This is a genomic window from Azohydromonas caseinilytica, assembly GCF_012927045.1.
In the GTDB taxonomy this organism is placed as follows: domain Bacteria; phylum Pseudomonadota; class Gammaproteobacteria; order Burkholderiales; family Burkholderiaceae_C; genus Azohydromonas; species Azohydromonas caseinilytica.
The window spans coordinates 391,990-449,660 of record NZ_JABBFW010000002.1 but is presented as its reverse complement, the minus strand read 5'-3'; the positions used below and the strand labels follow the sequence as shown (position 1 = coordinate 449,660).

The 57,671-nt window shown below is 68.8% G+C and carries 45 protein-coding genes (2 of these 45 only partly in view); 24 read left to right on the top strand and 21 right to left on the bottom strand.

Features of this window, described 5'->3' with window-relative positions; all coding sequences use genetic code 11:
- On the top strand, positions 1–592 hold the 3' portion of the coding sequence (locus HHL10_RS05085) for a 3-hydroxybutyrate dehydrogenase (protein ID WP_169159239.1). 179 nt of this gene lie to the left of the window's left edge; the window shows 592 of its 771 coding nt (coding positions 180–771); the start codon falls outside the window, past its left edge; it ends in the stop codon at positions 590–592.
- Positions 593–649: 57 nt separating this feature from the next.
- Here HHL10_RS05085 and HHL10_RS05080 read toward each other — a convergent pair whose 3' ends face one another.
- Entirely contained in the window at positions 650–1,357 is a 708-nt protein-coding gene (locus tag HHL10_RS05080; protein WP_169159238.1) for an SIMPL domain-containing protein, read from the bottom strand.
- Between the two features lie 174 nt (positions 1,358–1,531).
- On the opposite strand from HHL10_RS05080, the gene ompR reads away from it, so the two are divergent.
- Both ompR and HHL10_RS05070 read left to right on the top strand, forming a co-directional pair.
- On the top strand, positions 1,532–2,266 hold the full coding sequence (ompR, locus tag HHL10_RS05075) for an osmolarity response regulator transcription factor OmpR (protein ID WP_028999127.1): 735 nt from the start codon (positions 1,532–1,534) through the stop codon (positions 2,264–2,266).
- Positions 2,253–3,713, top strand: a complete 1,461-nt coding sequence (locus tag HHL10_RS05070) for a sensor histidine kinase family protein (protein ID WP_169159237.1) — start codon at positions 2,253–2,255, stop codon at positions 3,711–3,713. The genes ompR and HHL10_RS05070 overlap by 14 nt, the downstream gene beginning before the upstream one ends.
- 96 nt (positions 3,714–3,809) lie before the next feature.
- On the opposite strand, the gene ispF is transcribed toward HHL10_RS05070, so the two are convergent.
- Complete coding sequence (gene ispF / locus HHL10_RS05065; RefSeq protein WP_310734527.1) at positions 3,810–4,295, bottom strand: 2-C-methyl-D-erythritol 2,4-cyclodiphosphate synthase; 486 nt, start codon at positions 4,293–4,295, stop codon at positions 3,810–3,812.
- The gene (gene ispD, locus HHL10_RS05060) at positions 4,292–5,068 is read right to left on the bottom strand and encodes a 2-C-methyl-D-erythritol 4-phosphate cytidylyltransferase (RefSeq protein WP_169159236.1); all 777 of its coding nucleotides are present in this window, start codon (positions 5,066–5,068) and stop codon (positions 4,292–4,294) included. Before ispD ends, ispF begins: the two co-directional genes overlap by 4 nt.
- A 125-nt stretch (positions 5,069–5,193) precedes the next feature.
- Here ispD and mfd point away from each other — a divergent pair, with 125 nt between their 5' ends.
- The 3 genes from mfd (at position 5,194) to HHL10_RS05045 (ending at position 11,411) form a co-directional block, all read left to right on the top strand.
- The gene (gene mfd, locus HHL10_RS05055) at positions 5,194–8,640 is read left to right on the top strand and encodes a transcription-repair coupling factor (protein WP_169159235.1); all 3,447 of its coding nucleotides are present in this window, start codon (positions 5,194–5,196) and stop codon (positions 8,638–8,640) included.
- Between the two features lie 46 nt (positions 8,641–8,686).
- Positions 8,687–9,403: a phosphoserine phosphatase SerB gene (gene serB / locus HHL10_RS05050; RefSeq protein WP_169159234.1), complete on the top strand. Its 717-nt coding sequence runs from the start codon at positions 8,687–8,689 to the stop codon at positions 9,401–9,403.
- 199 nt (positions 9,404–9,602) lie between these two features.
- Entirely contained in the window at positions 9,603–11,411 is a 1,809-nt protein-coding gene (locus HHL10_RS05045; protein WP_169159233.1) for a sensor histidine kinase, read from the top strand.
- A 4-nt stretch (positions 11,412–11,415) separates the two neighbouring features.
- Here HHL10_RS05045 and HHL10_RS05040 read toward each other — a convergent pair whose 3' ends face one another.
- From HHL10_RS05040 to nirB, 4 genes are all read right to left on the bottom strand, one after another.
- Positions 11,416–13,152 (bottom strand): bifunctional protein-serine/threonine kinase/phosphatase, encoded by a 1,737-nt coding sequence (locus tag HHL10_RS05040; protein ID WP_169159232.1) that lies wholly within the window; start codon positions 13,150–13,152, stop codon positions 11,416–11,418.
- Positions 13,153–13,222: 70 nt separating this feature from the next.
- On the bottom strand, positions 13,223–14,035 hold the full coding sequence (locus tag HHL10_RS05035) for a formate/nitrite transporter family protein (protein WP_169159231.1): 813 nt from the start codon (positions 14,033–14,035) through the stop codon (positions 13,223–13,225).
- A gap of 41 nt (positions 14,036–14,076) precedes the next feature.
- Positions 14,077–14,409 (bottom strand): nitrite reductase small subunit NirD, encoded by a 333-nt coding sequence (gene nirD / locus HHL10_RS05030; RefSeq protein ID WP_169159230.1) that lies wholly within the window; start codon positions 14,407–14,409, stop codon positions 14,077–14,079.
- Positions 14,410–14,440: 31 nt separating this feature from the next.
- Positions 14,441–16,990: a nitrite reductase large subunit NirB gene (gene nirB / locus HHL10_RS05025; RefSeq protein ID WP_169159229.1), complete on the bottom strand. Its 2,550-nt coding sequence runs from the start codon at positions 16,988–16,990 to the stop codon at positions 14,441–14,443.
- A 656-nt stretch (positions 16,991–17,646) separates the two neighbouring features.
- On the opposite strand from nirB, the gene HHL10_RS05020 reads away from it, so the two are divergent.
- Positions 17,647–18,117, top strand: a complete 471-nt coding sequence (locus HHL10_RS05020) for a hypothetical protein (protein ID WP_169159228.1) — start codon at positions 17,647–17,649, stop codon at positions 18,115–18,117.
- Between the two features lie 69 nt (positions 18,118–18,186).
- On the opposite strand, the gene asd is transcribed toward HHL10_RS05020, so the two are convergent.
- Both asd and hrpA read right to left on the bottom strand, forming a co-directional pair.
- Positions 18,187–19,035 (bottom strand): archaetidylserine decarboxylase, encoded by an 849-nt coding sequence (gene asd / locus HHL10_RS05015; RefSeq protein WP_169159227.1) that lies wholly within the window; start codon positions 19,033–19,035, stop codon positions 18,187–18,189.
- A gap of 209 nt (positions 19,036–19,244) precedes the next feature.
- Positions 19,245–23,348, bottom strand: a complete 4,104-nt coding sequence (hrpA, locus tag HHL10_RS05010) for an ATP-dependent RNA helicase HrpA (protein ID WP_169159226.1) — start codon at positions 23,346–23,348, stop codon at positions 19,245–19,247.
- Between the two features lie 185 nt (positions 23,349–23,533).
- On the opposite strand from hrpA, the gene argA reads away from it, so the two are divergent.
- The 8 genes from argA (at position 23,534) to hemH (ending at position 33,745) form a co-directional block, all read left to right on the top strand.
- Positions 23,534–24,874, top strand: a complete 1,341-nt coding sequence (gene argA, locus HHL10_RS05005; protein WP_169159225.1) for an amino-acid N-acetyltransferase — start codon at positions 23,534–23,536, stop codon at positions 24,872–24,874.
- A 27-nt stretch (positions 24,875–24,901) separates the two neighbouring features.
- Positions 24,902–25,174 (top strand): oxidative damage protection protein, encoded by a 273-nt coding sequence (locus HHL10_RS05000; protein WP_028999141.1) that lies wholly within the window; start codon positions 24,902–24,904, stop codon positions 25,172–25,174.
- A 234-nt stretch (positions 25,175–25,408) separates the two neighbouring features.
- Positions 25,409–26,452: an extracellular solute-binding protein gene (locus HHL10_RS04995; protein WP_169159224.1), complete on the top strand. Its 1,044-nt coding sequence runs from the start codon at positions 25,409–25,411 to the stop codon at positions 26,450–26,452.
- A gap of 90 nt (positions 26,453–26,542) precedes the next feature.
- Positions 26,543–26,869 carry an H-NS histone family protein gene (locus HHL10_RS04990; RefSeq protein ID WP_169159223.1) on the top strand — a complete coding sequence of 109 codons (327 nt, stop codon included), beginning with the start codon at positions 26,543–26,545 and terminating at the stop codon, positions 26,867–26,869.
- 195 nt (positions 26,870–27,064) lie between these two features.
- Positions 27,065–28,924 carry a DNA primase gene (dnaG, locus tag HHL10_RS04985; RefSeq protein ID WP_169159222.1) on the top strand — a complete coding sequence of 620 codons (1,860 nt, stop codon included), beginning with the start codon at positions 27,065–27,067 and terminating at the stop codon, positions 28,922–28,924.
- A gap of 318 nt (positions 28,925–29,242) precedes the next feature.
- Positions 29,243–31,462 carry an RNA polymerase sigma factor RpoD gene (gene rpoD / locus HHL10_RS04980; RefSeq protein ID WP_169159221.1) on the top strand — a complete coding sequence of 740 codons (2,220 nt, stop codon included), beginning with the start codon at positions 29,243–29,245 and terminating at the stop codon, positions 31,460–31,462.
- Between the two features lie 188 nt (positions 31,463–31,650).
- The gene (locus tag HHL10_RS04975; RefSeq protein WP_169159220.1) at positions 31,651–32,607 is read left to right on the top strand and encodes an adenylate/guanylate cyclase domain-containing protein; all 957 of its coding nucleotides are present in this window, start codon (positions 31,651–31,653) and stop codon (positions 32,605–32,607) included.
- 67 nt (positions 32,608–32,674) lie between these two features.
- The gene (gene hemH, locus HHL10_RS04970) at positions 32,675–33,745 is read left to right on the top strand and encodes a ferrochelatase (protein ID WP_169159219.1); all 1,071 of its coding nucleotides are present in this window, start codon (positions 32,675–32,677) and stop codon (positions 33,743–33,745) included.
- A gap of 231 nt (positions 33,746–33,976) precedes the next feature.
- On the opposite strand, the gene HHL10_RS04965 is transcribed toward hemH, so the two are convergent.
- The 4 genes from HHL10_RS04965 to HHL10_RS04950 all read right to left on the bottom strand — a co-directional run bounded on the left by HHL10_RS04965 (position 33,977) and on the right by HHL10_RS04950 (position 38,277).
- Positions 33,977–35,065, bottom strand: coding sequence for a porin (locus tag HHL10_RS04965; RefSeq protein WP_169159218.1), 1,089 nt, complete (start codon positions 35,063–35,065; stop codon positions 33,977–33,979).
- A gap of 228 nt (positions 35,066–35,293) precedes the next feature.
- Positions 35,294–36,817: a tripartite tricarboxylate transporter permease gene (locus HHL10_RS04960; RefSeq protein WP_169159217.1), complete on the bottom strand. Its 1,524-nt coding sequence runs from the start codon at positions 36,815–36,817 to the stop codon at positions 35,294–35,296.
- Positions 36,818–37,318: a tripartite tricarboxylate transporter TctB family protein gene (locus tag HHL10_RS04955; RefSeq protein ID WP_169159216.1), complete on the bottom strand. Its 501-nt coding sequence runs from the start codon at positions 37,316–37,318 to the stop codon at positions 36,818–36,820.
- Positions 37,318–38,277: a Bug family tripartite tricarboxylate transporter substrate binding protein gene (locus HHL10_RS04950; RefSeq protein ID WP_169159215.1), complete on the bottom strand. Its 960-nt coding sequence runs from the start codon at positions 38,275–38,277 to the stop codon at positions 37,318–37,320. Before HHL10_RS04950 ends, HHL10_RS04955 begins: the two co-directional genes overlap by 1 nt.
- 100 nt (positions 38,278–38,377) lie before the next feature.
- Here HHL10_RS04950 and HHL10_RS04945 point away from each other — a divergent pair, with 100 nt between their 5' ends.
- The 6 genes from HHL10_RS04945 (at position 38,378) to dnaJ (ending at position 44,939) form a co-directional block, all read left to right on the top strand.
- Positions 38,378–39,046 carry a response regulator transcription factor gene (locus HHL10_RS04945; RefSeq protein ID WP_169159214.1) on the top strand — a complete coding sequence of 223 codons (669 nt, stop codon included), beginning with the start codon at positions 38,378–38,380 and terminating at the stop codon, positions 39,044–39,046.
- Between the two features lie 26 nt (positions 39,047–39,072).
- Positions 39,073–40,482, top strand: a complete 1,410-nt coding sequence (locus HHL10_RS04940) for a sensor histidine kinase (protein WP_169159330.1) — start codon at positions 39,073–39,075, stop codon at positions 40,480–40,482.
- Entirely contained in the window at positions 40,479–40,916 is a 438-nt protein-coding gene (locus HHL10_RS04935; protein WP_169159213.1) for an Hsp15 family ribosome-associated heat shock protein, read from the top strand. Before HHL10_RS04940 ends, HHL10_RS04935 begins: the two co-directional genes overlap by 4 nt.
- 140 nt (positions 40,917–41,056) lie before the next feature.
- A complete protein-coding gene (grpE, locus tag HHL10_RS04930; protein ID WP_169159212.1) occupies positions 41,057–41,641 on the top strand; it encodes a nucleotide exchange factor GrpE in 585 nt (194 codons plus the stop codon).
- A gap of 89 nt (positions 41,642–41,730) precedes the next feature.
- Complete coding sequence (gene dnaK, locus HHL10_RS04925; RefSeq protein WP_169159211.1) at positions 41,731–43,692, top strand: molecular chaperone DnaK; 1,962 nt, start codon at positions 41,731–41,733, stop codon at positions 43,690–43,692.
- 98 nt (positions 43,693–43,790) lie between these two features.
- Positions 43,791–44,939: a molecular chaperone DnaJ gene (gene dnaJ / locus HHL10_RS04920; RefSeq protein WP_169159210.1), complete on the top strand. Its 1,149-nt coding sequence runs from the start codon at positions 43,791–43,793 to the stop codon at positions 44,937–44,939.
- A gap of 135 nt (positions 44,940–45,074) precedes the next feature.
- Here dnaJ and HHL10_RS04915 read toward each other — a convergent pair whose 3' ends face one another.
- Entirely contained in the window at positions 45,075–46,934 is a 1,860-nt protein-coding gene (locus HHL10_RS04915) for an LTA synthase family protein (protein ID WP_310734526.1), read from the bottom strand.
- 258 nt (positions 46,935–47,192) lie between these two features.
- Here HHL10_RS04915 and HHL10_RS04910 point away from each other — a divergent pair, with 258 nt between their 5' ends.
- Positions 47,193–48,899 carry a phosphoethanolamine transferase gene (locus HHL10_RS04910; RefSeq protein ID WP_169159208.1) on the top strand — a complete coding sequence of 569 codons (1,707 nt, stop codon included), beginning with the start codon at positions 47,193–47,195 and terminating at the stop codon, positions 48,897–48,899.
- A gap of 310 nt (positions 48,900–49,209) precedes the next feature.
- Here HHL10_RS04910 and HHL10_RS04905 read toward each other — a convergent pair whose 3' ends face one another.
- Both HHL10_RS04905 and dnaB read right to left on the bottom strand, forming a co-directional pair.
- Positions 49,210–50,385, bottom strand: a complete 1,176-nt coding sequence (locus HHL10_RS04905; RefSeq protein ID WP_169159207.1) for a PA0069 family radical SAM protein — start codon at positions 50,383–50,385, stop codon at positions 49,210–49,212.
- Between the two features lie 91 nt (positions 50,386–50,476).
- Positions 50,477–51,886 (bottom strand): replicative DNA helicase, encoded by a 1,410-nt coding sequence (gene dnaB, locus HHL10_RS04900; protein WP_169159206.1) that lies wholly within the window; start codon positions 51,884–51,886, stop codon positions 50,477–50,479.
- 243 nt (positions 51,887–52,129) lie between these two features.
- Between dnaB and HHL10_RS04895 the strand changes: the two genes are divergently transcribed.
- Together HHL10_RS04895 and HHL10_RS04890 are read left to right on the top strand one after the other, a co-directional pair.
- Positions 52,130–52,882: a flagellar motor protein gene (locus HHL10_RS04895; protein WP_169159205.1), complete on the top strand. Its 753-nt coding sequence runs from the start codon at positions 52,130–52,132 to the stop codon at positions 52,880–52,882.
- 2 nt (positions 52,883–52,884) lie between these two features.
- A complete protein-coding gene (locus HHL10_RS04890) occupies positions 52,885–53,757 on the top strand; it encodes an OmpA family protein (protein ID WP_169159204.1) in 873 nt (290 codons plus the stop codon).
- A gap of 209 nt (positions 53,758–53,966) precedes the next feature.
- Here the strand turns inward: HHL10_RS04890 and rplI are convergent, their stop codons facing one another.
- The 5 genes from rplI to ppsA all read right to left on the bottom strand — a co-directional run.
- Positions 53,967–54,419 (bottom strand): 50S ribosomal protein L9, encoded by a 453-nt coding sequence (rplI, locus tag HHL10_RS04885; protein WP_169159203.1) that lies wholly within the window; start codon positions 54,417–54,419, stop codon positions 53,967–53,969.
- 15 nt (positions 54,420–54,434) lie between these two features.
- The gene (gene rpsR / locus HHL10_RS04880; protein ID WP_169159202.1) at positions 54,435–54,725 is read right to left on the bottom strand and encodes a 30S ribosomal protein S18; all 291 of its coding nucleotides are present in this window, start codon (positions 54,723–54,725) and stop codon (positions 54,435–54,437) included.
- Positions 54,726–54,769: 44 nt separating this feature from the next.
- A complete protein-coding gene (gene priB, locus HHL10_RS04875; protein ID WP_169159201.1) occupies positions 54,770–55,105 on the bottom strand; it encodes a primosomal replication protein N in 336 nt (111 codons plus the stop codon).
- The gene (gene rpsF / locus HHL10_RS04870) at positions 55,105–55,467 is read right to left on the bottom strand and encodes a 30S ribosomal protein S6 (RefSeq protein ID WP_169159200.1); all 363 of its coding nucleotides are present in this window, start codon (positions 55,465–55,467) and stop codon (positions 55,105–55,107) included. Before rpsF ends, priB begins: the two co-directional genes overlap by 1 nt.
- A gap of 208 nt (positions 55,468–55,675) precedes the next feature.
- On the bottom strand, positions 55,676–57,671 hold the 3' portion of the coding sequence (gene ppsA / locus HHL10_RS04865) for a phosphoenolpyruvate synthase (RefSeq protein WP_169159199.1). Its footprint extends 401 nt past the window's final position; 1,996 of the gene's 2,397 nt are visible here — the last part of the coding sequence; its start codon lies off the right edge, out of view; the stop codon is at positions 55,676–55,678.

Genomic DNA, 57,671 nt, shown 5'->3' with positions numbered 1-57,671 from the left:
GAGCAAGCCCGCGGAGATCGAGCAGATGATGCGCGCCGCCGAGGCCGAGCTCGGCGCGGTGGACATCCTGGTCAACAACGCCGGCATCCAGCATGTGGCGGCGGTGGAGGACTTCCCGCCCGAGAAGTGGGACGCGATCATCGCCATCAACCTGAGCTCGGCCTTCCACACCACGCGGCTGGCGCTGCCGGGCATGAAGCAGCGCGGCTGGGGCCGCATCATCAACCTGGCCTCCGTGCACGGCCTGGTGGCCTCGGCGCAGAAATCGGCCTACGTGGCGGCCAAGCATGGGCTGGTGGGCTTCACCAAGTCGGTGGCGCTGGAGACGGCCACCAGCCCCGTGACCGTCAACGCCATCTGCCCGGGCTGGGTGCTCACGCCGCTGGTGGAAAAACAGGTGCAGGCCCGCGCGCAGGCCGACGGCATCGACATCGAGGAGGCCAAGCGCCGGCTGCTGGGCGACAAGCAGCCCTCCATGCAATTCACCACGCCCGAGCAGCTCGGCGAGCTGGCGGTGTTCCTGTGCTCCGGCGCGGCCGACAACATCCGCGGCGCAGCCTTCAACGTCGACGGCGGCTGGGCCGCACAGTAAGCCCTGGTTGCGCACGCGACGGCCCTCACCGCGCCGTCGCGGCCCCGCGCTGTTGCGCTATTCCATCTGGATCGAGCCGCTGACGGTGGCGCTGACCTGGCCACGCCCCGGCTCCACCGGCAGCGACTCGTCGGCCGCACCCGCGGCCATGGCCTTGGCGCGCATCATCACCGGCGGGACCGGGCCCGGCGCGTCGGTGTTGACCTGCACCTCGCGCAGGCTCCAGCGGTTGAAGCCGAACTGCTTGGTCACCTCGCCGGCGCGCTGCTTGTAGCGCTCGATGGCCCGTGCGCCGACCTCGGACTCCACCTGCTCGCGCGCCTCGCGCGAGAGCGAGTAGCCCACGCGGGCGATGGTCATGCTGGTGATGCGCGGCGCCAGCTGCGCGATGGCCGCCATGTCGCGACCTTCCACCTGCAGCTCCGCGCTGCCCTGCCAGCCGCCGATGGTGCCCTTGGCGGTATAGCGCGGGTACACGGACAGATTGCCCGCGCGCACCTCCACCTGCCCCGGCTTGGCCACCCTGCGCGCCTCGGCCAGCGCCGCGTCCAGCGCCTGGCGCAACGCCGACTGCACCGCACCGGCTTCCGTGCCCTCGCGCGTGGCGTTGAAGCTCAGCGTCAGCCAGTCGTTGGGCACGTCCATGGTGGCGCTGGCATTGAGCGTGACCACGCGCTGCGGCGTCGGCGGCGTCAAGGCCTGCGCGTGCGCGGTGTTCAGCAAGGCCGCGACAATCAGGCACGGCACCAGGGCGAAAGCTCTCATCAGGGGCTCCAGTAAGAAGGGGAACAAGGCCGCGCCAGGGGGCGGCAACGCGACACTCTTTAACGCCCCGGGAGCAGCCCCGGCGCCGAAAGAGTTGTAACAGAGGTGCGAAACGCGCCGAAACCCTCGCGTCAACCTGTACACAATGCCGCCGTTACAAATAGGGAGCCCGTCATGAACACCCCTGCAAACCCTCGGCCCGACCGCGTCGTCGTGGTGGACGACGATGCCCGCATCCGCGATCTGCTGCGCCGCTACCTGACGCAGGAAGGCTTCGAAGTGCTGCTGGCCGAAGACGCCAAGGCGCTCAACCGCGTGCTCACGCGCGAAACCATCGACCTCATCGTGCTGGACCTCATGCTCCCCGGTGAGGACGGCCTGTCGATCTGCCGGCGGCTGCGTGCGGCCAACGACTCCACGCCGATCATCATGCTCACCGCCAAGGTCGAGGACGTGGACCGCATCGTCGGCCTGGAAGTCGGCGCCGACGACTACCTCCCGAAGCCCTTCAACCCGCGCGAGCTGCTCGCGCGCATCCACGCCGTGCTGCGCCGCCGGCCTGCCCTGGAAGCGCCGGGCGCACCGTCCAAGGAACCGCAGGTCGTGAACTTCGGCCCCTTCGAGTTCGACCTGTCGCTGCGCCGCCTCACCAAGGACGGCGAGCAGATGGCGCTGACCACCGGCGAGTTCTCCATGCTCAAGGCCCTGGTGCGCCATCCGCGCCAGCCGCTGTCGCGCGACAAGCTGGCCCAGCTCGCGCGCGGCCGCGAGTTCGAGCCCTTCGACCGCAGCCTGGACGTGCAGATCTCGCGGCTGCGCAAGATGATCGAGCCCGACCCGGCGCAACCGCGCTACATCCAGACGGTCTGGGGCGTCGGCTACGTGTTCGTGCCCGATGGCGCAAGCTGAGCTGGACCAGTCCACGCCCGACGTCGAGGGCGCGACGCGGCAGCCCCCGGCATCGACGTACAAGCAACGCAGCCTGCGCCGCCGCCTGCGCCGGCTGCTGCCGCGAACCGCCACCAGCCGCGAGCGCCAGTCGCTGGCGCTGAGCCTGTTCTGGCGCACCTTCTTCCTGCTGGCACTGCTGCTGGGCGGCGGCATCTTCGCCTGGGTGCAGACGCTGCGCGCGCTGGAGCTGGAGCCGCGCGCGGTGCAATCGGCGCAGCAGATCGCCAGCCTCGTCAACCTCTCGCGCGCGGCGCTGCGCTTCTCCGACAGCATCCACCGCGTCGCCGTCGTCAAGACGATGAGCGAGGAGGAAGCCGTCAAGGTGCTGCCGCGCGAGCCCGGCCACCGCTGGGAGCCCTTCGAGACCGACCGCTTCACGCGCCGCATCGGGCGCGAGCTGCGCGCGCGGCTGGACGAGGACACCATCCTGGCGCGCAGCGTCAACGGCGTGGACGGGCTGTGGGTGGGCTTCACCATCGAGAAGGACGCCTACTGGCTGCAGGCCGAGGCCACGCGCGTGTACCCGCTCACCAGCGGCACCTGGTTCGTCTGGGTCGGCATCGCGCTGGTGGCGACGCTGCTGGGCTCGGCGGCCATCGCGCGGCTGATCAACCAGCCACTGCGCGACCTCTCCTTCGCCGCCAGCCGCATCCGCGAGGGCGAGTACGAGTCGCAGCTCGACGAGAACACGCTCACCAGCGAGATCCGCGAGGTGAACATGGGCTTCAACCGCATGGCGCGCGAGCTGGCCAAGGTGGAAGAGGACCGCGCCGTGATGCTGGCCGGCATCTCGCACGACCTGCGCACGCCGCTGGCGCGGCTGCGGCTGGAGGCGGAGATGAGCGTCCAGGATGAGGAAGCCCGGCGCAACATGGCCATGGACATCGACCAGCTCGACGCGATCATCGACAAGTTCATGGACTACGCCCGCCCGGGCGACGCGCCGCTGGTGCCGGTGAACCTGTCGGCGCTGATCGAGCGCGAGGCGGCCGCCTTCCGCGACCCGACCCAGATCCGCATCAGCGCCCGCGTGGCCATCGACCTGATGGTGCTGGCCGACGACACCGAGCTGGGCCGCGTCTTCGCCAACCTGTTCGAGAACGCGCGCCGCTACGGCCGCAGCGAGAGCGGCGGCCCGGCGCTGGTGCTGGTGAGCTACACGCGCAGCGGCCCCTGGGTGACGGTGAGCGTGCGCGACCACGGCCCGGGCGTGCCGCCGGCGCGCCTGGCCCAGCTCACCACGCCCTTCTACCGGGGCGACACCGCGCGCACCGCCGCCACCGGCGCCGGCCTGGGCCTAGCGATCGTCGATAAATCGCTGCAGCGCATGGGCGGCCGGCTGGAGCTGGCCAACGCGCCCGACGGTGGCCTGATCGCGCATGTGCGGCTGAAGCGGGCGCCCTGAGCTTCAGCCGGCACTGAACCGGAGCCGCCATGGCTGCAAAAGCGGCCATGGCGGCTTTCTCTTTTCTTTATGTGCCCTCTTCTGGCTCAGGCCTCGTCAGGCCTTGCACAGCAGGCACACCGCCCGCGCCTCGATCGCCTTCTTCTCGCCCACCGGCCCCAGCTTCTCGGCCGTCTTGGCCTTCACGTTGACGCGCTCCACGTCGATGCCCAGCACCTGCGCGATGCGCTCGCGCATGGTCGGGATGTGCGGCGCGAGCTTCGGTGCCTGGGCCACGATGGTCGAGTCCACGTTGACCAGCTCCCAGCCCTGGGCCCGCACGCGGCGCGCGGCCTCGGCCAGCAGCACGGCGGAATCGGCGCCCTTGAAGGCGGCGTCGGTGTCCGGGAAGTGGCGGCCGATGTCGCCCAGCCCGGCCGCGCCCAGCAGCGCGTCGGTGAGCGCATGCAGCAGCGCGTCCGCGTCCGAATGGCCCAGCAGCCCGTGCGTGTGCGGCACGGTGATGCCGCCCAGCACCAGTGGCCGCCCTTCCACCAGCTGGTGCACGTCCCAGCCCTCGCCGATGCGCAGCGCCGGGATCACCGCGCGCCTCCAGCCGTTGCGACAGCGGCGCCGCGCGCCAGGGAGGAATCGGAAGCGGGAGCCATGGTCTGCAGCAGTCTTTCCGCCAGCCCGAAGTCGGCCGGCCAGGTGAGCTTGAAATTCTCCAGCGCGCCGGGCACCAGCCGCGGGCGCAGGCCCAGCGCCTCGACCGCGCTGGCCTCGTCGGTGACGCCTTCGCCCGTCGCCGCCAGCGCGCGGCGCAGCAGCCCGATGCGGAACATCTGCGGCGTCTGCGCCGCCCATTTCGCCTGCCGGTCGATGGTGGCGGCGACGCGGCCCTGCTCCTCCTGCTTGAGCGTGTCGGCCACCGGCAGCGCCAGCAGCCCGCCCACCTCGTCCGCCTCGCAGGCCTCGATCAGGCTCAGCACCCACTCGGGCCGGATCAGGCAGCGCGCGGCGTCATGCACCAGCACCCAGTCGTCGGGCGCGGCGCCGCGCGCCAGCAGCTCCTCCAGCCCGGCCGCCACGGTGGCGGCGCGGGTGGCGCCGCCGCGGCGGGCGGTCCAGACACGCGCGTCGCCCGCGGCCTGCGGCACGGCGGCGTCGAACAGCTCGTCGTCGGGCGCCAGCACCACCAGCGTGGCGCTGAGGCGCGGCACGCGCGCCAGGGCATCGAGGGTGTGGGCGACCAGCGCCCGGCCGGCCAGGGGAACGTACTGCTTGGGACGGTCGGCACCGGAGCGGCTGCCAGTGCCGGCACAGGGCACGAGCGCATAGCAGCGCGGCGCCGGCCCGTGAGTCAGGGAGGTCATCGGGCCGGATTCTAGAATTTGCCCCCCGCCCGCCCCGGCGTGCCGCTCCTCGGCAGCCTTGGGCCGGCGGCCGTTCTTTGCCCCCGCCCGCTTTCGGGCGCGCCTTCTGCTGCAAGCCCCACACGATGCAACTGCCTGCCATCGCCCCCGGCAAACGATTCACGCTGCCGCGCCCGCCGGGCTCGGCCGACGCGCTGCTGCTGGCGCGCAGCGCCCGCCAGCACGCCAACGCCAAGCGGCTGATGGCCGTCATCACCGCCGACCCCGCCGACGCGCCACGGCTGGCCGATGAGCTGACTTTCTTCGAGCCGGGCCTGCGCGTGGCCGTGTTCCCCGACTGGGAAACGCTGCCCTACGACAGCTTCAGTCCGCACCAGGACCTGATCTCGGAACGCCTGGCCACGCTGTGGCGCATCCTGCAGAAGGATGTGGATGTCGTCCTGCTGCCGGCCACCACCGCGCTGGCCCGGCTGGCGCCGCCCTCGTTCCTGGCCGCCTACACCTTCCACTTCAAGCAGAAGCAGAAGCTCGACGAGGCCTCGCTCAAGGCGCAGCTGACGCTGGCCGGCTACACGCATGTGAGCCAGGTGGTGTCGCCGGGCGAGTACGCGGTGCGCGGCGGCCTGATCGACCTCTTCCCCATGGGCTCGACGGTGCCCTACCGCGTGGACCTGTTCGGCGACGAGGTGGATTCCATCCGCACCTTCGATCCCGACAGCCAGCGCAGCCTGTATCCCGTGCCGGAGGTGCGGCTGCTGCCCGGGCGCGAGTTCCCGATGGACGAGGCCTCGCGCACCGCCTTCCGCGCGCGCTGGCGCGAACGCCTGGAGGGCGATCCCACGCGCTCGCGCATCTACAAGGACATCGCCGCCGGCGTGGCCAGCGCCGGCATCGAGTACTGGCTGCCGCTGTTCTTCGACCAGGTCGCCGACATCTTCGAGTACCTGGGCGAGGCCGCCGCGCTGGTGCTGCACGGCGAGGTGGACGAGGCGCTGCAGCGCTTCTGGACCGACACCCGCGAGCGCCACCGCTTCCTGCAGCACGACCCGGAGCGCCCGCTGCTGCCGCCCGAGGCGCTGTTCCTGCGCGTCGAGGATTTCTATGGGCGCGCCAACGCGCACGCCACGCTGTCGCTGCGCGGCCGTGACGAGGTGGAATGGGCGCGCCCGCTGCCGGACGTCAGCGTGGATCGCGGCGCCACCGAGCCGCTGGCGCGCCTGGAGCAGCACCTGCGCGAGACCGAGGCGCGCGTGCTGCTGGTGGCCGAGAGCGAGGGCCGGCGCGAGAGCCTGCTGGAGCTGCTGCGCGACCACCGCATCGAGGTGCCCAGCGTCGCCACGCTGGCCGAGTTCGAGGCCGGGCCGGAGAAGGTCGCCATCACCGCCGCGCCGCTGGCCGCCGGCTTCTACTGGAGCGATCCGTCCGAGGCGCGGCAGCTGCAGTTCCTCACCGAAACCGAGCTGTTCGCCGCCGCCGGCGGCGGGGCGCGGCGGCGGCGCAAGCAGGAGCAGGTCAGCAACGTCGACACCCTCATCAAGGACCTGTCCGAGCTCAAGATCGGCGACCCGGTAGTGCACATGAGCCACGGCATTGGCCGCTACCAGGGCCTGTTGAACATCGACCTGGGCGACGGCCCCAGCGAGTTCCTGCACCTGGAGTACGCCGACAAGGCCACGCTGTACGTGCCGGTGTCGCAGCTGCAGCTGATCAGCCGCTACACCGGCGTGAGCGCCGACGAGGCCCCGCTGCACAAGCTGGGCTCGGGCCAGTGGGACAAGGCCAAGCGCAAGGCCGCCGAGCAGGTGCGCGACACCGCGGCCGAGCTGCTCAACCTCTACGCCCGCCGCGCCGCGCGCGAGGGTTTCGCGTTCCGCTTCTCGCCGCACGACTACGAGGCCTTCGCCGCCAGCTTCGGCTTCGAGGAGACGCCGGACCAGCGCGCGGCCATCCACGCCGTCATCCAGGACCTGATCAGCCCCAAGCCGATGGACCGGCTGGTGTGCGGCGACGTGGGCTTTGGCAAGACCGAAGTGGCGCTGCGCGCCGCCTTCGTGGCCGTCACCGGCGGCAAGCAGGTGGCGCTGCTGGCGCCCACCACGCTGCTGGCCGAGCAGCATTTCCAGAACATCAGCGACCGCTTTGGCAAGTGGCCGGTGCGCGTGGCCGAGATGAGCCGTTTCAGATCGGCCAAGGAGATCAAGGCCGCCATGGCGGGCCTGGCCGACGGCACCATCGACATCGTCATCGGCACCCACAAGCTGCTCAGCGCCGACGTCAAGTTCAAGCGCCTGGGCCTCTTGATCATCGACGAGGAGCACCGCTTCGGCGTGCGCCACAAGGAAGCGATGAAGGCGATGCGCGCCGAGGTGGACGTGCTCACGCTCACCGCCACGCCGATCCCGCGCACGCTCGGCATGGCGCTGGAAGGCCTGCGCGACCTGTCGGTCATCGCCACCGCGCCGCAGCGGCGCCTGGCCATCAAGACCTTCGTGCGCGGCGAGAACCAGGGCGTGATCCGCGAGGCGGTGCTGCGCGAATTGAAGCGCGGCGGCCAGGTCTACTTCCTGCACAACGAGGTCGAGACCATCGAGGCCCGGCGCGCCAAGCTGGCGGAGCTGCTGCCCGAGGCGCGCATCGCCGTGGCGCACGGCCAGATGCCCGAGCGCGAGCTGGAGCGCGTGATGCGCGACTTCGTGGCCCAGCGCCACAACCTGCTGCTGTGCTCGACCATCATCGAGACCGGCATCGACGTGCCCAGCGCCAACACCATCGTCATCAGCCGCGCCGACAAGTTCGGCCTGGCGCAGCTGCACCAGCTGCGCGGACGCGTCGGCCGCAGCCACCACCAGGCCTACGCCTACCTGCTGGTGCCGGACATGGAAGGCCTGACCAAGCAGGCATCGCAGCGCCTGGAGGCGATCCAGGCCATGGAGGAGCTGGGCTCGGGCTTCTACCTGGCCATGCACGACCTGGAGATCCGCGGCGCCGGCGAGGTGCTGGGCGAGAACCAGAGCGGGAACATGCAGGAGGTTGGCTTCCAGCTCTACAACGACATGCTGTCCGAGGCGGTGAAGGCGCTGAAGAACGGCCGCGAGCCGGACCTGCTCAGCCCCTTCGGCGCCACCACCGAGATCAACCTGCACGCGCCCGCCCTGCTGCCCGACAGCTACTGCGGCGACGTGCACGTGCGCCTGAACCTCTACAAGCGGCTGGCCTGCGCCGAGAAGGCCGAGGAGATCGACACGCTGCTGGAGGAGATCACCGACCGCTTCGGCAAGCTGCCGCCGCAGGGCCAGACCCTGTTCGACACGCACCGCCTGCGCGTGCTCGCCAAGCCCTACGGCGTGCTGAAGATCGACGCGGCCCCGGCGGCGATGGTGATCAGCTTCCGCCCGGACGCGCCCATCGACCCGATGCGCATCATCGAGCTGGTGCAGAAGAACCGGCACATCAAGCTCGCGGGCAACGACAAGCTGCGCATCGAGCGCCAGACGCCCGAGCCGCGCGACCGCGCCCAGTTCATCCGCGACGTGCTGAGGTCACTGGGCGCGCCGGTGAAGGCGACGGCCTGAGGCGGCCCCGATAATCGCGGGTTTTGCCTCGCTGACGCCCGTAGCCATGTCCCTGCCCCTCGCCTTCGCCCCCGGTCTCACCATTCGGGGCTTCACGCCGCCGTTGAACCTGCGCGACTTCGGCCTGATCGCCTTCGACATGGACTCGACGCTGATCAACATCGAGTGCATCGACGAGGTCGCCGACGCCGCCGGGCGCAAGGCCGAGGTGGCGGCCATCACCGAAGCCTCCATGCGCGGCGAGATCACCGACTTCAAGGAAAGCCTGCGCCGCCGCGTCGCCATGCTCCAGGGCGTGCCCGAAGGCTTTCTGCACGAGGTGTTCGAGCGGCGCCTCAAGCCCAATCCGGGCGCCAAGGCGCTCATCGACGCCTGCCGCGCCGCCGGGCTGAAGACGCTGCTGGTCTCCGGCGGCTTCACCTTCTTCGCCGAGCGCGTGTGCGAGCTGCTCGGCATCGATTTCGCCCGCTCCAACGTGCTGGAGATCGTGGACGGCCACCTCACCGGCCGCCTGGTGGACCAGGACTGGGGCGACATCTGCGACGGCGCCGAGAAGCGCCGCATGCTGCTGGCCACCTGCGAGCGGCTGGGTATCGCGCCCTCGCAGGCCATCGCCATGGGCGACGGCGCCAACGACCTGCCCATGATGGACGCCGCCGGCCTGTCCGTGGCCTACCACGCCAAGCCCAAGGTGCGCGAGCAGGCCATGGTGTCCATCGAGGAAGGCGGCCTGGACCGGCTGCTGGAGCTGGTGCGGCCCTGAGGCCGTGCCGGCGCGCGGCACGCCCCGTGGCCCGGTGAGCGGCGGGGCGTGACAGGCTTCACGCCCCGCGCTGCTGCATGCTCGGAAGTCGAAGCCAACGTGCTTTTGGTGCCCTGGCCCGTCGCGCCGCATCGCTAGGATGCAGCGCCCTCATCCCCCCCTCACTCCGCTCCTCACCCACCCGGCCGCCCTGCCCTCGATGTCGACCGCTGTACCTCCGGCCGCCCCCGAGCGCGCGCCGTTCCTGACCGAGCCGCGGCGCGAAGCGCTGGTGCTGGCCTTTGGCGCCTTCCTGATCCTGGTGCTCACCGCGGCGGCCGTGCTCATGCTCTGGCGCAGCCGCGAGGACAGCCTCGCCACCTGGCGGCTGTACATGAAGAACTTCTCGGCCACCGCGGCCGAGCATGCGGCGCTGACCATGCGCACCGGCGACTACGTGCTGGGCCGCATCGTGGACCATGTGCATTCCCTGGGCGTGGACAGCGAGGCGGCGCTGCGCCAGACGGCGCGCACGCGCTCGATGCACGAGTTCCTGAGCGAGCGCACCGACGAGCTGCCGCTGCTGGAGATGACCACCATCGTGGCGCTGGACGGCGAGGTACTTAATTTCAGCTCCAGCTTCCCGGCGCCGGCCATGAACCTGGCCGACCGCGACTTCCACCAGGCCCACCTGGCGGACCCGGCGCTCACCTTCTACATCTCCGCCCCGGTGCGCAACCGCGCCACCGGGCGCTGGACCTTCTACCTGGCGCGCAAGATCCGTGCGCCCTCGGGGCAGACCATCGGCGTGGCGCTGGCGGGCATCCAGTCCGGTTACTTCGAGCGCTTCTACCGCTCGATCAATCTCAGCGACAGCGAGACCGCCATGCTGCTGCTGCGCAACGACGGCACGCTGCTGGCGCGCTATCCGCTGCGCCCGGATGCACTGGGCATGTCCTACCGCGACGCGCCTGCCATGCGCGCCCTGGCGGCGGCGCAGGCCCAGGGCCGCAACGAGGCCATCGTCACCACCGAGGCGCCGCGCATCTCCGACCCCACCGACACGCAGCGGCGCATCGCCGCGTCGCACGCGGTGGACGGCGCCCCGCTGGTGGTCAGCGTCACGGCCCGGGAGAGCCTGATGCTGGGCCACTGGCAGCAGACGGCGTGGCTGTGCGGCATCGGCGTGCTGCTGCTCGATGTCGCGATCGCGGCGCTGACGCTGTACATCCACAGCCTGCTGCGCCGGCGCCGCACGGCGCTGCTGCAGCTCGACGCCGCGCGCGCCGCGGCCGAGGCCGCCGGCGGCGTGAAGTCCCGCTTCCTGGCCAACCTCAGCCAGGAGGTGCGCACCCCGCTGCAGGGCCTGCTGGGCATGGCGCGGCGGCTCCTGGAGTCGCCGCTGCAGCCGGGGCAGCGCCAGCAGGTGCAGATCATCGAGCGCTCGGGGCGGCAGCTGCTGGGCGTGATCGACGAGGTGCTGGACTTCTCCAACGTCGCGGCCGGGCAGCTGGAGCTGGAGCCGGTGAACGTGGACCTGGGGCGCCTGGCGCGGGACTGCGTGGCGCTGTTCGAGCCGCAGGCTCACTTCAAGGGCCTGGCGCTGCGCCTGGAACTCGACGCCAATACGCAGGACGCACAGGTACGCAGCGACCCGCTGCGGCTGAGCCAGGTGCTCAACCACCTGCTGTCCAACGCGGTCAAGTACACGCCCGCGGGCAGCGTGACGCTGCGCGTGGCGCGCATCTCCTCGCAGCGCTGGCTCTTCAGCGTGCGCGACACCGGCATCGGGCTGACGGCGCAGCAGCGCGAGCACCTGTTCGAGCCCTTCACCGGCGAGGCCGGGCCGCGACGCCACGGCAGCGCGGGGCTGGGCCTGGCCACGGTGCAGCGCGTGGTGCAGCTGCTGGGCGGCACGCTGGACGCGCGCGGCACGCCGGGCCAGGGCTCCGAGTTCTGGTGTGAGCTGCCTCTGCCGCCGGCGGAGCCGGAAGGGCCGACGGCTAAGCCTTCGGTCGCCTCGACCTGAAGCCTCAGCGGGCCGCGGCCTGCAGGGCCAGCACCGCCACCAGCGCCACCGTCAGGCCCAGCGCCAGCGTCTTCCAGAACAGCACCGGATGCCGCTCGATCAGCGGCACATGGCGCCGGACCAGGAATTCCGGCCGGGGATGGTGCAGGTCGTGCATGAATTCCGACACGTCGCCCTGGCGCCCCGCCGGGTCCGGCTGAACGGCCATTTGGATCGCCTCGTCAATCCAGCGCGGAATATCCCGCCGCACCTCCAGCAGGCTCGCGTAGCGCAGCTTCCGCTGCGCCGTGCGGCTGCGGGTCTTGGGTGGCTCCAGGCCATAAGGGAGTTTGCCGCCGAGCATTTGATAGCTCAGTACGCCCAGCGCGAACAAATCCGAACGCGGCGTGCCCTCCTCGCCCAGGAAATACTCCGGTGCCGCATATTGCGCCGTGCCCGGAATGCCCTCATTGCGGCCCGGCGCCATGGCTTCCGCAATGCCGGCCACCCGCGTCGAGCCGAAATCGATGATCTTCACCGTGCCTGTGGCGTCGATCAAGATATTTTCAGGGCGCAGATCCTGGTGCAGCATTTCCAGCCGGTGAAAGGCACGCAGTCCCCTGGCAATTTGCGCCACGATGCCACGCACGGCATCCAGGCTTGGCCGGGGATGGTCGATCATCCACTGCGCCAGCGTGCGGCCTTCCACATATTCCATGGCGACATAGAGATGCCGCCGGAGCCGGGCGGTGCCACAGGGTTTGAGCACATGGGCACTGGCCAGGCGCCGGGCGATCCATTCCTCCATCAGGAAGCGCTCCAGGCAGGCGGGATCGCCCTGCACGTCGATGGCGGGGGTTTTCAACGCCACCGCTTCCCGGGTTTCCTCATTCACCGCCAGGTAAATGTGGCTGCGGCTGCTGGCGTGGATTTCACGGACGATGCGGTAGCCGTCCAGCACCATTCTCGGTTCCAGGATGGGCGGCGGCGGCAATTCCGCCACCTGCTGGCGGATATCGCCGGCCTGCGCATCGGGCACGGATTCGACCCGCAACAGCTGCACCGTGAGATTATCCGGGCTGCCGCGCTGGAAAGCCTCCTCGCCAATGTGCCGGGCCGCCTGGTGCAGATCGTCAGCATGCGCCGCCACGGCGGCCAAGATGAAATTCTCGCCGACATGCTCGTGCACCCCGTCCGTGGTGAGCAGGAAGATATCGCCGGGTGCCACGGCCAGTGCCCGGTAATCGACTTCCAAATGGCCGGCAATGCCCAGGGCCCGGCCGAGATAACTCTCCTGCGAGGAAATACGCACGCGGTGCTCCTGGGTCAGGGGCTCCAGAGCCTGGGCATGGACCCGGCAAATTCGGCCATCGCCCACATGAAAAAGATGCGCCGTGCCGGATTTGAGCACCAGGGCGCTCAGCGTACAGACATGGCCGCGGTCCTTGTCATGGCGGCCCAATCCCTGCTGGGTTTGCGCGTACAGCCAGGCATTGGTGGCGGCCAGCACGCGCTCCACCGAGTTTTTCACCGACCAGGCGTCCGAGGTGCAGTAATAGTCCTCCAGCAGGCTGCGCACCGCCGTCTGGCTGGCGATATGGCTGAACTCGCTGCTGCTGATGCCGTCGGCAATGGCCAGCACGATGCCCTTGGCACTCAATGCCGGTTCCGCGGGCAGGCAGGCACCATGGAAATCCTGCTGGGTGGGCTTGCGGCCCGGGCTCGAATACTGGCCGATGGCCACCTGAAGTCGTGCGGGCATAAAAAGAGCCTCAACCCGGCTCGGGTTGAGGCTTGAAGCGTGGGGTGCGGACTATTTGTTGTGATGAAATTCAGGCCAGCTTGCGCTTCGGGCCGGTCTTGATATGGGTGGCGTACAGCGTCAGGCCGGTAAAGGCCAGGCCGCCGACCAGGTTGCCCAGCACGGTGGGAATCTCGTTCCAGATCAGATAATCCATCAGCGAGAAATGGCCGCCCATGAGCAGGCCGGAGGGGAACAGGAACATGTTCACCACTGAATGCTCGAAAGCCATGCCGAAGAACAGCATGATGGGCATCCACATCGCGATGACCTTGCCGCCCACGGTGGTGGAAATCATGGCCCCGACCACGCCGGTGGACACCATCCAGTTGCACAGCATGCCGCGCACGAACAGCGTCAGCATGCCGGCCGCGCCATATTGGGCATAACCCAGCGTGCGCGATTCGCCGATCACGCCGATGGCATGGCCCACCTTGCTGGGCTCGGTCTGGAAACCGTTGGTGAAGACGATGGACATCAGCACCGCCACGGTCAGCGCGCCCAGGAAATTGCCCAGGAACACGATGCCCCAATTCTTCAGCACGGCCTTGAGCGTGACACCCGGACGTTTGTCGATCAACGCCAACGGCGTGAGCACGAACACGCCGGTGAGCAGGTCGAAACCCAGCAGGTACAGCATACAGAAACCCACCGGGAACAGGATGGCGCCAAAAATCGGCGAACCGGTCTGCACGGACACCGTCACGGCAAATACCGCGGCCAGTGCCAGGATCGCGCCGGCCATGTAGGCGCGAATGAGCGCATCCCGGGTCGCCATGTGAATCTTGGATTCACCGGCATCGACCATCTTGGTCACGAACTCCGAAGGGACAAGATAAGCCACGTTATTTCCTTGGAATATTTAGAATATTCAAGCGACCAGCCTCACACGCCGACACAGACCATTTGATGGTCGATGCGCACCGGATAGGCTCGCACCGAGTTTTCGGGCGCTTCCAGGCATTCACCGCTCTGCAGGTCGAAATGGTGCTTGTAGATGGGCGAGGCCACGACGATGCGCGCGCCCAGGTTGCCCACCAGCCCGCGCGAGAGCACGCTGGCCTGGGCATTGGGGTCGTAGTTGTCGATGGCGTAGAGGCGCTGCACGTCGTCCTCAATGCGGAATACCGCCACGTGCCGCTCCTGCACCAGGGCGCAGACGCCGGTATTGGGCAGGATGTCCTCGACGGCACACACGGGGGTCCAGGTCTTTTCCATGTCCTGAGTCCTCAATTTGAAATTCCGGATGTCAAACGGTCTGGGCGGCCTGGTCGGCTTCCTCGGCACCATTCAGCCGGGCCTGCCGTTCCTGCGGCGTGGCCGGGCGAATCTGCCCGCGCTCCTGGACGAAAATCACGTGGCGGTCGCCCTGCTCGCTGTTGACGAAGGGACGGAAGCGCTTGCGGGTTTCAGGGTTGGTGACCGCGGCCTTCCATTCGCACTCGTAGGTATCGACCACATGCTGCATGTCGGCCTCCAATTCGGCGGCCAGGCCCAGCTTGTCGTGAATGACAACCTGCTTGAGATATTCCAGTCCGCCTTCGAGGTTGTCGCGCCACACGCTGGTGCGCTGCAGCCGGTCGGCGGTGCGCACGTAGAACATCAGGAAGCGGTCGATATAGCGGATCAGATCCTGCTTCGACAGATCCGAGGCCAGCAATTCGGCATGGCGGGGTTTCATGCCGCCGTTGCCGCACACATACAAATTCCAACCCTTGTCGGTGGCGATCACGCCCACGTCCTTGCCCTGGGCCTCGGCGCATTCCCGGGTGCAGCCGGAAACGCCGAACTTGATCTTGTGCGGCGCGCGCAGGCCCTTGTAGCGATTTTCCAATTCGACGGCCAGTCCCACGCTGTCGTCCACGCCATAGCGGCACCAGGTCGAGCCCACGCAGGATTTGACCGTGCGCAGCGACTTGCCGTAGGCATGGCCGGACTCGAAACCGGCGGCAATGAGCTCTTCCCAGATCAGAGGCAATTGCTCGACACGGGCGCCGAACAAGTCCACGCGCTGGCCGCCGGTGATCTTGGTGTAGAGGCCGTATTTCTTGGCCACCTGGCCCACGGCAATCAATCCTTCCGGCGTCACCTCGCCGCCGGCCATGCGCGGCACGACAGAATAGGTACCGTCCTTCTGGATGTTGCCCAGGAAATAGTCGTTGGAATCCTGCAGGCTGGCGTGGCTCTTGTTCAAGACGAAATGGTTCCACACCGAGGCAAATATATTGGCCGCCACCGGCTTGCAGATGTCACAGCCCAGGCCCTGGCCATGCTTGTCCAGCAGCTCGTCGAAGGTCTTGATTTTCTCGACCTTGATGAGGTGGAACAGTTCCTGGCGCGAAAAGGCAAAATGCTCGCACAGGTGATTGTTGACCGCCACGCCGAGTTTCTTCATCTCGGACTTCATCACCTGGGTCACCAGCGGCACGCAGCCGCCGCAGGTCATGCCGGCCTTGGTGCAGGCCTTCAATTCACCGATGGTATTGATACCGCCGGCCACCGCCTGGCACAACTGGGCCTTGGACACGTTGTTGCAAGAGCAGATCTGCGCCGAATCCGGCAGCGCATCCGCGCCCAGCCCGGGTTTCGCCTGCCCCTCCGAGGACGGAAGGATCAGGAATTCCGGCGCCTCGGGCAATTCGAGGCGATTCAGCATCATCTGCAGCAGCGTGCCGTATTCGGCGGCATCTCCCACCAGCACGGCACCCAGCAGCTGCTTGCCGTCATTCGAAACGACGATTTTCTTGTAAACCTGCTTGCGCTCATCGGCAAACTGGTAGGCGCGGCTGCCTGGGGTGGTACCCAGGGCATCGCCGATACTGGCCACGTCCACGCCCATGAGTTTCAGCTTGGTGCTCATGTCGGCACCTCGAAATTCAGCCTCCTCGCCGGCCAGCTGCTTCGCCACCACGCGCGCCATGTCGTAGCCCGGGGCCACCAGGCCGAACACCTGGCCGTTCCAGGCCGCGCATTCGCCGATGGCGTAAACATCCGGGTCGCTGGTGCGGCACTGGTTGTCGATGACGATACCCCCGCGCTGGCCGATATTCAACCCGCATTGGCGCCCCATGTCGTCGCGCGGCCGGATGCCGGCGGAAAACACGATCATGTCGGTTTCCAGGTGCGTGCCGTCGGAAAATACCATGCGGTGGCGCGCATTCTGGCCGTCGGTGATTTCAACGGTGTTCTTCTGGGTATGCACCTGCACGCCCAGAGCCTCGATCTTGCTGCGCAGGGTACGGCCGCCGGCATCGTCCACCTGCACCGCCATCAGGCGCGGCGCGAATTCGACCACATGGGTCTGCAATTTCATGTCGCGCAGCGCCTTGGCGCATTCCAGGCCCAGCAGGCCACCGCCCACCACCACGCCGCTTTGCGAGCGCGTGCCGCATTCGAGCATCGCCTCCAGATCCTCGATGGTCCGGTACACGAAGCAATCGGGACGCTCCTTGCCGGGAATGGGCGGCACGAAGGGATAGGAACCGGTGGCGATGACGAGTTTGTCGTAGGGCAGCACATCGCCGCCGGCAACCGTCACGGTCTTGCTGTCACGGTCAATGGCCGTGGCGCGGGCGTTGAGTTTCAGCAGCAGGTTGTCGCGATCGAAGAAACCCGGCGGCACCAGCGACAAATCCTCCGCGGCCTTGCCGGCGAAGAATTCCGACAAATGCACGCGGTCGTAGGCGGGTCGCGGCTCCTCGCACAACACGGTGACCTCGGCGTGGTGAATGCCGGCCTCCACCAGGCTTTCCAGGAATTTCTGTCCCACCATGCCGTGGCCGATAACGAGGATTTTCATGGGTTTCTCGATGCGTGGGTGATGAACAACGCCAGCCGAACTGGTGCGCGAAGAGGGCTCCGAACCCGGCCGCTGTCAAAAGCCCATGCGGCGGCGCAACCGGCCCATCGGACGGTTATCAATGCAGTGCGGGTTCGGGAATGGGCAATGCCCTTTGTCGTCGTGACGCGGGCGGGCGCACGTCGTTGTGGCCCGGGAGGTTGACCGGCAGAAACTGCGGCGCCTCGATGCATTGCGATGGAAGTGCCTGGGCTTTCGCAATAGCCGTGCCAACCAATTCCACCGTGCACACCGGCCACCGCGGGCCATTTCGCTGCACCAAGCCGGCCCTGGCGCACCAAGGCGACGCATGAGGGCACCACGCCGCACAGGCCGTGGGCACCGGCATGGCGCCCGCGCGAGAGCCGGCGAGGCTCAGCGGCATCAGGGACGCCAGTGGCGCGGCGGCAACGATGGAAAGCCGTGGCGCCGGCATGCGGGCGGAAGCCCTTGGCCCATACCCGAGCCCGCAATTCGTGAAATACCTGACACCTTGGTTCTCAAATCCGGCGTCAACATGCCGCTAAACCATGAATTGATGGCGCAAACGGCACCTCGCGTGCCTGCCCTGCGACCACCCGGCACAGGGTTTCAAGCGCTGCGAGTCGATGCTCCCCATGAATCAAAAACCCACGCCCACCCTTTTCCAGAAACTGAAGTTGCCCAAGCGCGTCTGGGTTCTTGCGGCGCTGTACTGGCTGGCCAGCCTGGGCCACTCGGCGCACAACGCGGAATTTCTGGTTTTCTATCCCAACCTGCCGCAGGAAATCACGCGGGAAACGGTCTATCTGGGCTGGGCGCTCATGACGGCCATCGGCCTCGTGGCCGGGGCCTTCTCGGTACTGGGACTGGGCGTGCTGGCGGGACTGTGCCTGGGCTTCTACGGCGCGCTGGGCACCGGCGTGCTGGCGTACTACGCCCAGGCGCACTGGTCGGAATACACCCTGGGCGCCAACATGACGATCTGGGCCCAGGCGCTGCTGGGCGCGGCGGTGGCCACCGCCGCGCTGACCGTCGCCATCCGGGCGGTCGTGCGCGGGCCCCGGCGGCACCGCTCCCTGGCGGCGCGGCAGCACTCCAGCCGCTGAGCGGGTCAGGGCTCACAGCCCCCCGCGCCGCCGTGAGCGGCCTGCAACCGTGGCGGCCGACCGGGCGCCTCAGCCGCGCACGGCCATGGGCTCGCCCAGCTTGATGAGGTGCAGCGGCTTCCACAGCGGGTTCCACTTCAGCCCGCGCTGCGGGAACAGCATCACCACCGTGGAGCCGAGCAGGAAGCGGCCCATCTCCTGCCCCTGCTTGAGCTCGATGGGCGCGCCGTCGCGGTAATTCCACTCGCGCACCCGGCCCGGACGCGGCGGGTTGACCACGCCGTGCCACACCGTGGCCATGCTGCCCACGATGGTGGCGCCCACCAGCACCAGCACCCACGGACCGTGCGCGCCATCGAAGACGCACACCACGCGCTCGTTGCGCGCGAACAGCCCCGGCACGCCGCGCGCGGTGACGGGGTTCACCGAGAACAGCTCACCCGGCACGTGCACCATGCGCACCAGGCGCCCGTCGCAGGGCATGTGGATGCGGTGATAGTCCTTGGGGCTGAGGTACAGGGTCGCGAAGCTGCCGCCCTCGAAGGTCCGCGCCAGCGCCTCGTCGCCGCCCAGCAGTGCCGTGGCGCTGTAGTCGTGGCCCTTGGCCTGAAAGATCCGGCCGCGCTCGATGGCGCCGAACTGGCTCACCGCGCCGTCCACCGGGCAGATCAGGTCCGCCACCGCCAGCGGCCGCGCGCCGGGCTTCAGCGCCCGGGTGAAGAACTCGTTGAAGCTGCGGTAGCTGGCGATGTCAGGGTTCACCGCCTCCGACATGTCCACCCCGTAGCGGCGCACGAACCAGCGGATGATCCGCGTCGTGGCCGCCCCACCCTCCCAGGAGGCCACCCGCCCCGCGAACACGGTCATCGCCTGCTTGGGCAGGAGGTACTGGATGAGGACGGAGAGGCGGTCGATCAAGGCGGTGTTCCGAGGAAGTCAGGGCAAACCGGAAAGTGTAGCGAGGGGTTTCTCACACACCGGGCTACGGAAGCTTCCGGTGCATCACGGAGCAGAAGCGCCGCGCTCCCTACTCCGTCATTCCCGCGCAGGCGGGAATGACGAAGCAGGGGGCGTGCCGCAACAGCTGCCGGGCTACCGCAGCCCTGCCTGCATGCAGCCCGCCAAGCTCAACTGGAAAGCTGCGCCCACGCCTTGTCCAGCCGCTTCACGCTCACCGGCTGCGGCGTGCGCAGCTCCTGGGCGAAGAAGCTCACGCGCAGCTCTTCCAGCAGCCAGCGGTACTCGTCCAGCCGCGCGTCGTGCTGGCCTTTCAGCTCGGCCAGCCGGCGCAGGAAACGCTGCTCCAGTGGGCGCAGCTCGGCCAGCCGCTGGGCGTCGCGCGCGGGGTCGGCGCGCCACTTGTCCAGCCGCATCACGATCGCCTTGAGGTAGCGCGGCAGGTGCTGCAGCGCGTTCCAGGGCGTCTGCACGATGAAGCGCTTGGGCACCAGCCGCTGCAGCTGGGCCTGGATGTCGTCCGCCGCCTCCTTGGGCAGGTTGCGCGTGTCCTTGAGCTTGCGCGCCGCGGCGGCGTACTCGGCCAGCACCGCGCCGGCCTGGCGCGCCACTTCCTGGGCAATGAGGTTGAGGCGGCTGCGGCCCTCGTCGATGCGGCGCTTGAAGCCGAACTCGTCGGTGGGCAGCGGCTCGCCCAGGAAGGCGCGGTCCAGCGCCACGTCGATGATCTGCTCGCGCAGCTCCTCCTGCGTGCCCAGCGGCATGAAGTAGACCGCCATCTTCTGCAGGTCCGGGATGTTCTTCTCCAGGTACTTCAGAGGCTCCTTGATCTGCAGCGCCACCAGCCGACGCAGGCCGGCCCGGTGCCTGGAGGCTGCCACGTCGGGCTCGTCGAAAACCTCGATCTCGACGTGCGTGCCCTTGTCGATCAGCGCCGGGAATCCCACCAGCGTCTGGCCGCCCTTCTTCAGCTCCATCAGCTCGGGCAGCTCGCCGAAGGTCCAGGCGGTGTACCGGGCGGCTTCGGCGGGCGCCGCTTCCGGCGCCGGGGCCTTGGCCGCCGCACGCTCGACCCGTGCGCCGCCGCCCGCAGGCGCGGACGCGGGTGCAGGCGCCGCCGCGGGCGCGGCCGGGGCCGCCTTCACCTTCAGCGCCGCCAGGGCCTGGAAGGCCGAGCGCGCCTGCCCGCCCAGCTCGGCCTTGAGCGTGGGCAGGTGCCGGCCCATGCCGAGCTGGCGGCCGTGCTCGTCCACGACCTTGAAATTCATGAACAGGTGCGGGCTGAGCATGTCGAGCTTGAAGTCATTGCGCTGCACCGCCAGCTGGGTGCGCTCGCGCACGAATTTCAAGAGCGTGTCGGTCAGGCCGCCCTCGCCGAAGGGCGTGAGCTCCACGAACTCCGCTGCCGTTTCCGGCAGCGGCACCAGCCGTGCGCGCGGGCGCTGCGGCAGGCTCTTGAGCAGCGCCTGCACCTTGGCCGCCAGCATGCCGGGCACCAGCCATTCGCAGCGCTCCTCGCTGACCTGGTTGAGGGCGTAGATGGGCACCGTCACCGTCACGCCGTCGCGCGCGTCGCCGGGCTCGTGCAGGTAGGCGGCGCCGCAGTCGATGCCGCCCAGGCGGATCGTCTTCGGGAAGGCCTCGCTGGTGACGCCGGCGGCCTCGTGCCGCATCAGCTCTTCCTTGCTGATCTGCAGCAGCTTCGGGTCGGCCTTGGACGCATGGCGGAACCAGCGTTCGAAAGTGGCGCCGCTGTACACGTCGCCGGGAATGTGGCGGTCGTAGAAGGCGAAGATCAGCTCGTCGTCCACCAGCACGTCCTGGCGCCGCGACTTGTGCTCCAGCTCCTGCACCTGGCGCACCATCTTCTGGTTGTGGGCCAGGAAGGGCAGCCGGGTGTCCCACTCGCCCTCGACCAGCGCCTGGCGGATGAAGATCTCGCGCGCGCCCACCGGGTCCAGCTTGGCGTAGCTCACGCGCCGGTTGTTGTAGACCACGATGCCGTAGAGCGTGGCGCGCTCCAGGGCGATGACCTCGGCGGCCTTCTTCTCCCAGTGCGGCTCCAGCAGCTGCGTCTTGAGCAGGTGGCCGGCGATGCCCGGAATCCACTGCGGCTCGATGGCGGCGATGCCGCGGCCGAACAGCCGCGTGGTCTCCACCAGCTCCGCCGCCACGATCCAGCGCCCGGGCTTCTTGCTCAGGTGCGCGCCGGGATGGCGCCAGAACTTGATGCCGCGCGCGCCCAGGTACCAGTCGTCCTCGTCGCTCTTGAGGCCGATGTTGCCCAGCAGGCCCGAGAGCATGGACAGGTGCACCTGGTCGTAGGTGGCGGGCGTGTCGTTGAGCCGCCAGCCGTGCTCGGCCACCACGGTGTGCAGTTGCGAGTGGATGTCGCGCCACTCGCGCACCCGGCGCGGGCTGATGAAGTTTTCCCGCAGCAGCGCCTCGTGCTTGCGCGCCGAGAGCCGGTGCGCCTGGCCGTCGCCGCCGCGGGATTCGCCCAGCCACTTCCACAGCTTCAGGTAGCCGTTGAACTCGGACCTCTCGTCGTCGAAGGGCTTGTGCCTCTGGTCGGCGGCCTGCTGCTGCTCCAGCGGGCGGTCGCGCACGTCCTGCACGCTCAGGGCGCTGGCGATGACCAGCACCTCGGTGAGCGCATGGCGCTGGCGGGCCTCGATGATCACGCGGCCGATGCGCGGGTCCAGCGGCAGCTTGGACAGCTCGCCACCGACGGGCGTGAGCTCGTTGCGCTCGTCCACCGCGCCCAGCTCGGCCAGCAGCGCGTAGCCGTCGGCGATGGCCTTGCGCGGCGGCGGCTCCAGGAACGGGAAATCCTCGACCGTGCCCAGGTGCAGGCTCTTCATGCGCAGGATCACGCCGGCCAGCGAGCTGCGCAGGATCTCCGGGTCGGTGAAGCGGGTGCGGCCGGCGAAATCGGTCTCGTCGTAGAGGCGAATGCACACGCCGTTGGAGACGCGGCCGCAGCGGCCGGCACGCTGGTTGGCGGCGGCCTGGCTCACCGGCTCGATCTGCAGCTGCTCGACCTTGTTGCGGTAGCTGTAGCGCTTCACGCGCGCCAGGCCCGAGTCCACCACGTAGCGGATGCCGGGCACGGTCAGCGAGGTCTCGGCCACGTTGGTGGCCAGCACGATGCGCGGGCGCGCGCCGGTTTCAAACACGCGGTCCTGCTCCTGCTGCGACAGCCGCGCGAACAGCGGCAGGATTTCCACGCCCGGCGGGTGGTGGCCGCGCAGGTGCTCGGCCGCCTCGCGGATCTCGCGCTCGCCGGGCAGGAACACCAGCACGTCGCCCGGGCCCTCGCGCCAGAGCTCGTCGATGGCGTCGGCGATGGCGTCGTTGAGGTCGAAGTCCTTGCCTTCCTCGAAGGGGCGCCAGCGCTGCTCCACCGGGTACAGGCGGCCCGAGACGTGGATCACCGGCGCCGGGCCCTTGGCGGACTCGAAGTGCCTGGCAAAGCGCTCGGCGTCGATGGTGGCCGAGGTGACGATGACCTTGAGGTCGGGCCGCCGCGGCAGCAGCTGGCGCAGGTAGCCCAGCAGGAAGTCGATGTTGAGGCTGCGCTCGTGGGCCTCGTCGATGATCAGCGTGTCGTAGGCGCGCAGGTCCGGGTCGCCCTGGGTCTCGGCCAGCAGGATGCCGTCGGTCATGAGCTTGACCGAGGCGCCGGGCTGCAGCCGGTCCTGGAAGCGCACCTTGTAGCCCACCACCTCGCCCAGCGGCGAGTTCAGCTCCTGCGCGATGCGCTTGGCCACGCTGGAGGCCGCGATGCGCCGCGGCTGGGTGTGGCCGATCAGGCGCCCGCCGTTGCCGCGCCCGCGGCCCAGGGCCAGCGCGATCTTGGGCAGCTGCGTGGTCTTGCCCGAGCCGGTCTCGCCGCTGACGATGACCACCTGGTGCTCGCGCAGGGCGCGCGCGATCTCGTCGCGCCGGGCACTGACGGGCAGGCTCTCCGGGAAGGTGATGGGCGGGATCGGCGTGGCCGGGCGCGCGGCGGACGGCTCGCGCGGCGGGCGCGGCGCGGCGTCGGGGCGGCGCTGCGCGGCAGCGGGCCGGGGCTGGCCCGGCACGGCGGCGTTGGGGCGGCGCGGGCCGTCGGGCTTCGTCCCGGCGCTGGGCGCGGCCGGGGCCTTGGCCTGCGGATTCACGCTCGTATTCAAATTCGGCTGCGCCGGCGCGCCGGGTGCGGCAGGTTTCTTGGCCGGGCGGTTCTGGGCCGGTGCGGCGGAGGGGCGGGTATCGGAAATGGGGGGCATCGCGGGGCGGGATTATCCGCAGCCCCCTGACGGCAACCCGGCCATGCCGGGTAAAGCCCTGGCCGCTGAAGATGCGCGCGGGGCACGGTGCGTGCCATCCGGCGGCAAACCGGGCATCCCGTCGCAAGCCCTGCTTTCAGGGGCATGCAAGAATTCCGGATTAACCCGCACGCCCTGCCGCCGCCGTGAGCCTCGTCTTTCCGCACACCTTCGTCCCCTGGTTCCGGGCAGTCGCGCCCTACATCCACGCCTACCACGGCAAGACCTTCGTCATCGGCCTGGCCGGCGAGGCCATTGCCGCGGGCAAGCTCAACCAGTTCGCGCAGGACCTGGCCATCCTGCATGCCATGGGCATCAAGCTGGTGCTGGTGCACGGCTTCAGGCCGCAGGTCAACGAACAGCTCGCGGCCAAGGGCCACACCTCGCGCTACAGCCACGGCCTGCGCATCACCGACGAGGTGGCGCTGGACTGCGCGCAGGAGGCCGCGGGGCAGTTGCGCTTCGAGATCGAGGCCGCCTTCTCGCAGGGCCTGCCCAACACGCCCATGGCCAACGCCACGGTGCGGGTGGTGTCGGGCAACTTCCTGACCGCGCGGCCCGTGGGCATCGTCGATGGCGTGGACTTCATGCACAGCGGCGTGGTGCGCAAGGTGGACGCCGCCGCCATCCGCCGCGCCATCGACTCCGAGACCCTGGTGCTGCTGAGCCCCTTCGGCTTCTCGCCCACCGGCGAGGCCTTCAACCTGGCGATGGAAGAGGTGGCCACCGCCACCGCCGTCGCGCTGCAGGCCGACAAGCTGCTGTTCCTCACCGAAATGCCCGGCATCCGCGAGAACCTGCAGGACCCGGAGAGCCCCATCGACACCGAGCTGTCGGTGGCCGAGGCCGAGCGGCTGCTGGCCTCGCTGCCGCGCCCGACGCTGCCCACCGACACCGCGTTCTACCTGCAGCACTGCGTGCGCGCGTGCCGCGGCGGCGTGGAGCGCTCGCACATCCTGCCCTTCTCGGTGGACGGCGCGCTGCTGATGGAGGTCTTCACTCACGACGGCATCGGCACCATGGTGGTGGACGAGAAGCTGGAGAGCCTGCGCGAGGCCACCAGCGACGACGTGGGCGGCATCCTGCAGCTCATCGAGCCCTTCGAGCGCGACGGCACGCTGGTGCGGCGCGAGCGCACGGAGATCGAGCGCGACATCGCCAACTACACCGTCATCGAGCATGACGGCGTGATCTTCGGCTGCGCGGCGCTGTATCCGTACCCCGAGGCGCGCACGGCCGAGATGGCCGCGCTGACCATCTCGCCGCAGGTGCAGAGCCAGGGCGACGGCGAGCGCATCCTCAAGCGCGTGGAGCAGCGCGCCAAGGCGCTGGGGCTGGAGAGCATCTTCGTGCTCACCACGCGCACCAAGCACTGGTTCGTCAAGCGCGGCTTCCAGCAGGTCGATCCGGACTGGCTGCCCGAGGCGCGCAAGCGCAAGTACAACTGGGACCGGCGCTCGCTGGTGCTGGTCAAGAAGCTCAACTGAGCCCCACATTCCCGAAGGAGAAAACCCATGGCACGCATGGTTCAGTGCATCTATCTGAAAAAGGAGGCCGAGGGCCTCGACTTCGCGCCCTACCCCGGCGAGCTGGGCAAGCGCATCTACGACAACGTCAGCAAGGAAGCCTTCGAGCTTTGGAAGCGGCACCAGACCATGCTGGTCAACGAGAACCGCCTGAACCTGGCCGACGCCCGCGCCCGCCAGTACCTGGCGCGCCAGATGGAGCGCTTCTTCTTCGGCGAAGGCGCCGACCAGCCCACGGGCTTCGTGCCGCCCTCGGCCTGAGGCCGGCCCCGCGCGGCGGCCGTCCGGACGGCCGCCGCGCGGATCTCGCGTCTCCCAGGGCTGCCGCCCGGCAGCCCGCGCACCCGCTCCGCAGCCGCAGCGCTGCGTCTGACAGCGCGAGCAGCCCGCCTGGCGCCAGCCGCAGCGTTGCGGCGCTTGGCGCTCTCGCTCCAGCTTAACGCGAATCATTCTCGTTGACGGCTATACTGGCCTGATCATCCGAGGAGTGATCGCATGCTCAAGAAATTCCGCCCCATTCTGGCTGCGCTGAGCGCCGTGACCGTTCTGGCCTTTCCGGCGCAGGCACAGGAAAAGGTGCTCAACCTTTACTCGGCGCGCCATTACCAGACCGACGAGGCTCTTTACAACAACTTCACCAAGGCCACCGGCATTCGTATCAACCGGGTGGATGCCGACGATGCCGGCATTCTGGCGCGGCTCAAGAGCGAGGGTTCCTCCAGCCCGGCCGACGTGATTCTGCTGGTGGATGCGGCACGGTTGTGGCGTGCCGAGGTGGATGGTTTGTTCCTGCCCGTCAAGAGCGAGGTGCTGGAAAAGCGCATTCCCGCCAACCTGCGCGGCAAGGATGAAGGCCAAGGTTCCCAGTGGTTCGGTTTTTCGACCCGTGCCCGCGTCGTCGTCTACAACAAGCTGAATGTCAAGCGCGACGACGTCGATACTTATGAGGAACTGGCCGATCCGAAGAACAAGGGCAAGTTCTGCATGCGTTCAGCCTCGCATCCCTACAACCTCTCGCTTTTCGGCTCGGTGGTTGAACATCTGGGCGATCAGCGCGCCGAGCAATGGCTCAAGGGACTCAATGACAATATGGCGCGCCCGCCCAAGGGTGGCGATACCGACCAGATCAAGGCCGTGGCCAGTGGCGAATGCCAGATTGCGCTGACCAACAGCTACTACCTGGCCCGGATGATGCGCTCCGAGAAACCCGAAGACCGCACGGTGATGGAGCGCGTGGGCGTGGTGTTCCCGAACCAGCAGAGCTGGGGCACGCACCTCAACATCGCTGGCGGCGCGGTGGCGCGCCATGCCAAGCACACCGAGGAAGCGCGCCGCTTCCTGGAATACCTGTCCAGTGACGAGGCGCAAGGCTATTTCGCCAACGGCAACAACGAATGGCCCGTGGTGCCGGGGCTGAAACTGGGCAATCCGGCACTGTCGGCTTTTGGCAACTTCAAGAGCGAAACCATTCCGGTGTCGGTGGTCGGCATGAACCAGGTGCGCGTCCAGCAGATGCTCGACCGCGTGGGTCTGCGCTGAACCGATTTTTGCCTTTGAATATCCCGGCCGCCGGGCCGGCCGGGATGCGGTGATATATTCGCGACTCAGCATCATAATGAGGAGCTTGAATTGACCACCCTGCAGGAACTGCTGAACCAACGCGCCGAGCTGGAGCGTCAAATCGCGGAAACCCAGCGCCAGGAACGCGTCGAGGCCATTGCCACGATTCGCCAGCTGATGAGCGACCATGGTTTGACGGTGGAAGACCTGAGTTCCGTGCGCGGTGGCGCGCGCGCCGCCTCCAATGGCGAAGGCAAGCGCGGCAAGGTGCCGGCAAAATACCGCAATTCGGCCACGGGTGAAAGCTGGACCGGCCGCGGCCTGCAGCCCAAGTGGCTCAAGGCGGCCCTGGCCGAAGGCAAGCAGCTGTCGGATTTCCTGATCGCCGCCGCCTGAACATTTTTCAGGCGTATTGCCGCATTCAAAAAGCCGCCTTGGGGCGGCTTTTTTCGTGAAATTAACCCCACAAATATTCGATATACCGGCCCTCACCCGCCGTGTGCTCAAAGGCTCGCCACGGGCCGGCCACGTCGTGCCTGGTGCTTTCGTGCCGGGCGGCGACGCGGGGCGGGGCTTGGCTAGACTCGCCGCATGATCCCACCCGGCTTCGTTCAGGAATTGCTGTCGCGCGTGGACCTCGTGGAGCTCATCGGGCGCCAGGTCCAGCTCAAGAAGACGGGAGCCAACTACGTCGGCCTGTGCCCTTTCCATGGCGAGAAGAGCCCAAGCTTCACCGTCAGCCCGAGCAAGCAGTTCTATCACTGCTTCGGCTGCGGGGCCAACGGCGACGCCATCCGCTTCCTCACCGAGCAGCATGGCCTGGGCTTCGTCGAGGCCGTCAAGGAGCTGGCGCAGCAGGTCGGCCTGACCGTGCCCGAGGACGAAGCCGACCCGCGCCGCAAGGAGCTCGCCGCCCAGCAGCGCGAGCGCGAGGCCACGCTGGCGGACGTGCTGGCGCGCGCCGCGGCCCACTACCGCAAGCAGCTCAAGGCCAGCCCGCGCGCCATCGACTACCTCAAGGGCCGAGGCCTCTCGGGCGAGATCGCCGCGCGCTTCGCGCTGGGCTACGCGCCCGATGGCTGGCGCGGCCTGGCCAGCGTCTACCCGCGCTACGACGACCCGCTGCTGGTGGAGGCCGGGCTGGTGATCGTGCAGGGCGAGGACGGGCCGGAACAGAAGCGCTACGACCGCTTCCGCGACCGGATCATGTTCCCCATCCGCAATGTCAAGGGCGAGGTCATCGCCTTCGGTGCGCGGGTGCTGGACAAGGGCGAGCCCAAGTACCTGAACTCGCCGGAGACGCCACTGTTCGTCAAGGGCCGCGAGCTCTACGGGCTGTTCGAGGCGCGTAGCGCGTTGCGCGACAGCGGCTACGTGCTGGTCACCGAGGGCTACATGGACGTGGTGGCGCTGGCACAGCTGGGCCTGCCGCATGCGGTGGCCACGCTGGGCACGGCCTGCACGGCCGAGCATGTAGCGAAGCTTTTGCGCTTCACGGACCAGGTGGTGTTCGCCTTCGACGGCGACGCCGCCGGGCGCCGCGCCGCGGCGCGCGCGCTGGAGGCGGCGCTGCCGCACGCGACCGACACGCGGGCGTTCCGCTTCCTGTTCCTGCCGCCGGAGCATGACCCCGACTCCTTCGTGCGCGAGCACGGGCGCGAGGCCTTCGAACAGGCCGTGGCGCAGGCGGTGCCGCTGTCGCAGCAACTGCTGGAGCTGGCGGCGCAGGACTGCGATCTCGCCAGCGTCGAGGGCCGTGCGCGCATGCTGGCGCAAGCCAAGCCGCTGTGGAACGCGCTGCCCGAAGGGGCGCTGCGGCTGCAGCTGCTGGCCGAGCTGGCGCGCCGCGGCGCGCTGCCGCTGGAGGAGCTGACGGCGCTGTGGCAGGCGCATCCGGCTGGGCGCGGTGCGCCGCGCGCTCCTGCCCCGGCGCCCGCCGAACCCGGCGTGGACCGGCCCGCTCCTGGCTTCAACCGGCCGCGCGGCGCCGCGCGCCGCAGCGGCGGCCGTGTCGCCCCCAGGCAGCGTGAGGACCGCGTGCTGCAGATGCTGCTGGCGCATGCCGAGTGGTGGGACCAGCTCTCGCCGCAGGCGCATGACCTGCTGCATGGCCTGCCCGCCCCGCATGGCGCACTGGTGGCCTGGCTGGAGCGCGAGCTGCACGAGCATGGCCCGCGTCCCTGGGCCGCGCTGCGCGTGGCGCTGGAGCAGGAGCCGCTGGCCGAGGAGGCCCGCGCGGCCCTGCCCGGCGACGAGCCCGGCGAGGAAACGCTGGCGGACCTGGAGCGCGCGGTGGAGGCGCTGCATCTCAAGGAGGTCCAAGCCGAGCTCGAAGCGCTGGCCATGGATCTGCCCGTCGATCCGGCGCAGCGCGAGCAGCACATGGCGCGCATCCGCGAGCTCACGGCCCTGAGCCAGGAACTGCGCAAGCGCGTAATGGCTTCCAGCTGACACTTTTTTGGGCTTGACAAAGCCTTGACTTTTGACCTTCGCCCCCACATGGGGGATAATTGAAGGTTCGTTATCAGCGGCAAGAGTGACAGCAGCGTCATTGGATACCGGATCCGGCCACCCGCGACACGGGTCAGAACCAGAAGGCCATATTTCCGCCCAGGGCTGCGCTATTCCCGAAGTCCACGCGAGCTTGCCCGTCCGAGCCTTTTGCGACCGCGATGCCGGCCGTGCCGGCGCGTCCTTGTGGCGCGCGCACGCCGCGTGCTCGCCATTCCAAAGCCGGACGTTTGACGCTTTCACCATCCGAGGAATTGCATGACCGCCAAGAAGACCGCGCCTGTCCAAGACGATCTGGAAGAGGACAAGAAGCCCGCCGCCAAGGCCAAGCCCGCCGCCAAGAAGGCCAAGCCCGCGGCCAAGGCCGCCGCTGCCGAGGACAAGGGCAAGCGCGGTCGCAAGCCCAAGGCCGCGGAAAAGGAAGAGGCTGAAGAAGACTTCAGCGACATCGAAGCCGACCTGGAAGGCGACGTTGAGGCCGAAGGCGCCGACACCGTCGAGGCCGCCGAGGCCACGGTTGACGACACCGTCGCCGACAAGCCCAAGGCCAAGCCGCTGCGCATGAAGGTCAGCCGCGCCAAGGAGCGCGCGCTGATGCGCGAGTTCGGCCTGGACGAGACCGCGCTGACCGAAGAGGAAGTCGCCAAGCGCCGCCAGGAGCTCAAGACGCTCATCAAGATGGGCAAGACGCGGGGCTTCCTGACGCACCAGGAGATCAACGACCACCTGCCCGAGAAGCTGGTGGAAGCCGAGATCTTGGAAGCCATCGTCTCGATGCTCAACGACATGGGCATCGCCGTGTACGAGCAGGCGCCCGATGCCGCCACGCTGCTGATCGCCGGCGGCGCCACCACCACCGCCACCGAGGAAGAGGCCGAGGAGGCCGCCGAGGCGGCGCTGTCCACGGTGGACTCCGAGTTCGGCCGCACCACCGACCCGGTGCGCATGTACATGCGCGAGATGGGCACGGTGGAGCTGCTCACGCGCGAGGGCGAGATCGAGATCGCCAAGCGCATCGAGAAGGGCCTGCAGGACATGATGCTGGCCATCTCGGAGTCGCCCACAACGATCGCCGAGATCCTGGCCATGGCCGACAAGATCGCCGCCGGCGAGATGGCGATCTCGGAGGTGGTGGACGGCTTCGTGGCCGAGGACGAGGCCGACGACTACGTCGCCGAGGAAGACTTCGACGAGTTCGACGAGGACGACGACGACGACGGCCAGGGCGGCTCCAAGGCGCTGACCAAGAAGCTCGAAGAGCTCAAGCGCCAGGCGCTGGAGAAGTTCAACGCGATCCGCGCCGACTTCGAGCAGCTGCGCAAGGTCTGCGAGAAGGAAGGCGCCAAGGGCTACAAGTCGCCCGCCTACAGCAAGGCGCAGGAAGCCATCAGCAACGAGCTGATGACGATCCGCTTCACCGTCAAGACCATCGAGAAGCTGTGCGACATGCTGCGCTCGCAGGTCGATGACGTGCGCCGCTACGAGCGCGAGCTGCGCCGCATCGTGGTGGACAAGTGCGGCATGCCCCAGGAGCACTTCATCAAGACCTTCCCGCCGCGCGCCCTGGACCTGAAGTGGGCCGAGGACGAGATCGCCGCGGGCAAGAGCTACAGCGCCGTGCTGGGCCGCAACCTGCCCGCCGTGCAGGAGCTGCAGCAGAAGCTCGTTGACGTGCAGAACCGCGCCGTGGTGCCGCTGGAAGACCTCAAGGCGATCAACAAGAAGATGAACGAGGGCGAGAAGAGCTCTCGCGACGCCAAGAAGGAGATGATCGAGGCCAACCTGCGCCTGGTGATCTCCATCGCCAAGAAGTACACCAACCGCGGGCTGCAGTTCCTGGACCTGATCCAGGAGGGCAACATCGGCCTGATGAAGGCGGTGGACAAGTTCGAATACCGCCGCGGCTACAAGTTCTCGACCTACGCCACCTGGTGGATTCGCCAGGCCATCACGCGCTCGATCGCCGACCAGGCGCGCACCATCCGCATCCCGGTGCACATGATCGAGACCATCAACAAGATGAACCGCATCTCGCGCCAGCACCTGCAGGAATTCGGCTTCGAGCCGGACGCGCCGACGCTGGCCGAGAAGATGGAGATCCCCGAGGACAAGATCCGCAAGATCATGAAGATCGCCAAGGAGCCGATCTCCATGGAGACGCCGATCGGCGACGACGACGACTCCCACCTGGGCGACTTCATCGAGGACACCAACAACACCGCGCCCATCGAGGCGGCCATGCAGGCCGGCCTGCGCGACGTGGTCAAGGACATCCTCGACAGCCTCACCCCGCGCGAGGCCAAGGTGCTGCGCATGCGCTTCGGCATCGAGATGCAGTCGGACCACACGCTGGAGGAAGTCGGCAAGCAGTTCGACGTCACCCGCGAGCGCATCCGCCAGATCGAGGCCAAGGCCATCCGCAAGCTCAAGCACCCGACGCGCTCGGACAAGCTGCGCACCTACCTGGACAACCTGTAAGACAGGAAAAGCGGGCCACCTTTGGTGGCCCTTCAAGGTGGCGCGGGCCGCCGCTGCGGCGGCCCGGTGAAAACCGCAGCGGATTCGCCCCTGGCAGTCCCGCGCACGACAAGACGGCCCCGGTCCTCCCGGGGCCGTCGTCTTTGTCAGCGGCTGGACACGGGGGCACGGCTAAACTGCCACAGCCCATGGCTCGCATCCTCGAACGCACCGTCCTGTTTGCCGATCTGCGCGGTTCCACCGGGCTGTTCGAGCGCCTGGGCAATGCCGCGGCCAGCACGCTCGTCACCGGCGCGGTGACGCAGCTGGGCGAATGCGTGGAGCGCGGCGGCGGCCATGTGGTCAAGACGCTGGGCGACGGGCTCATGGCCGTGTTCGAGAACGCCACCAGCGCCGTCGCCGCCGCCGACGCCATGCACCAGGCGCTGCAGCGTCTGTCGCGCGGCAGCAACGTGCCGGCCGCCAGCGCGCTCAAGCTGCAGGTGGCCATGGCGCGCGGCGAGGTGGTGGAGATCGAGAGCGACTGCTTCGGCGACGCCGTCAACGTCGCGGCCCGGCTGCTGGACCACGCCGGCGACAACGAGACGCTGGTGACGGTGGACGTGCTCGCCGGGCTGCAGCCGGCGCAGCAGATGCGCTTCCGGGCCCTGGACCGCCTGCAGCTGCGCGGGCGCGCCGAGCCGGTGCAGGTGCACCTGCTGCAGGGTCGCCAGGCCATGGCCGACGGCGCGGCCACCCAGTTCGGCGACGCGCTGCCCATGCCGGGCCAGCCCGAGGCGCTGCGCCTGGTGTGGGGCGGGCAGGAGCGCATCTTCGCCACCGCCCAGCTGCCGCTGGTGCTGGGGCGCAGCCCGCAGGCCGCCTGCTGCATCGACGACTCCCGCGTCTCGCGCTCGCACGCGCGCATCGACTGGCATGGCGGCGCCTTCCAGTTCACCGACCTCAGCTTCAACGGCAGCTACATCCGCTTCACGCATGACCGCGCCGTGCTGAGCCTGCGCCGCGGCAGCTGCACGCTGCACGGCAGCGGCGAGATCGGCCTGGGCGTGCCCCCGGGCGATACCCGCACCCCGGTAGTGCGCTTCGAGGTGCTGCGCCTGGCCGAAGACACCCTGCCCGCCCCTGGCACCGGCATCACGCGCTGACGCGCCGTGCCCCGGGGCCGGCCGCGGGCCCCTGAAGCCTTCCACCTGCTTCGGGGACAATTTGCGGATGACCCCTACCTCCTTCCGCCACGGCACGCCGGAGCGCACCGCGGTGCTGCTGGTCAACCTGGGCACGCCCGACGAGCCCACGCCCGCGGCGCTGCGCCGCTACCTGGCCGAATTCCTGGGCGATCCGCGCGTGGTGGAGATCCCGCGCGCGGCCTGGCTGCCGATCCTGCACGGCGTGATCCTGCGCACGCGCCCGGCCAAGTCCGCCGCCAAGTACGCCAGCATCTGGACGCCCGAGGGCTCGCCGCTGGCGGTGTGGACGCAGCGCCAGGCCGCGGGGCTGCAGCAGCGCCTGGGCGCCGGCGTGCTGGTGCGCCACGCCATGCGCTACGGCAATCCGGCCATCCCGCAAGTGCTGGACGAGCTCACGGCCGCAGGCGCCACGCGCGTGCTGGTGCTGCCGCTGTATCCGCAGTACGCCGCCTCCACCACCGCCACCGCCAACGACGCCGTGGGCGCCTGGCTGGCCCGGCAGCGCCGCCAGCCCGAAGTGCGCTTCGTCAACCACTACCCGGACGACGCCGGCTACATCGCCGCGCTGGCCGCGCAGGTGCGCTCGCACTGGCAGCAGCATGGGCGCGGCCAGAAGCTGGTCATGAGCTTCCACGGCGTGCCCAGGCGCACGCTGGAGCTGGGCGACCCCTACCACTGCGAATGCCACAAGACGGCGCGGCTGCTGGCCGCGCAGCTCGGCCTGGGCAAGGACGAGTGGGTGGTGACCTTTCAGAGCCGCTTCGGCAAGGCCGAGTGGCTGAAGCCCTACACCGAGCCCACGCTCATCCAGCTCGCGCGCGACGGCCTCAAGCGCGTGGACGTGATGTGCCCCGGCTTCCCGGCCGACTGCCTGGAGACGCTGGAGGAAATCAACATGGAGGTGCGCGCCGCCTTCGTGCAGGCCGGCGGGCGCGAGTACCACTACATCCCCTGCCTCAACGACGCGCCGGTCTGGCTGGACGCGCTGGCCGATCTGGCGCAGCGCCATCTGCAGGGCTGGCCGCTGGCGGAAACGCCCGCGGCCGAGCGGGCGCTGCAGCGCGAGCGTGCGCTGGCCATGGGCGCCGCGGCCTGAGTCGGGGACGGGGCCGGCATTGTCCTGAAAACCCGAACAATGCCTTCAATGTTTGCGCTATTTATCCAGCCGTGCTGACCAATCCACCCCGGCAGGAAGCAATGCCGGCCTGAGGACTCAAAAAAACGGCCGCCCCGGCGCGGGCCGGGGCGGCCGCCGAAAGCCTGCGCTGCAGCCCGACCCTGGCGACGGGCTGCGGGAGCGCGCAAGCGAAGCGTTGCGGGCGCCGGGTCAGAAGCGGTGCTGGATGCCCACCGTCACGCCGGTCTGGGTGTCGGAGAAGCCGGTGATGCCCACGCCCGGGCTGGCCTGGGTACCGGCGTTGTCGCGCAGCAGGCCGACGCTCTGGTTGTCCTTGGCGCGGGCATGGCCCGTGGCCGCGTACAGGTCGGTGCGCTTGGACAGCGCGTACTTGGCGCGCAGCACGTACAGCGTGCGGTCGGCCTCGCTGGCGGTCACGCCGGTCTTGACGTTCACGTGGTAGACCGCGCCGGTCAGGCTCCAGGCCGGGGTGATCTGGTAGGTGGCGCCGCCCCACCAGACATCGGCGCGCGGGTCGCGCGTGGCCGGGTTGGCGAAGTCCTTGCGGTAGTTGCGGTAGGCCGCCTTGAAGGTCAGCGCCTTGGACAGCTCGTAGGCGGCGCCCACGTGGTACACGGTGGTCTCGTCACGGGGCGAGGCGGTCTGGCCGCCATTGAGGCGCTCGGCGGTGACGGCCGCGCTGAACGGGCCGGCGGCGTAGGCTGCGGCCAGCGCATAGAAGGCGCCGGCGGCCGTGCTGCCCGTCGTTTCGCCGAAGCCGTAGGAGGCGCCCAGCGTGACGGGGCCGAAGCTGCCCTGGTACTTGAGCAGGTTGCTGTTGCGCGAGCGCAGGCCGTACTGCGCGGGGGACGAGGCGTCGGTGTTGGTCGCCCACGAGTAGTTGGCCGAGTAGCCCATCGGGTCGAAGGGCAGCATGAAGTCGTACACGGTGGTGAACGAGCGGCCGGCCACGATGCGGCCGAAGCTGCCCTGCAGGCCCACGGTGGCCTGGCGGCCGAACAACGTGCCGTCCTCCATCGCGCCGGTGTCGGCCAGCAGCCCGCCTTCGAGCTGGAACACAGCCTTGAGGCCGTTGCCCAGGTCCTCGCTGCCCTGCAGGCCCCAGCGCGAGGTGTTCATGGCGCCGGAGGTGGCCCGGGTGATCGAGTCGCCGTTGGCGTTGGCGTGGTTGGTGTGCTCCACGGCCATGTCCACGCGGCCATAGAGCGTGACGTTGGACTGGGCGTGCACGGCCGCGGCCGCGGGCAGCGCGGCCAGCAGGAAGGCGAGTTTTTTCATCGGAGTTCTCCTCGGGGTGGTGGAACAGCGGGACGGGACACCGCCCTCTTGCGGGGCGGTCTGGAACCCCATGGCGATGTCGGGCGCCATGGGCTGGAAGCCGGCATGCCCCCGCCGGAAGGCGGCATGTCGCGGCGACAGCGAAGCTAAAAGCCGCAGGCCCGGCCTGACGGTAGCCGGCCCGCCGGCGTGCGGTGCATGCCGGCGGGCCGTTGTTGCAGGCACGCGTCAGGCGTGCGGGATCGGTGCCGGCGACTGCGGCCCGCTCTTCATGCGGCGGCGCCAGGCCAGGAAGCGCGGCAGCACCAGCACCAGCACCACCACCGCCATCAGCGTGGCCGACATCGGGCGCTCGATGAGCACGCTCCAGCGCCCTTCGCCGATAGACAGCGCGTTGCGCAGCTGCGCCTCGGCCAGCGGGCCCAGGATCATGCCCACCACCACCGGCGCGGTGGGGAAATCGAAGCGCCGCATCACCACGCCCAGCACGCCGATGGCGTAGAGCAGCACCAGGTCGAAGGCGGACTGGCGCATGCCGTACACGCCCACGGTGGCGAAGATCAGGATGCCGGCGTAGAGCTGGGGCTTGGGCACCTTGAGCAGCTTCACCCAGAAGCCCACCAGCGGCAGGTTCAGGATCAGCAGCATGACGTTGCCGATGTAGAGCGAGGCGATCAGCGCCCACACCAGCGCGGCGTTGTTGTCGAAGAGCTGCGGCCCGGGCTGGATGCCGTAGTTCTGGAACGCGCCCAGCAGGATCGCGGCGGTGTTGGAGGTCGGGATGCCCAGCGTCAGCAGCGGAATGAGCGTGGCCGTGATGGCCGCGTTGTTGGCCGCCTCGGGGCCGGCCACGCCCTCGATGGCGCCGCTGGTGCCGAACTCCTCCTTGTGCTTGGAGAGCTTCTTCTCGGTGGCGTAGCTCAGGAAGGTCGGGATCTCGCTGCCGCCGGCCGGGATGGTGCCGAAGGGGAAGCCGATGAAGGTGGCGCGCAGCCACGCCGGCCAGGAGCGGCGCCACTCGTCACGCGTCATGTGCACGCGGCTGAGCTTGTTCTGCGTCTCCTGGGTGCGCCCCTCGTAGAGCACGGCGTACAGGCACTCGGCCACGGCGAACAGGCCCACGGCGATGAGCACCACCTCCAGCCCGTCCATCAGCTCGGGCATGCCGGCGGTGTAGCGGGCCTGGCCGGTGATCTGGTCCATGCCCACCAGGCCCATGGCCAGGCCGATGAACAAGGCGGTGAGGCCGCGCAGCGCGCTCTTGCCCAGCACCGCGGTCACGGTGCAGAAGGCCAGCAGCATCAGCATGAAGTACTCGGGCGGGCCCAGCAGCACGGCGTACTCGGCCACCAGCGGCGCGAACAGCGTCACCAGCACGGTGGCGACGGTGCCGGCCACGAAGGAGCCGATGGCCGCCGTGGCCAGCGCCGCGCCGGCGCGGCCGCTGCGCGCCATCTTGTTGCCCTCCATGGCCGTGACCATGGAGCCGGCCTCGCCGGGCGTGTTCAGCAGGATCGACGTGGTCGAGCCGCCGTACATGGCGCCGTAGTAGATGCCGGCGAAGAAGATCATCGACGCCGTCGGGTCCACCTTGAGCGTGATGGGCAGCAGCATCGCCACGGCGGTGGCCGGGCCGATGCCCGGCAGCACGCCCACGGCCGTGCCGATGGTGCAGCCCACCAGGGCCCACAGCAGGTTCACCGGCGTACCGGCGGTGGCGAAGCCCTGCAGCAGAGCGTTCCAGAGTTCCATTTACAGCCACCCCGTGGTGGTGAGGCCCGGCAGGTTGATGGCCAGGCCCTTGGTGAACATCCAGTACACCGGCGCGGCGATGGCCAGGCCGACGAGCAGGTCCTTGACGAAGGAGGCCGGCGAGCGGTCGCGCCGCCCCTCGGCGGACTTGAAGCCGCGCACGGCCAGCATGAAGCACAGCGCGCAGCTCAGCACGAAGCCCAGGCGCTCGATCAGCGCCGCGTTGGCCAGCAGCCCGGCCGAGACCCAGACGAAGCCGGACCAGAAGGCGCTTTCCTCGGCCGCGGGCTCCTCCAGCTGGCGAAAGCCGCCGCTGGCGGCCTCCCACAGCAGGAAGGCGCCACAGGCCAGCAGCGCCACCGACACCAGCCAGGGCAGGAAGTTGGGGCCGACGCCGGCATAGCCGGCCTCCGACGGGATGGCCGAGGCACCCCAGGCCAGCAGCGCGCCGCCGGCCAGCGTCGCCAGGCCCACCAGGCTCTGTGCGGAACGCGCGCTCATCACACCATCCCGGACTTGACCATGATTGCGCGCAGGTTCGCGAACTCGTCGTCCACGAACTTGCCGAAGGCATCACCCGTGAGCAGCGCCGGCGTCCAGTTGTTCTGCGCCACGGACTGCTTCCAGCTGTTGGTCTGGGTGGCCTTGGTGATCATGTCGATGAGCGCCTTGCGCTGCTCGGCCGTGATGCCCGGAGCGCCGTAGACGCCGCGCCAGTTGCTGATCACGACGTTGTAGCCCTGCTCCTTGAGCGTGGGCGCGTCCACGTCCTTGAGGCGCTGCTCGGCGGTCACGCCGATGGGCTTCATCTTGCCGGTCTTGATGTACTCGCCGAACTCGGTGAAGGCACTGGCGCCGACCGTGACGTTGCCGCCCAGGATGGCCGCCACCGCCTCGCCGCCCCCACGGAAGGCCACGTAGTTGATCTTGGTGGGATCGACACCGACCTCGCGGGCGAGCATGGCCACGGCAATGTGCTCGGTGGAGCCGCGCGAGCCGCCGCCCCATTTCACGCTGCCGGGGTCCTTCTTCATCTGCTCGACCACGTCCTTCATGGTCTTGAAGGGAGAATTGGCGGGCAGCACGAAGACCTGCGACTCGCTCAGCAGCCGCGCCAGCGGCGTGGCCTGCGTCACGTTGACCGGGGGCTTGCCGGTGATGATGCCGCCCAGCATGACGGCGCCCATCACCATCAGCGCATCCGGATTGCCCTTGTTGCTGTTGACGAACTGCGCCAGGCCGATGGCGCCGGCGGCGCCGCCCTTGTTGTCATAGTTCACCGAGGAGGCCGCGCCGGCTTCCATCAGGGCCTTGCCCAGGGCGCGGCCGGTGGTGTCCCAGCCGCCGCCGGGGTTGGCGGGAATCATCATCTTGAGGTTGGCGGCGGCGCGGGCCGACAGGGGCAGCGCGCCAGCGGCAGCCAGCGCGAGCAGCGAACGCAGGAAGGTGTCTCGACGCATGCTTGTCTCTCCTGTTGTCTTTGCAAGCGAGGCGATTCTTGGCACGGGCGCTGTCAGTCGGCTGTCAATGACATCAGGGGAAGTACGGAGAACAAAGCACATGAAGGTGCTGCTGGTGGAAGACGACGCGGCCATGCAGGCCGCACTGCAGCGGGCGCTGGAGCGGCGCGGCATCCAGGTCAGCGTCTGCGGCGACGGCGCGCGCGCGCTGGAGCGCTGGCGCGCCGCGGTGCCCGACGCGGTGGTGCTGGACCTGAGCCTGCCGGGCGTGGACGGGCTGGAGGTGCTGGCGCAGGCCCGCGCCGAGGGGCAGGAGGCGCCGGTGATCATCCTCACCGCGCGCGGCACGGTGGGCGACCGCATCCTGGGCCTCAACACCGGCGCGGACGATTACCTGCCTAAACCTTTCGACCTGGACGAGCTGGAGGCGCGGCTGCGCGCGCTGGTGCGTCGTCGCGGTGGCGCCGGCGGCGAGCCGGCGAGCTGGTGCGGGCTGCGCGTGGACGCGGCCAGCGGCGCCGTCTACCACCTGGACCGGCCGCTGGAGCTGGCCCCGCGCGAGGCCGCGCTGCTGCGCGCGCTGCTGGCCAAGCCCGGGCACGCCGTGGCCAAGGAGCGGCTGTTCGAGCTGGTCTTTGCCGGCGACGCCACGGTGCAGCCCGAGGCCATCGAGGTGGTGGCCTACCGGCTGCGCAAGAAGCTGGCGCCCACCGGCGTGCAGCTGGTGACGCTGCGCGGGCTGGGCTACCTGCTGCAGGCACCGGCGTGAGCGAGACGGGACACACCGGCGGTCCCATGGCGCGGCTGTCGCTGCGGGCGCGGCTGCTGCTGGGCCTGCTGGTGCCGGTGCTGGCGCTGGTGAGCTTCAATGCCTGGAGCCTGTACCGGCAGGCGCTGCGCGCGGCCAACCAGGCCTACGACCGCACGCTGCTGGCCACCGCCAAGTCCATCGGCGAGCTGCTTTATCTCAGCAACGAGGGCGGCAAGCTGCGCCTGAACGCCACGGTGCCCTACGCCGCGCTGGAAGCCTTCGAGGCTGACAACCGCAGCCGGCTCTACTACCGGGTCACGGGCTTCGAGGGCGAGGTGCTGTCCGGCTACGCCGACCTGCCGCGCTGGCAGGGCCGCATCCCGGACCGCCCGGCCTACGCGGCGCTGGTGGATTTTTACGACGACCACTACCACGGCGATCCGGTGCGCATGGCGGTGCTGCTGCAGCCGGTGGCCTCGCCGCTGGGCCAGGGCATGGCGACGATCCAGGTGGCCGAGACGCTGGAGCTGCGCCGCGCGCTGGCGCGCGAGCTGCTGCTGGACACGCTGTGGCGCCAGGCGCTGCTGGTGGCGGTGATCGCGCTGGTGGTGGTGTGGGTGGTGCAGCGCGCCACCGCGCCGGTGCGCCGGCTCAGCGAGGACGTGGCCGCGCGCGACGAGGACACGCTCGCGCCCATCCATGCCCCCGACGCGCCGCGCGAGCTGCAGCCGCTGATCCGGGCCACCAACGAGGTCCTGGCGCGCCTGGGTCAGGCGGCGGCGCAGCAGAAGCGCTTCGTGCGCGACGCCTCGCACCAGCTGCGCACCCCGCTGGCGGTGCTGCGGGTGCAGGTGCAGTCCGCCCGGCGCGGCGACCTGCCGCCCGAGCAGGCCCTGCGGGAGATCGGCACCACGGTGGAACGCGCCACGCTGCTCGTGAACCAGATGCTGGCGCTGGCCAAGGTCGAGCAGCTGCGCCAGCAGGGCGACGCGCCGGTGAGCGACTGGGCGCCGATCGTGCAGGGCGTGGCGCTGGAGCTGTCGGCGCTGATCGCGCAGCGCGGCCTGGACTTCGAGCTGGACCTGGGCGACGGCCCCGCCCCGGTGCGCGCGCACGAGTGGGCGCTGCGCGAGCTCACGCGCAACCTGCTGCACAACGCCATCCGCCACACGCGCTCGCTGCTGCTGGTGCGCCTGCAGCACCTGGACGGTCAGGCCGTGCTCACGATCCGCGACGACGGCCCCGGCATCCCGGCCGAGCAGCGCCGGCATCTGTTCCAGGCCTTCGCGGCTTCCACCAGCGCCGGCGGCTCGGGTCTCGGGCTTGCGATTTGCCACGAAATCGTCATGTCGCTGGGTGGCCGCATCGAGCTGCTGGACCGGGGCGCGGCGGAGCGCCTCGAAGGCCTGGACGCCGTGGTGCACCTGGCACTGGCTGACAATCGCGCCCCATGATCGAACTGCCCCTCCAAGAACGCGTACGGCTGGACAAGTGGCTGTGGGCGGCCCGCTTCTTCAAGACGCGCGGCCTGGCGGCCGAGGAAATCGGCAAGAACCGCATCAGCGTCAACGGCCAGGTGGCCAAGGCCTCGCGCGAGCTCAAGGCCGGCGACCGCGTGTCGTGGCGCCAGCAGGGCGTGCTGCGCGAGGTCGAGGTGCGCGCCCTGAGTGAAGTGCGCGGCCCGGCGCCGCTGGCACAGGCCCTGTACGTCGAGACGCCCGAGAGCCTGGAGGCCCGCCGCGTCGCGGCCGAGCAGCGGCGCCAGGGCATCGAACCGGCCCACAGCATCACGCAGGGCCGCCCCACCAAGCGCGACCGCCGCGAGCTCGAACGCGAGCAGCGCGGGCGTGTCGAGTGGGACCGCTGGAGCGCCAAGCTCGACGAGTGATCCCCATGCCGCCGCAGCTTCACTGATCGCGGCGCCCGCGGCGGCCAGCCCGTGCAGGCGGCCGTTTCTTTTTTTCGTTGACCCTCTTGAAGCCCGGGGGATAGCCCCCAGGTGGCGAGGCGATGGAGTTCACCACACCCATGAACCAGACCGACAACACCACGACTCAGGACGCGGCTGCCGTGCCGCCGGCTGCCGACACTCCCGCCACCGCTCCCGAAACCGCGCCGGTCGATGCGGCCAACGGCGCCGCCACCGAGGCCACGCCTTCGCTGGAGCAGCGCCTGAGCGAGCTGGAAGCCCGCCACGCCGAGGTTTCCGAGGCCTACCTGCGCGCCAAGGCCGAGACCGAGAACGTGCGCCGCCGCGCCGAGGAGGAAGTGGCCAAGGCGCGCAAGTTCGCCGTCGAGGGCTTTGCCGAGAGCCTGCTGCCCGTCAAGGACAGTCTGGAAGCCGCCCTGGCCACGCCCAATGCCACCACTGAGCAGGTGCTCGAAGGCGTACAGGTCACGCTGCGCCAGCTGAGCCAGGCGCTGGAGCGCAACAAGGTGGTCGAAGTGGCACCGCCCGCGGGCACGCGCTTCGACCCCCATCAGCACCAGGCCATCAGCATGGTGCCGGCCGACCAGGAAGCCAACACGGTGGTCAACGTGCTGCAAAAGGGCTACCTGATCGCCGAGCGCGTGCTGCGCCCGGCCCTCGTCACGGTGGCCGCCCCCAAGTAAAGACCAGGGCGTACGTGCGGTCTTGAAAGCCGGCCGCGCGACCACACCTCCAGAACAAGCAGACATCCCTGACATAACAGGAGCAAGACATGGGCAAGATCATCGGCATCGACCTCGGCACCACGAACTCGTGCGTGGCCGTGATGGAAGGCAACACCACCCGCGTCATCGAGAACAGCGAAGGCGCGCGCACCACCCCCTCCATCGTCGCGTACCAGGAAGACGGCGAAATCCTGGTCGGCGCTTCCGCCAAGCGCCAGGCCGTCACCAACCCGCGCCACACCTTCTACGCCGTCAAGCGCCTGATCGGCCGCAAGTTCACCGAGAAGGAAGTGCAGAAGGACATCGACCTGATGCCCTACAAGATCGTCGCCGCCGACAACGGCGACGCCTGGGTGGAAGAGCGCGGCAAGAAGCTGGCGCCGCCCCAGGTCAGCGCCGAAGTGCTGCGCAAGATGAAGAAGACGGCCGAGGACTACCTCGGCGAGGAAGTGACCGAGGCCGTGATCACGGTGCCGGCCTACTTCAACGACAGCCAGCGCCAGGCCACCAAGGACGCCGGCCGCATCGCGGGCCTGGACGTCAAGCGCATCATCAACGAGCCCACCGCCGCGGCCCTGGCCTTCGGCCTGGACAAGCACGGCAAGGGTGACCGCAAGATCGCCGTGTTCGACCTCGGCGGCGGCACCTTCGACATCTCGATCATCGAGATCGCCGACGTGGACGGCGAGAAGCAGTTCGAGGTGCTCTCCACCAACGGCGACACCTTCCTGGGCGGCGAGGACTTCGACCAGCGCATCATCGACTACATCGTCACCGAGTTCCGCAAGGAGCAAGGCGTCGATCTGACCAAGGACGTGCTGGCGCTGCAGCGCCTCAAGGAAGCTGCCGAGAAGGCCAAGATCGAGCTGTCCAACAGCACGCAGACCGACATCAACCTGCCCTACATCACGGCCGACGCCTCGGGTCCGAAGCACCTGAACCTGAAGCTCACCCGCGCCAAGCTGGAAGCGCTGGTCGAGGAGCTGATCGAGCGCACCATCGAGCCCTGCCGCATCGCCATCAAGGACGCGGGCGTCAAGGTCGGCGACATCGACGACGTGATCCTGGTCGGCGGCATGACCCGCATGCCCAAGGTGCAGGAGAAGGTCAAGGAGTTCTTCGGCAAGGAGCCGCGCAAGGACGTCAACCCTGACGAGGCCGTGGCCGTCGGCGCCGCGATCCAGGGCCAGGTGCTGGGCGGCGAGCGCAAGGACGTGCTGCTGCTGGACGTCACCCCGCTGAGCCTGGGCATCGAGACCCTGGGCGGCGTGATGACCAAGATGATCAAGAAGAACACCACGATCCCGACCAAGTTCTCGCAGGTGTTCTCCACCGCCGACGACAACCAGCCGGCCGTGACGATCAAGGTCTACCAGGGCGAGCGCGAGATGGCCTCGGGCAACAAGAGCCTGGGCGAGTTCAACCTGGAAGGCATCCCGCCGGCGCCGCGCGGCCTGCCGCAGATCGAGGTGACCTTCGACATCGACGCCAACGGCATCCTGCACGTCTCGGCCAAGGACAAGGGCACGGGCAAGGAGAACAAGATCACCATCAAGGCGAACTCGGGCCTGTCCGAGGCCGAGATCGAGAAGATGGTCAAGGATGCCGAGGTGAACGCGGCCGAGGACAAGCGCAAGCTCGAACTCGTGCAGGCGCGCAACCAGGCCGACGCCCTGGTGCACTCGGTGCGCAAGAGCCTGACCGAGCATGGCGACAAGCTCGAGGCCGGCGAGAAGGAGAAGATCGAGGCCGCGCTGAAGGACACCGAGGAAGCGCTCAAGGGCGACGACAAGGATGCCATCGAGGCCAAGACCGAGGCCCTGATGACGGCCAGCCAGAAGCTGGGCGAGAAGCTGTATGCCGACGCCCAGGCCGCGGCCGGTGCCGACGCCGCCGCGGGTGCCGCCCCGGGCGGCGAGGCGCCGCAGCAGCAAGCCGCCTCGGGCTCGCGTCCGGCCGACGACAACGTCGTGGACGCCGAGTTCAAGGAAGTCAAGGACAAGAAGTGACGCGCCGCTGAGCCCGACTGACTTCTAAGTTCTAAAAACACCCCCGTGTGGGCTCTGAGGCGCACACGGGGGCTTTTTGCATCGACGCAGCAATTGCCATGGCGAAGCGTGATTACTACGAGGTCCTCGGACTGGCCAAGAACGCCAGCGAGGAGGACATCAAGAAGGCCTACCGCAAGCTGGCCATGAAATACCACCCTGACCGCAATCAGGGTGACGATGCCAAGAAGGCGGAAGAGAAATTCAAGGAGGCCAAGGAGGCCTACGAGATGCTCTCCGACTCGCAAAAGCGGGCCGCCTACGACCAGTACGGCCATGCGGGGGTCGATCCCAACATGGGCGCCGGCCGTGGCCCGGGCCCGGAAGGCTTCGGCGGCTTCGCCGAGGCTTTCGGCGACATCTTCGGCGACCTCTTCGGCCAGGCCGGCGGCGGCGCGCGCCGCGGTCCGGGCGGGCAGCAGGTCTACCGTGGCGGCGACCTCAGCTACACGATGGAGATCACGCTGGAGGAGGCGGCCAACGGCAAGGAAACGCAGATCCGCATCCCGAGCTGGGAGAGCTGCGACACCTGCCACGGCAGCGGCGCCAAGCCCGGCACCTCGCCCAAGACCTGCCCGTCCTGCGGCGGCTCGGGCACGGTGCACCTGCGCCAGGGCTTCTTCAGCATCCAGCAGACCTGCCCGCACTGCCACGGCAGCGGGCGCATCATTCCCGAGCCCTGCCCCACCTGCTCCGGCGCGGGCAAGCTGCGCAAGCAGAAGACGCTGGAAGTGAAGATCCCGGCCGGCATCAACGAGGGCATGCGCATCCGCTCGGCCGGCAACGGCGAGCCCGGCACCAACGGCGGCCCGCCGGGGGACCTGTACATCGAGATCCGCATCAAGCCGCACGAGATCTTCGAGCGCGACGGCGACGATCTGCATTGCAGCGTGCCGGTGGGCATGACGCTGGCGGCGCTGGGCGGCGCGGTGGAAGTGCCCACCCTGGGCGGCAAGGCCGAGATCGAGCTGCCCGAGGGCACCCAGCACGGCAAGACCTTCAGGTTGCGCGGCAAGGGCGTCAAGGGACTGCGCTCCAGCTACCCCGGCGACCTGTACTGCCACATCGCGGTGGAGACCCCGGTGAAGCTCACCGAGCACCAGCGCAAGCTGCTCAAGGAGCTCGACGAGTCCTTCAAGAAGTCCGGCGACCGCCACTCGCCCAATGCCAAGAGCTTTACCGATCGCATCAAGGACCTCTTCAAGTGAGTGCGTGACGCGTTCTGAGCCTGATCCGAGTGCTCGGTCAGCGCGCAAGGCCTCAAGCCAAAGCCCCGCAGGTGTCGAGCCTGCGGGGCTTTTTTGCAGGCGGCTCGGAAGAGATCGAAGCCGGGGACGCCCCGCTCAGCGCGAGGCCGCGGCCAGGCGCAGCTCGCCGCTCTTGTAGGCCGAGGCCGCGACCTGGTAGTAGGCGATGGCTTCCTCGCGCAGCTGCTGGCTCAGCGCGTCATCGGGCAGCTCGCGGCCGGTGTCGGCATCGACCACGCGCGAGCGGCCGCCGGGCTTGAGCTCGACCACGCGGCCGTCCTGGTAGTAGCCCACCGTCTGGTAGTTGGCCAGCAGCGCGCGCTGGTGCTGCTGGCCTTCGCGCAGGATGTCCTGCCCGAAGAAGCGGCTGTGGTAGCTGAAGTTGAGCAGCCCCAGCAGCGTGGGCGCGACGTCGATCTGCGAGGCGATGCTGTCCACCCGCCCGGCCGCCACATGCTTGGGCGCGTAGATGAGCATGGGGATGTGGTAGTTGTCCGGCGGCAGCTCCTGGCGGCCGCGGCCGTTGTGGGTGTGGTCGGCCACGATCACGAACACCGTGTCGTCGAACCAGGGCTTCTTCCTGGCGCGCTCGATGAAGTCGCCGATGGCCCAGTCGGTGTACTTCACGCCGCCCTCGCGCCCGGTCTTGGACGGGATGTCGATGCGCCCGTCCGGGTACGTGAAGGGCCGGTGGTTGGAGGTGGTCATCACGTGCGCGAAGAACGGCTTGCCGGCCGCGGCGCGCTGGTCCAGCTCGCGCAGCGCCAGGCTGAACAGGTCCTCATCCGTCACGCCCCAGATGTTCTCGAAATGGATCTCGTCGGACTTGAGCGCCGTGCGGTCCACCACGGTGTAGCCGTTGCCGCCGAAGAAGGCGTTCATGTTGTCGAAGTAGCCGTAGCCGCCGTAGATGTAGAGCGGCTCGTAGCCCTTGCTCTTGAAGACCTCGCCCACCGTGTAGAGGTTGGCATTGTCGGGGCGCTTGACGATGGAGTGCCCCGGCGTGGGCGGCACGCTCAGGGCCAGCGCCTCCAGCCCGCGCACCGTGCGCGTGCCGGTGGCGTACAGCCGCGTGAACAGCAGCCCGTCCCGGGCCAGGCGGTCCAGGTTCGGCGTCAGGCCCTCCTGGTTGCCGAAGACGCCCAGAAAGCTGGCGGAGAGGCTTTCCACCGACACCAGCACCACGTTGAGCCGCTTCTCCGGCCCGGCGTGCACCACTTCGCGGTCGAAGGGATGGGCCGCGGCCGGGCTGCCCAGCTCCAGCGCCAGCTCGGCCGCGGCATCGCGCGTGGGCAGCGTGCTGTAGAAGCGGTCGTAGTCGATCTCGTTGTGCCAGAAGGCGTACCAGAAGTCGTAGTAGCCGTTGCCCGCCAGCTCGTTGGCCTGCGCATCGGCGGAGAACTCCTTGTAGCGCTCGTCCAACGCGACATAGGACAGCACCGGCGCCGCGGCCAGCAGCAGCGCCACGGCGCCGCGCCGGCGCCAGCTCATGCCGTCCGCGGCCCAGCCCTGCTGGCGCGCCAGCCGTCGCGCCAGCAGGGCCCAGATCGCCAGCGCCACCACGCCCACGCCGCCCAGCAGCAGCGGCAAGTTGTAGGACTCGCGGATGTTGCCCAGCACCTCGGAGGTGTAGACCAGGTAGTCCACGGCAATGAAGTTGAAGCGCGAGGCGAACTCGTTCCAGAAGGTGAATTCGGCCACGCCAACGAAGACCATCAGCACGCACAGCGGCAGCAGCAACGCCAGCATCGTCCAGCGCAGGCCGCGCGCACGCCGCGCCGGCCAGACCAGCAGCAGCCAGCCCAGCGGCGGCAAAAAGAAGGCGGCCACGCCCAGGTCGAACAGTGCGCCGATGCCCAGGATGGGCAGCAGCCGCCAGGGCAGCGCCAGCGACCACTGGCCGTTGAAGGCCAGCAGGCCCAGCCGGACCAGCGCATTGAAAACCAGGAAAGCCACGAGCACGGGCAGCAGCGGCTGCAAGCGCCGGGGCAGCCATCGCGCCGGGCCGGCGGTCGGTGATGCAAACGACATAGGTGGGACGGCCGACGGAGGAGCCGCTGAAAGCGTCTGGTGGGAGCGCAACAGGAGCTGCGCATCGGGTGGGGCGCAATCTAGTACCGGGAGCTGAAGCCGGCATTAAGGCGCACGCTGCGTCGGTACTTGGACCGCGCGAGCGGAGCGTGCCCCAGCCAGTCCGGGACAATCGCGCCCCAAATGAAATCCCGCGTGCTCTTTTCCTCGGAAATCCGAAACTCGCGCCAAGCCTGGAGCCCCCAGGGTTTGGTCGTGCTCACGGCACTGTGGTGCGCCGGTCCGGGCAACTGGCCGCTGTGGCAGCGCCTGATGTCGCTGCCGGAGCTCGCAGGCTGGCGCTTGCCGGTGTTGGGCCTGTCGATGGGCCTGGGCATCGCCGGCGTGCTGGCCGCGCTGCTGGCGCCGCTGGCTTGGCCGCGGCTGGTCAAGCCGCTGCTGAGCCTCGTGCTGCTGTGCCTGGCGGGAGCGGCGCACTTCATCGGCAGCTACGGCGTGGTGCTCGACCCGACGATGATGGTCAACGTGCTGCAGACCGACGCGCGCGAAGTGCGCGACCTGCTGGGCCTGCCGCTGCTGCTGAGCTTCCTGCTGCTGGCGCTGCTGCCGATGGCCTGGCTCTGGCGCCAGCCGCTGGCGCGCCCGGGCCTGCCGCGCGGGCTGCTGCGCAACCTCGCGCTGCTGGTGGGCGGACTGGCGCTGGCGGCGGGGCTGATCTACGCCACCTTCGCCGACTTCTCCTCGCTGATGCGCAACCACACCACGCTGCGCTACATGATCAGCCCGATCAACGGCTGGTACTCGGTGGCGCGCGCGACCACGCGCTCCGCTGCGGCGCAGCGCAACGTGCCGCCGGCACCGGTGGGCCGCGACGCGGTGCTGGCGGCGCGGCCCCAGGGCGCCCCGCCGCCGCTGATGGTGCTGGTGGTGGGCGAGACGGCCCGCGCCGACCATTTCGCCCTCAATGGCTACGGCCGGCCGACCAACCCGGGCCTGTCAGGCCTGCCGGTGGCAAGCTTCACCGACGTCACATCCTGCGGTACCAGCACCGCGGCCTCGCTGCCGTGCATGTTCTCGCTGCTGGGCCGGGAGGGTTTCGAGGCGCAGCGGCAGCCCCAGGAGAACCTGCTGGACGTGCTGCAGCACGCCGGGCTGGCGGTGTTGTGGCTGGACAACCAGTCCGGCTGCAAGGGCCTGTGCGACCGCGTGCACAACGCCATGGCCAGCGATCCCGTGCCCGGCGCGCCGCCGCTGCCGCCGGGCCTGTGCAAGGACAACGGCGAATGCCTCGACATGGCGATGCTGCACGGCCTGGACCAGCGCCTGGCGCAGCTGCCCGCCGAGTCCCGCGCGCGCGGCGTGGTGCTGGTGCTGCACCAGATGGGCAGCCACGGTCCGGCCTACCACCTGCGCTCGCCGGCCGACGGCAAGCCCTTCCAGCCCGAGTGCACCAACACGGCACTGCAGCATTGCGACCGGCAGGCGTTGGTGAACGCCTACGACAACTCCATCGTCTATACCGACCGGCTGCTCACCGCGCTGGCGGCCTGGCTGCAGCACAAGACGCCTGCCTGGACACCGGCGCTGCTGTACGTGTCGGACCATGGCGAGTCACTGGGCGAAAACAACCTGTACCTGCACGGCCTGCCCTACAGCGTGGCGCCGCGCGCCCAAAAGCATGTGCCGCTCATCGCCTGGTGGCCCAAGGCTACCGAGGCCGCCACGGGCCACGACCTGGGCTGCCTGCGCGGCCGGCGCCAGCAGCCGCTGTCCCATGACCATCTCTCGCACAGCGTGCTGGGCTGGCTGCAGGTGAAGACGACGGAGTACCGGGCTGATCTGGACGTCTTCGCGCCCTGTCGTCGGCCAATGGACGCGACCGCCCACTGAGCTCCAGACCCAAGGCGAGCAACTGCAGACGGAACGATTGCCGGGCACTCCCACGGTCATCTGCGAAGCCGGCGCCATGGCGCATGCCTCAAGCCAACGACAAGGCAGTTGGTGCCCAGCATCCCCTGTTGTTTATGCCGGGTTCACATTGAGACGATCTCCCTCCACTCAATGAGAACTTTGTTGCTCCAGAGTTGACAGTGGCACGCAAGAAGACAGCTCCCTTTGGCCGGCTCGGGCGGAGGTGGGCGACGTCACTGCCCACCTCCGCCCCGGCCCTGCTCTCCCCCCGTGGACCTGTAGGCTCTTCTCAGAACAACTCGCCCTGCAGGTTGTCCAACTGCGTCGTCAAGGCACTGGCCGGTGCACCCCGGCGTACCGCTGCGGCCTGGCGCGCGGGCGCGGCCGGGCGGCGGAACTGCGTCAGATCCAGCTCCAGCGGCTGCCGGTTGAGGCCCAGCCGCGCGCAGGCCTTGTGCAGGCGCTGCGACAGCAGCTCGGCCCAGACGCCCTGCCCGCGCATGCGCCGCCCGAAGCGCGCGTCGTTGTCACGCCCGCCACGCAGCTCGCGCATGCGCGCCATCACGTGCGCCGCGCGCTGCGGGAAGTGCTGTTGCAGCCACTGCTGGAACAGCGGGTTCACTTCCCACGGCAGGCGCAGCAACACGCTGAAGGCGCGGCTGGCGCCGGCGTCGCGCGCGGCCTCCAGGATGCGCTCCAGCTCCGGCTCGTTGAGCAGCGGGATCAGCGGCGACACGCTCACGCCCACCGGCACACCGGCGCGCGCCAGCGTTTCAATGGTGCGCAGCCGCCGCGCGGGCGCGGCGGCCCGGGGCTCCATCAGCCGCGCGAGCTTCACGTCCAGCGTGGTGATGGAGACGTACACCGCGGCCAGCCGCTGCGCCGCCATCGGCGCGATGAGATCCAGGTCGCGCTCGATGCCGGCGGACTTGGTGACGATGCTGAAGGCGTGGCGGTGCTCGGACAGCACCTCGATGAGGCCGCGCGTGATGCGCAGCTGCCGCTCCGCGGGCTGATAGGCGTCGGTGGCCGAGCCCAGGCTCAGCAGCGCCGGCTCGTAGCCCGGGCTGGCGAAAGCCTCGTGCAGCTTCTCGGCGGCGTTGGTCTTGGCCACGATGCGCGTCTCGAAGTCCAGCCCCGGCGAGAAGTCGAGATAGCTGTGCGTGGGGCGCGCGAAGCAGTAGATGCAGCCGTGCTCGCAGCCGCGGTAGGGGTTGATCGACAGATCGAAGGGAATGTCGGGCGAGTCGTTGCCCGACAGGATGGTGCGCGCGTGCTGCTCGATGAGCTGCGTGCGCGGCGCAGCGCGCTCCTGCAGCGCCGCCTGGGCCAGCGTGCCCCAACCGTCATCGAAGCCTTCGCGGTCCAGCGCCTCGAAACGGGACGCGATGTGGCCCGACGCGCCCCGCCCCTTGTAGGGCATGAAGCGCAGGGGCACGGCGGCAGGAGTGTGGGCGGTACGCATACTGTGGTTTTATACAGTAGTCGTACCGGTCTGCACAGGGGTGCGTTCCGGGGGGCCGTGGCCGCCGTGCCACGGCTGCAAGGCGGTGGCGTCAGTAGTCGGCCACGCTGCCGGGGGCGAGGTTGTCGAACTTGGTCAGCGGCTTCAGGAAGGTCAGCTTCACCGTGCCCACCGGGCCGTTACGCTGCTTGCCGATGATCACTTCCGCCACGCCGGGCTCCTTGGACTCCTTGTTGTAGTACTCGTCGCGGTAGATGAACATGATCACGTCGGCGTCCTGCTCGATGGCGCCGGACTCGCGCAGGTCGCTCATCATCGGCCGCTTGTCGGGCCGCGTTTCCACCGAGCGGTTGAGCTGCGACAGCGCGATCACCGGGCAGTGCAGCTCCTTGGCCAGGGCCTTGAGGCCGCGCGAGATTTCGCCGATGACGGTGGCGCGGTTCTCCTCGTTGCCCGCCGAGCCGCTCATGAGCTGCAGGTAGTCGATGACGATCAGGCCCAGGCGGCCGCACTGGCGCGCCTGGCGCCGGGCACGCGCACGCAGCTCGGCGGGATTGAGGGCCGGCGTCTCGTCGATGAAGACGCTGGCCTTGCTCAGGCGGTCCACGGTCTCGGTAAGGCGGCTCCACTCGTCGTCGCGCAGTGCGCCGGTGCGCAGGTGCTGCTGGTCGATGCGGCCCAGCGAGCCCACCATGCGCAACGCCAGCTGCGCCGCGCCCATTTCCATGGAGAACACCACCACCGGCAGGCCCTCGTGCACCGCCACATGCTCGGCGATGTTCAGGGCGAAGGCGGTCTTGCCCATGGAAGGGCGCGCGGCCAGGACGATGAGGTCGCCCGGCTGCAGGCCCGCCGTCATGCGGTCCATGTCGTAGAAGCCGGTGCGCACGCCGGTCACCTCTTCGGCACCGTTCTCGGCCAGCTCGGTGACGCGGTCGATGAGCTGCATCACCAGGTGGTCCATGCCCTGGAAACCCTGCTTCTGGCGCGAGCCTTCCTCGCCGATCTTGAAGATCTTGCCCTCGGCCTCGTCCAGGATCTGCGACACCGGACGGCCCTGCGGATTGAAGGCGTTGGTGGCGATCTCGTCGCTGGCCTCGATGAGCTTGCGCAGGATGGCGCGCTCGCGAACGATCTCGGCGTAGCGGCGCAGGTTGGCCGCGCTGGGCACGCTCTGCGCCAGGGCGTTGAGGTAGGCCAGGCCACCGCACTCCTCGGCCTTGCCCAAGCTCTGAAGCTGCTCGAAAACGGTGATGACGTCAGCGGGCTTGCTGGCACTGATGAGGCCGCCAATGGCGGCGTAGATCAGCCGGTGCTCGTAGCGGTAGAAGTCGCCTTCGGCGAGCGTGTCGCCGGCACGGTCCCAGGCGCCGTTGTCGAGCAGCAGGCCGCCGAGCACGCTTTGCTCGGCCTCGATGGAATGCGGGGGCACGCGCAGGCGTGCCACTTCCTCGTCACGCGGGGCGGGAGAGGCGTCACGGGGGGGAAATACAGCAGGCATCGGGCGATGATACGGTGCCCCCCTACCGCCGCTGACGTCACGGTGCCGGCAACCGTGACGTCCTCATGCCAGCTGTGGCGGCCAGCCCACGCGGCCCGAAATCAGCCCACCCGGCCACTTCAAACCACCTTGAAGAGCCAAAAACTCCTCGCGCCAGCGTAAACCCTGGCGCGCTTGGCAATCCCCGGTTCAAGGCAGTCAACTACACTTTTAGCAACAAATTAGACATACAGAAAGAGTGTCATGCTGGCTATCACACTGCTCGGCTTGATCGTCGGGATCGCGGCAGTGCTCACGGGCCAGGCGATGGAAGGCGGCAAGGCCTCTTCTTTGATCCAGCCTTCGGCATTTCTCATCGTGATCGGCGGCACCCTGGGTGCCGTGCTGGTGCAAAGCACGCCGGGCTGCGCGCTGCGTGCAGTGAAGATGCTGGCCTGGCTGGTGATTCCGCCCAAGGGCATCACGCCTGAAGAAATCAAGACCTGGACGGCCATGGCCGAAATCGGTGCCAAGAAGGGTCTGCCGCGCCTGGAAGACACGGCCCGCGTCACGCAGGACCCGTTTCTGAAGAAAGCGCTGGAGTTGGTGGCCGACAACCACCGGGCCGATTTCATCCGCGAGCGACTGCTGACCGAGATCAAGATCCGCGACGCGCAGCTGCGCGTGGGCGCACGCGTGTGGGAGGCCGCCGCGGGCTACGCGCCGACCATCGGCATCCTGGGCTCGGTGCTGGGCCTGCTGCACGTGATGGAGAGCCTGAAGGACCCGTCGCGGCTGGGAACGGGCATCGCGGTGGCCTTCGTCGCCACCATCTATGGACTGGTGACGGCCAACCTGCTCTACCTGCCCATCGCCGGCAAGCTCAAGGTGATCATCAGCGCCATGACCTTGCGCGACGAGATGCGCATGGAAGCCGCTGCGGCCATTGCCAGCGGTGAGAGTCCGTCCAGGGTGCGCGAGCGCCTGACAGCCTTCGTCAACGGCGTGGCGAGCTGAGCATGCGGTCCGCAAGCAGCGAGCTGTGCGACACCGCCCAGGACGAGGACGCTCGCGGCACCGGCTCGACCGGTTTCCGCGCCTCCGAAGCCACGGACAGCGCACTGGAAAAGGCGCTGGCCGACATCGGTGCCCACGCACCCGGCCATCAGGCGATCGAGGCCCTGCAACAACGCGCCAGCCGCTCCGCCAGCCACAACAAGCCCGCACCGATGCTGTTCGCGTCCGCAGCCGAGGGCGAAGGCAGCGCTTCGGTGGACCGCTGGATGGTGTCGTACGCCGACTTCATCACGCTGATGTTCGTGTTCTTCCTGGCGCTGTACACGCTGCTGCCCAAGGAGACGCACGAGGAGCTGCTGGGGCGCGTGGTGCCGCACGACCAGCCGCAGGCGGCTTCGCAGGTGGCCCCACCGGCGAGCCAGCTCATCGGTGCGCCGGAGTTGCTGCTGTCCGAGATCGAGGAGGCGCTGGCGCCCTTGATCGACAGCGGCGACGTGCGCGCTCGGCGCGTGCCGCGCGGCGTGCAGGTCGAGATCCGCGACACGGCGCTGTTCGAGGTCGGCACGGCCGACATCAACCAGCGCGCCCGCAACATCGTGGCGCAGGTGGCGCGCATCTTCGTCTCGCGGCCCAACCTGCTGCAGGTCGAGGGCCACACCGACCCATCGCCGATCCAGAGCGCGCTGTACCCGAGCAACTGGGAGCTTTCCGCGGCCCGCGCCTCGCGCGTGGTGCGGCTGCTGCAGGAATACGGCGTGCGCGCCTCGCGGCTCAGCGCCGTGGGCATGGCCGACACCAAGCCGGTCGGCGACAACGCCACCGCCGAGGGCCGCTCGCGCAACCGGCGCGTGGCCATCATCGTCGTCGCGCCCTGAGCCTGAACGGCAACGACCCGCAGGCTGAACCCTCAGCCTGCCGCCCCAACAAAAAGCCCCTCGCAGCCGAAGCTGGAGGGGCTTTTGAGTTGAGGAGCCTGGTCAGCCGGCGAGAAGCGATCCGCGGGGTGCGACCGCTCCTGCTCCGCAGGCCAGGCTCGCCGAAGCTGAAGGATCGCCAGGGCGCTCCGGACAGCCTCGCCGGGGCGTCACTCCGCCTCGGGAACGACCTTGACGGTCAGTTCGACCACCACGTCGGTGTGGGCAGCCACGGCGACGGGGAACTCGCCCACGGCCTTGAGCGGACCGTTGGGCAGGCGCACCTGGGCCTTGGCGATGTCGAAGCCCTTGGCCTTGAGGGCCTCGGCGATGTCGGCGTTGGTCACCGAGCCGAACAGACGGCCGTCCACGCCGGCCTTCTGCGCGATCTGGACCGTCAGGCCCGAGATGCGCTCGCCCAGCGTCTGGGCGGCGGCCAGCTTGTCGGCGGCGGCCTTTTCCAGTTCGGCGCGGCGGGCTTCGAATTCCTTGATCGCGGCCTCGGTGGCGCGGCGCGCCTGCTTGGTCGGGATCAGGAAGTTGCGGGCGTAACCGTCCTTGACCTTGATGACGTCACCCAGGTTGCCCAGGTTGGCGACCTTTTCGAGCAGGATCACTTGCATGGTGCTGCTTTCCTATCAGAGCTTGTGCTGGTCGCTGTACGGCAGCATCGCCAGGAAGCGCGCGCGCTTGATGGCGGTGGTGAGCTGACGCTGGTAGAAGGCGCGCGTGCCGGTCAGGCGCGCGGGCGTGATCTTGCCGTTCTCACCGACGAAATCGCGCAGCACGTCGATGTCCTTGTAGTCGATCTGCTCAACACCGGCGACGGTGAAGCGGCAGAAGCGCTTGCGGCGGAACAGCAGCGACTGTTGGTTGCGCTTGGGCTTGCGGTCCTTCGAGAAGCGACCTTTTCCACGGGGCGGGGCCATGTTTGACTCCTTGAATCCAGATTCGAAATTGCGAACAGTGCAGCTCAACCGGCGGGGTCGAGTGCCGTGACATGGAAGAGCAGTCCGCGTCCGTTGCGTCCGGCGCTCAGGAAACCGGCGAATTCACCGCTGTCTCCCAGCTCCAGCGCCCCGACGCGCCGCGTGATCTCCCCGATCGCCACGGCCCGGATCTCCAGCGAGACCCGGCGCGGCAGGCCGTCTTCCAGGACCTGCGACTCGTGCTTGAGCCCCAGGTCGAAAGCCGGCAGTCCGGCGGGGGTATAACGCAAGGCGCCGCGCTCGACGAGCTGGGCATGGAGCACCAGCCGGTTCGCGCTGACGGCGGCCTGCGGCAGCGGCGCAAACGCGCCCGCGCTCATCAGGCGGCGCTCTCCTGAGCGGCCTTGCGGGCTTCTTCCTTCTCGACGGCCTTCATCATCACCGACGGGGTCGTCTCAGCCTTGTCCTTGGCCACGGTCAGGTGGCGCAGCACGGCGTCGTTGAAGCGGAAGCCCGTCTCCAGCTCGGCCAGCGTTTCCTTGCTGCACTCGATGTTCAGGCACAGGTAGTGCGCCTTGGCCAGCTTCTGGATCAGGTAGGCCAGTTGACGGCGGCCCCAGTCCTCGACGCGGTGCACCTTGCCACCAGCGTTGGTGACCAGGTTCTTGTAGCGCTCCAGCATGGCCGGAACTTGTTCGCTCTGATCCGGGTGGATCAGCAGCACGATCTCGTAATGACGCATGAATGCTCCTTGTGGGTTCCAAAAAACGGAAGCCGTCCCGCTGCGTCAACATGCAGGGACGGCAAGGCAAGCCGGCGATTATAGCAGCCGAGCAGGATTGACCGCCAGGGCGGCAGGCTCAAAGCCTGAGCCTCATGGAAAAAGCCCAAGCGGGGCTTGGGCTTTTTCTCGGGTCGCGTGACCGTGCGCGGGCACGGCCTTGCAAGGCTCAGCGCTTGGCCAGGCGCTGCCAGGTGTCGACCACGGAGTCCGGGTTCAGCGAGATCGAGACGATGCCCTCCGATGCCAGCCAGTCGGCGAAGTCGGGGTGGTCGCTGGGGCCCTGGCCGCAGATGCCGACGTACTTGCCCGTGGCGCGGCAGGCCGTGATGGCGCGCGAGATCAGCGCCTTCACGGCCGGGTCGCGCTCGTCGAAGTCGCTGGCCAGCAGCTCCAGGCCGGAGTCGCGATCCAGGCCCAGCGTCAGCTGCGTCAGGTCGTTGGAGCCGATGGACATGCCGTCGAAGTGCTCCAGGAACTGCTCGGCCAGGATGGCGTTGCTGGGCACCTCGCACATCATGATGAGCTTGAGGCCGTCCTGGCCGCGCTTGAGGCCGCGGCTGGCCAGCATCTCGCCCACGCGCTGCGCCTGCGCCACGGTGCGCACGAAGGGCACCATGATCTCGACGTTGGTCAGGCCCATGTCGTTGCGCACGCGCTTGAGCGCTTCGCACTCCATGCCGAAGGCGTCGCTGAAGTCACCGCTGATGTAACGCGAGGCGCCACGGAAGCCCAGCATCGGGTTCTCTTCGTCCGGCTCGTAGCGGGTGCCGCCGATGAGCTTGCGGTACTCATTGGACTTGAAGTCCGACAGGCGAACGATCACCGGCTTGGGCCAGAAGGCCGCCGCAATGGTGGCCACGCCCTCGGCCAGCTTGTCCACGTAGAACGCACGCGGCGAGGCGTGGCCACGGGCCACCGACTCCACCGCCTTCTTCAGGTCGTCATCGACGTTGGGATAGTCGAGGATGGCCTTCGGGTGCACGCCGATGTTGTTGTTGATGATGAATTCCAGCCGCGCCAGGCCCACGCCCGCGTTGGGCATCTGGGCGAAGTCGAAGGCGAGCTGCGGGTTGCCCACGTTCATCATGATCTTGATGGGGCAGTAGGGCATTTCGCCGCGCTGCACCTCGCTGATCTCGGTTTCGAGCAGGCCGTCGTAGATGAAGCCGGTGTCGCCCTCGGCGCAGGACACCGTCACCAGCGCGCCGTCGGGCAGCGTCTCGGTGGCGTCGCCGCAGCCCACCACGGCCGGAATGCCCAACTCGCGCGCAATGATGGCGGCGTGGCAGGTGCGGCCGCCGCGGTTGGTGACGATGGCCGATGCCCGCTTCATCACCGGCTCCCAGTTGGGGTCGGTCATGTCGGCCACCAGCACGTCGCCGGGCTGCACGCGCTCCATCTCGGCGAGGCTGCGCACCAGGCGCACGGGGCCGGTGCCGATCTTCTGGCCGATGGCGCGGCCCTCGGCCAGCACGGTGCCCTTGCCCTTGAGCTTGTAGCGGTGCTCGACCTTGCCTTCGGCCTGGCTCTTCACCGTCTCGGGGCGGGCCTGCAGGATGTAGAGCTGCCCATCCTGGCCGTCCTTGCCCCACTCGATGTCCATCGGGCGGCCGTAGTGCTCCTCGATGATGAGCGCGAACTTGGCCAGCTCGATCACGTCCGCGTCGTTCAACGAGTAGCGGTTGCGCTGCTCGGGGGGCGTGTCCACCGTGCGCACCAGGCGGCCGGTGGCGGCCTTCTCTTCAGGGCTGGCGAACTCCATGCGGATGAGCTTGGAGCCCAGGTTGCGGCGGATGACCGAGAACTTGCCGGCCTTGAGGGCAGGCTTGTGCACGTAGAACTCGTCAGGGTTGACGGCGCCCTGCACCACCGTCTCGCCCAGGCCGTAGCTGGCGGTGATGAACACCACGTCCTTGAAGCCGCTTTCGGTGTCGATGGTGAACATCACACCGGCGGCGCCGAGGTCGGAGCGCACCATGCGCTGCACGCCGGCCGACAGCGCCACGTCGCTGTGCGCAAAGCCCTTGTGCACGCGGTAGCTGATGGCGCGGTCGTTGTAGAGCGAGGCAAAGACCTCCTTCATCTTGTGCAGCACGTCTTCGATGCCGCTGACGTTGAGGAAGGTCTCCTGCTGGCCGGCGAAGGACGCATCGGGCAGGTCC

Bases quoted from the DNA above. Each gene is read 5' to 3' on its own strand.
- HHL10_RS05080 (WP_169159238.1), bottom strand. From the start codon at position 1,357: ATGAGAGCTTTCGCCCTGGTGCCGTGCCTGATTGTCGCGGCCTTGCTG.
- ompR (WP_028999127.1), top strand. From the start codon at position 1,532: ATGAACACCCCTGCAAACCCTCGGCCCGACCGCGTCGTCGTGGTGGAC.
- HHL10_RS05070 (WP_169159237.1), top strand. From the start codon at position 2,253: ATGGCGCAAGCTGAGCTGGACCAGTCCACGCCCGACGTCGAGGGCGCG.
- ispD (WP_169159236.1), bottom strand. From the start codon at position 5,068: ATGACCTCCCTGACTCACGGGCCGGCGCCGCGCTGCTATGCGCTCGTG.
- mfd (WP_169159235.1), top strand. From the start codon at position 5,194: ATGCAACTGCCTGCCATCGCCCCCGGCAAACGATTCACGCTGCCGCGC.
- serB (WP_169159234.1), top strand. From the start codon at position 8,687: ATGTCCCTGCCCCTCGCCTTCGCCCCCGGTCTCACCATTCGGGGCTTC.
- HHL10_RS05045 (WP_169159233.1), top strand. From the start codon at position 9,603: ATGTCGACCGCTGTACCTCCGGCCGCCCCCGAGCGCGCGCCGTTCCTG.
- HHL10_RS05040 (WP_169159232.1), bottom strand. From the start codon at position 13,152: ATGCCCGCACGACTTCAGGTGGCCATCGGCCAGTATTCGAGCCCGGGC.
- nirD (WP_169159230.1), bottom strand. From the start codon at position 14,409: ATGGAAAAGACCTGGACCCCCGTGTGTGCCGTCGAGGACATCCTGCCC.
- nirB (WP_169159229.1), bottom strand. From the start codon at position 16,990: ATGAAAATCCTCGTTATCGGCCACGGCATGGTGGGACAGAAATTCCTG.
- HHL10_RS05020 (WP_169159228.1), top strand. From the start codon at position 17,647: ATGAATCAAAAACCCACGCCCACCCTTTTCCAGAAACTGAAGTTGCCC.
- hrpA (WP_169159226.1), bottom strand. From the start codon at position 23,348: ATGCCCCCCATTTCCGATACCCGCCCCTCCGCCGCACCGGCCCAGAAC.
- HHL10_RS05000 (WP_028999141.1), top strand. From the start codon at position 24,902: ATGGCACGCATGGTTCAGTGCATCTATCTGAAAAAGGAGGCCGAGGGC.
- HHL10_RS04995 (WP_169159224.1), top strand. From the start codon at position 25,409: ATGCTCAAGAAATTCCGCCCCATTCTGGCTGCGCTGAGCGCCGTGACC.
- dnaG (WP_169159222.1), top strand. From the start codon at position 27,065: ATGATCCCACCCGGCTTCGTTCAGGAATTGCTGTCGCGCGTGGACCTC.
- rpoD (WP_169159221.1), top strand. From the start codon at position 29,243: ATGACCGCCAAGAAGACCGCGCCTGTCCAAGACGATCTGGAAGAGGAC.
- HHL10_RS04975 (WP_169159220.1), top strand. From the start codon at position 31,651: ATGGCTCGCATCCTCGAACGCACCGTCCTGTTTGCCGATCTGCGCGGT.
- hemH (WP_169159219.1), top strand. From the start codon at position 32,675: ATGACCCCTACCTCCTTCCGCCACGGCACGCCGGAGCGCACCGCGGTG.
- HHL10_RS04965 (WP_169159218.1), bottom strand. From the start codon at position 35,065: ATGAAAAAACTCGCCTTCCTGCTGGCCGCGCTGCCCGCGGCCGCGGCC.
- HHL10_RS04960 (WP_169159217.1), bottom strand. From the start codon at position 36,817: ATGGAACTCTGGAACGCTCTGCTGCAGGGCTTCGCCACCGCCGGTACG.
- HHL10_RS04955 (WP_169159216.1), bottom strand. From the start codon at position 37,318: ATGAGCGCGCGTTCCGCACAGAGCCTGGTGGGCCTGGCGACGCTGGCC.
- HHL10_RS04950 (WP_169159215.1), bottom strand. From the start codon at position 38,277: ATGCGTCGAGACACCTTCCTGCGTTCGCTGCTCGCGCTGGCTGCCGCT.
- HHL10_RS04945 (WP_169159214.1), top strand. From the start codon at position 38,378: ATGAAGGTGCTGCTGGTGGAAGACGACGCGGCCATGCAGGCCGCACTG.
- HHL10_RS04940 (WP_169159330.1), top strand. From the start codon at position 39,073: ATGGCGCGGCTGTCGCTGCGGGCGCGGCTGCTGCTGGGCCTGCTGGTG.
- HHL10_RS04935 (WP_169159213.1), top strand. From the start codon at position 40,479: ATGATCGAACTGCCCCTCCAAGAACGCGTACGGCTGGACAAGTGGCTG.
- grpE (WP_169159212.1), top strand. From the start codon at position 41,057: ATGAACCAGACCGACAACACCACGACTCAGGACGCGGCTGCCGTGCCG.
- dnaK (WP_169159211.1), top strand. From the start codon at position 41,731: ATGGGCAAGATCATCGGCATCGACCTCGGCACCACGAACTCGTGCGTG.
- dnaJ (WP_169159210.1), top strand. From the start codon at position 43,791: ATGGCGAAGCGTGATTACTACGAGGTCCTCGGACTGGCCAAGAACGCC.
- HHL10_RS04910 (WP_169159208.1), top strand. From the start codon at position 47,193: ATGAAATCCCGCGTGCTCTTTTCCTCGGAAATCCGAAACTCGCGCCAA.
- HHL10_RS04905 (WP_169159207.1), bottom strand. From the start codon at position 50,385: ATGCGTACCGCCCACACTCCTGCCGCCGTGCCCCTGCGCTTCATGCCC.
- dnaB (WP_169159206.1), bottom strand. From the start codon at position 51,886: ATGCCTGCTGTATTTCCCCCCCGTGACGCCTCTCCCGCCCCGCGTGAC.
- HHL10_RS04895 (WP_169159205.1), top strand. From the start codon at position 52,130: ATGCTGGCTATCACACTGCTCGGCTTGATCGTCGGGATCGCGGCAGTG.
- HHL10_RS04890 (WP_169159204.1), top strand. From the start codon at position 52,885: ATGCGGTCCGCAAGCAGCGAGCTGTGCGACACCGCCCAGGACGAGGAC.
- rplI (WP_169159203.1), bottom strand. From the start codon at position 54,419: ATGCAAGTGATCCTGCTCGAAAAGGTCGCCAACCTGGGCAACCTGGGT.
- rpsR (WP_169159202.1), bottom strand. From the start codon at position 54,725: ATGGCCCCGCCCCGTGGAAAAGGTCGCTTCTCGAAGGACCGCAAGCCC.
- priB (WP_169159201.1), bottom strand. From the start codon at position 55,105: ATGAGCGCGGGCGCGTTTGCGCCGCTGCCGCAGGCCGCCGTCAGCGCG.
- rpsF (WP_169159200.1), bottom strand. From the start codon at position 55,467: ATGCGTCATTACGAGATCGTGCTGCTGATCCACCCGGATCAGAGCGAA.